Annotated in this window: 55 protein-coding genes and 1 pseudogene (1 of these 56 only partly in view); 14 read left to right on the top strand and 42 right to left on the bottom strand. The window is 48.8% G+C overall.

The window, feature by feature from the left end:
- The 6 genes from AC50YG_RS02695 to AC50YG_RS02670 all read right to left on the bottom strand — a co-directional run.
- Window positions 1–746, bottom strand: partial view of a putative amidoligase domain-containing protein gene (locus AC50YG_RS02695; RefSeq protein ID WP_494824532.1) — the 5' portion only. 721 nt of this gene lie to the left of the window's left edge; 746 of the gene's 1,467 nt are visible here — the first part of the coding sequence; it begins with the start codon at window positions 744–746; its stop codon lies beyond the left edge, outside the window.
- Window positions 747–1,025: 279 nt separating this feature from the next.
- On the bottom strand, window positions 1,026–1,589 hold the full coding sequence (locus AC50YG_RS02690; protein ID WP_341277902.1) for an outer spore coat protein CotE: 564 nt from the start codon (window positions 1,587–1,589) through the stop codon (window positions 1,026–1,028).
- 392 nt (window positions 1,590–1,981) lie between these two features.
- Window positions 1,982–2,755: an ABC transporter permease gene (locus AC50YG_RS02685; protein WP_473755180.1), complete on the bottom strand. Its 774-nt coding sequence runs from the start codon at window positions 2,753–2,755 to the stop codon at window positions 1,982–1,984.
- Between the two features lie 112 nt (window positions 2,756–2,867).
- Window positions 2,868–3,680, bottom strand: coding sequence for an ABC transporter ATP-binding protein (locus AC50YG_RS02680; protein ID WP_494824531.1), 813 nt, complete (start codon window positions 3,678–3,680; stop codon window positions 2,868–2,870).
- Between the two features lie 24 nt (window positions 3,681–3,704).
- Window positions 3,705–4,709, bottom strand: a complete 1,005-nt coding sequence (locus AC50YG_RS02675) for an ABC transporter substrate-binding protein (protein ID WP_494824529.1) — start codon at window positions 4,707–4,709, stop codon at window positions 3,705–3,707.
- Window positions 4,710–5,775: 1,066 nt separating this feature from the next.
- Window positions 5,776–7,290, bottom strand: coding sequence for a carboxypeptidase M32 (locus AC50YG_RS02670; protein ID WP_494824527.1), 1,515 nt, complete (start codon window positions 7,288–7,290; stop codon window positions 5,776–5,778).
- 194 nt (window positions 7,291–7,484) lie between these two features.
- Between AC50YG_RS02670 and AC50YG_RS02665 the strand changes: the two genes are divergently transcribed.
- A complete protein-coding gene (locus tag AC50YG_RS02665) occupies window positions 7,485–7,805 on the top strand; it encodes an iron-sulfur cluster biosynthesis family protein (RefSeq protein ID WP_494824525.1) in 321 nt (106 codons plus the stop codon).
- A 76-nt stretch (window positions 7,806–7,881) separates the two neighbouring features.
- On the top strand, window positions 7,882–8,457 hold the full coding sequence (locus AC50YG_RS02660) for a beta-class carbonic anhydrase (protein WP_473755110.1): 576 nt from the start codon (window positions 7,882–7,884) through the stop codon (window positions 8,455–8,457).
- A 96-nt stretch (window positions 8,458–8,553) separates the two neighbouring features.
- Here AC50YG_RS02660 and AC50YG_RS02655 read toward each other — a convergent pair whose 3' ends face one another.
- Window positions 8,554–9,111 (bottom strand): DUF309 domain-containing protein, encoded by a 558-nt coding sequence (locus AC50YG_RS02655; protein WP_494824522.1) that lies wholly within the window; start codon window positions 9,109–9,111, stop codon window positions 8,554–8,556.
- Between the two features lie 290 nt (window positions 9,112–9,401).
- On the opposite strand from AC50YG_RS02655, the gene AC50YG_RS02650 reads away from it, so the two are divergent.
- Complete coding sequence (locus AC50YG_RS02650; protein WP_494824520.1) at window positions 9,402–9,773, top strand: DUF3992 domain-containing protein; 372 nt, start codon at window positions 9,402–9,404, stop codon at window positions 9,771–9,773.
- A 29-nt stretch (window positions 9,774–9,802) separates the two neighbouring features.
- Entirely contained in the window at window positions 9,803–10,144 is a 342-nt protein-coding gene (locus AC50YG_RS02645) for a DUF3992 domain-containing protein (RefSeq protein WP_473755113.1), read from the top strand.
- A 54-nt stretch (window positions 10,145–10,198) separates the two neighbouring features.
- On the opposite strand, the gene AC50YG_RS02640 is transcribed toward AC50YG_RS02645, so the two are convergent.
- From AC50YG_RS02640 to AC50YG_RS02590, 11 genes are all read right to left on the bottom strand, one after another.
- Complete coding sequence (locus tag AC50YG_RS02640; protein ID WP_494824519.1) at window positions 10,199–10,891, bottom strand: S-Ena type endospore appendage; 693 nt, start codon at window positions 10,889–10,891, stop codon at window positions 10,199–10,201.
- Window positions 10,892–10,993: 102 nt separating this feature from the next.
- Entirely contained in the window at window positions 10,994–11,800 is an 807-nt protein-coding gene (locus AC50YG_RS02635; RefSeq protein WP_494824517.1) for a BclA C-terminal domain-containing protein, read from the bottom strand.
- Window positions 11,801–12,369: 569 nt separating this feature from the next.
- Window positions 12,370–13,170, bottom strand: coding sequence for a hypothetical protein (locus AC50YG_RS02630; protein ID WP_494824516.1), 801 nt, complete (start codon window positions 13,168–13,170; stop codon window positions 12,370–12,372).
- 4 nt (window positions 13,171–13,174) lie between these two features.
- The gene (locus tag AC50YG_RS02625; RefSeq protein ID WP_494824513.1) at window positions 13,175–14,161 is read right to left on the bottom strand and encodes an ABC transporter substrate-binding protein; all 987 of its coding nucleotides are present in this window, start codon (window positions 14,159–14,161) and stop codon (window positions 13,175–13,177) included.
- Between the two features lie 106 nt (window positions 14,162–14,267).
- Window positions 14,268–15,872, bottom strand: a complete 1,605-nt coding sequence (locus tag AC50YG_RS02620) for an AraC family transcriptional regulator (RefSeq protein WP_494824512.1) — start codon at window positions 15,870–15,872, stop codon at window positions 14,268–14,270.
- 152 nt (window positions 15,873–16,024) lie between these two features.
- Window positions 16,025–16,903, bottom strand: a complete 879-nt coding sequence (locus tag AC50YG_RS02615; RefSeq protein WP_494824510.1) for a tetratricopeptide repeat protein — start codon at window positions 16,901–16,903, stop codon at window positions 16,025–16,027.
- Window positions 16,904–16,925: 22 nt separating this feature from the next.
- Window positions 16,926–17,882: an ATP-binding protein gene (locus tag AC50YG_RS02610; RefSeq protein WP_056028118.1), complete on the bottom strand. Its 957-nt coding sequence runs from the start codon at window positions 17,880–17,882 to the stop codon at window positions 16,926–16,928.
- A 97-nt stretch (window positions 17,883–17,979) separates the two neighbouring features.
- Entirely contained in the window at window positions 17,980–18,594 is a 615-nt protein-coding gene (locus tag AC50YG_RS02605) for an immunity protein Imm33 domain-containing protein (protein ID WP_494824507.1), read from the bottom strand.
- Window positions 18,578–19,018, bottom strand: coding sequence for a hypothetical protein (locus AC50YG_RS02600; RefSeq protein WP_494824505.1), 441 nt, complete (start codon window positions 19,016–19,018; stop codon window positions 18,578–18,580). Before AC50YG_RS02600 ends, AC50YG_RS02605 begins: the two co-directional genes overlap by 17 nt.
- A gap of 163 nt (window positions 19,019–19,181) precedes the next feature.
- Window positions 19,182–19,529 carry a DUF1801 domain-containing protein gene (locus AC50YG_RS02595; protein ID WP_494824504.1) on the bottom strand — a complete coding sequence of 116 codons (348 nt, stop codon included), beginning with the start codon at window positions 19,527–19,529 and terminating at the stop codon, window positions 19,182–19,184.
- A 118-nt stretch (window positions 19,530–19,647) separates the two neighbouring features.
- Window positions 19,648–21,120, bottom strand: coding sequence for a protein adenylyltransferase SelO (locus tag AC50YG_RS02590; RefSeq protein WP_494824503.1), 1,473 nt, complete (start codon window positions 21,118–21,120; stop codon window positions 19,648–19,650).
- A 179-nt stretch (window positions 21,121–21,299) separates the two neighbouring features.
- Here AC50YG_RS02590 and AC50YG_RS02585 point away from each other — a divergent pair, with 179 nt between their 5' ends.
- Window positions 21,300–23,066: an Imm51 family immunity protein gene (locus tag AC50YG_RS02585; RefSeq protein ID WP_494824501.1), complete on the top strand. Its 1,767-nt coding sequence runs from the start codon at window positions 21,300–21,302 to the stop codon at window positions 23,064–23,066.
- A 152-nt stretch (window positions 23,067–23,218) separates the two neighbouring features.
- Here AC50YG_RS02585 and AC50YG_RS02580 read toward each other — a convergent pair whose 3' ends face one another.
- Complete coding sequence (locus AC50YG_RS02580; protein ID WP_494824499.1) at window positions 23,219–24,442, bottom strand: amidohydrolase; 1,224 nt, start codon at window positions 24,440–24,442, stop codon at window positions 23,219–23,221.
- Between the two features lie 118 nt (window positions 24,443–24,560).
- Here AC50YG_RS02580 and AC50YG_RS02575 point away from each other — a divergent pair, with 118 nt between their 5' ends.
- Window positions 24,561–25,451 carry a LysR family transcriptional regulator gene (locus AC50YG_RS02575; protein ID WP_494824497.1) on the top strand — a complete coding sequence of 297 codons (891 nt, stop codon included), beginning with the start codon at window positions 24,561–24,563 and terminating at the stop codon, window positions 25,449–25,451.
- Here AC50YG_RS02575 and AC50YG_RS02570 read toward each other — a convergent pair.
- The 4 genes from AC50YG_RS02570 to nikA are packed head-to-tail and all read right to left on the bottom strand — an operon-like array spanning window position 25,408 to window position 30,285.
- Window positions 25,408–27,006, bottom strand: coding sequence for an ATP-binding cassette domain-containing protein (locus AC50YG_RS02570; protein ID WP_494824494.1), 1,599 nt, complete (start codon window positions 27,004–27,006; stop codon window positions 25,408–25,410). The genes AC50YG_RS02575 and AC50YG_RS02570 overlap by 44 nt on opposite strands.
- Window positions 27,007–27,020: 14 nt before the next feature.
- On the bottom strand, window positions 27,021–27,824 hold the full coding sequence (nikC, locus tag AC50YG_RS02565; RefSeq protein WP_494824491.1) for a nickel transporter permease: 804 nt from the start codon (window positions 27,822–27,824) through the stop codon (window positions 27,021–27,023).
- On the bottom strand, window positions 27,821–28,759 hold the full coding sequence (gene nikB, locus AC50YG_RS02560) for a nickel ABC transporter permease (protein WP_494824490.1): 939 nt from the start codon (window positions 28,757–28,759) through the stop codon (window positions 27,821–27,823). Before nikB ends, nikC begins: the two co-directional genes overlap by 4 nt.
- Entirely contained in the window at window positions 28,756–30,285 is a 1,530-nt protein-coding gene (gene nikA / locus AC50YG_RS02555; RefSeq protein WP_494825273.1) for a nickel ABC transporter substrate-binding protein, read from the bottom strand. Before nikA ends, nikB begins: the two co-directional genes overlap by 4 nt.
- 136 nt (window positions 30,286–30,421) lie before the next feature.
- On the opposite strand from nikA, the pseudogene AC50YG_RS02550 reads away from it, so the two are divergent.
- A pseudogene (locus tag AC50YG_RS02550) lies at window positions 30,422–30,508 on the top strand (2-thiouracil desulfurase family protein); the annotation flags it as partial.
- A 312-nt stretch (window positions 30,509–30,820) separates the two neighbouring features.
- Here AC50YG_RS02550 and AC50YG_RS02545 read toward each other — a convergent pair.
- The gene (locus tag AC50YG_RS02545) at window positions 30,821–31,756 is read right to left on the bottom strand and encodes a collagen-like protein (RefSeq protein WP_494824488.1); all 936 of its coding nucleotides are present in this window, start codon (window positions 31,754–31,756) and stop codon (window positions 30,821–30,823) included.
- 431 nt (window positions 31,757–32,187) lie between these two features.
- Between AC50YG_RS02545 and msrA the strand changes: the two genes are divergently transcribed.
- On the top strand, window positions 32,188–32,703 hold the full coding sequence (gene msrA / locus AC50YG_RS02540) for a peptide-methionine (S)-S-oxide reductase MsrA (protein WP_494824487.1): 516 nt from the start codon (window positions 32,188–32,190) through the stop codon (window positions 32,701–32,703).
- 142 nt (window positions 32,704–32,845) lie between these two features.
- Here the strand turns inward: msrA and AC50YG_RS02535 are convergent, their stop codons facing one another.
- From AC50YG_RS02535 to AC50YG_RS02495, 9 genes are all read right to left on the bottom strand, one after another.
- Window positions 32,846–33,130, bottom strand: coding sequence for a hypothetical protein (locus tag AC50YG_RS02535; protein ID WP_494824485.1), 285 nt, complete (start codon window positions 33,128–33,130; stop codon window positions 32,846–32,848).
- Window positions 33,131–33,262: 132 nt separating this feature from the next.
- Window positions 33,263–34,075 (bottom strand): AAA family ATPase, encoded by an 813-nt coding sequence (locus AC50YG_RS02530; RefSeq protein WP_494824484.1) that lies wholly within the window; start codon window positions 34,073–34,075, stop codon window positions 33,263–33,265.
- A gap of 93 nt (window positions 34,076–34,168) precedes the next feature.
- Window positions 34,169–34,492, bottom strand: coding sequence for a DUF3024 domain-containing protein (locus AC50YG_RS02525; RefSeq protein WP_494824482.1), 324 nt, complete (start codon window positions 34,490–34,492; stop codon window positions 34,169–34,171).
- Between the two features lie 51 nt (window positions 34,493–34,543).
- Entirely contained in the window at window positions 34,544–34,813 is a 270-nt protein-coding gene (rpsN, locus tag AC50YG_RS02520) for a 30S ribosomal protein S14 (protein ID WP_494824480.1), read from the bottom strand.
- Window positions 34,814–34,923: 110 nt separating this feature from the next.
- Window positions 34,924–36,150: a M20 metallopeptidase family protein gene (locus AC50YG_RS02515; RefSeq protein WP_494824478.1), complete on the bottom strand. Its 1,227-nt coding sequence runs from the start codon at window positions 36,148–36,150 to the stop codon at window positions 34,924–34,926.
- A gap of 253 nt (window positions 36,151–36,403) precedes the next feature.
- On the bottom strand, window positions 36,404–37,639 hold the full coding sequence (locus AC50YG_RS02510) for a beta-ketoacyl-[acyl-carrier-protein] synthase family protein (protein WP_341277932.1): 1,236 nt from the start codon (window positions 37,637–37,639) through the stop codon (window positions 36,404–36,406).
- Window positions 37,632–38,249: an SRPBCC family protein gene (locus AC50YG_RS02505; protein WP_494824476.1), complete on the bottom strand. Its 618-nt coding sequence runs from the start codon at window positions 38,247–38,249 to the stop codon at window positions 37,632–37,634. Before AC50YG_RS02505 ends, AC50YG_RS02510 begins: the two co-directional genes overlap by 8 nt.
- A gap of 32 nt (window positions 38,250–38,281) precedes the next feature.
- Window positions 38,282–39,631: an NAD(P)/FAD-dependent oxidoreductase gene (locus AC50YG_RS02500; RefSeq protein ID WP_494824474.1), complete on the bottom strand. Its 1,350-nt coding sequence runs from the start codon at window positions 39,629–39,631 to the stop codon at window positions 38,282–38,284.
- Complete coding sequence (locus AC50YG_RS02495; RefSeq protein WP_494824473.1) at window positions 39,624–40,445, bottom strand: methyltransferase domain-containing protein; 822 nt, start codon at window positions 40,443–40,445, stop codon at window positions 39,624–39,626. The genes AC50YG_RS02500 and AC50YG_RS02495 overlap by 8 nt, the downstream gene beginning before the upstream one ends.
- 178 nt (window positions 40,446–40,623) lie before the next feature.
- Here AC50YG_RS02495 and AC50YG_RS02490 point away from each other — a divergent pair, with 178 nt between their 5' ends.
- Window positions 40,624–42,540, top strand: coding sequence for a glycosyl hydrolase family 18 protein (locus AC50YG_RS02490; RefSeq protein ID WP_494824472.1), 1,917 nt, complete (start codon window positions 40,624–40,626; stop codon window positions 42,538–42,540).
- 98 nt (window positions 42,541–42,638) lie between these two features.
- Here the strand turns inward: AC50YG_RS02490 and AC50YG_RS02485 are convergent, their stop codons facing one another.
- The 3 genes from AC50YG_RS02485 to AC50YG_RS02475 all read right to left on the bottom strand — a co-directional run bounded on the left by AC50YG_RS02485 (window position 42,639) and on the right by AC50YG_RS02475 (window position 46,612).
- Window positions 42,639–44,282: a GTP-binding protein gene (locus tag AC50YG_RS02485; RefSeq protein WP_494824471.1), complete on the bottom strand. Its 1,644-nt coding sequence runs from the start codon at window positions 44,280–44,282 to the stop codon at window positions 42,639–42,641.
- Between the two features lies 1 nt (window position 44,283).
- Window positions 44,284–45,207: a sulfate adenylyltransferase subunit CysD gene (gene cysD / locus AC50YG_RS02480; protein ID WP_473755142.1), complete on the bottom strand. Its 924-nt coding sequence runs from the start codon at window positions 45,205–45,207 to the stop codon at window positions 44,284–44,286.
- A 262-nt stretch (window positions 45,208–45,469) separates the two neighbouring features.
- A complete protein-coding gene (locus AC50YG_RS02475) occupies window positions 45,470–46,612 on the bottom strand; it encodes a winged helix DNA-binding domain-containing protein (protein ID WP_494824469.1) in 1,143 nt (380 codons plus the stop codon).
- A gap of 199 nt (window positions 46,613–46,811) precedes the next feature.
- On the opposite strand from AC50YG_RS02475, the gene AC50YG_RS02470 reads away from it, so the two are divergent.
- Window positions 46,812–47,600, top strand: a complete 789-nt coding sequence (locus AC50YG_RS02470; RefSeq protein WP_494824468.1) for a M15 family metallopeptidase — start codon at window positions 46,812–46,814, stop codon at window positions 47,598–47,600.
- A gap of 60 nt (window positions 47,601–47,660) precedes the next feature.
- Here the strand turns inward: AC50YG_RS02470 and AC50YG_RS02465 are convergent, their stop codons facing one another.
- Entirely contained in the window at window positions 47,661–47,975 is a 315-nt protein-coding gene (locus AC50YG_RS02465; RefSeq protein WP_494824467.1) for an ArsR/SmtB family transcription factor, read from the bottom strand.
- Window positions 47,976–48,138: 163 nt separating this feature from the next.
- On the opposite strand from AC50YG_RS02465, the gene AC50YG_RS02460 reads away from it, so the two are divergent.
- Both AC50YG_RS02460 and AC50YG_RS02455 read left to right on the top strand, forming a co-directional pair.
- A complete protein-coding gene (locus AC50YG_RS02460) occupies window positions 48,139–48,525 on the top strand; it encodes a nuclear transport factor 2 family protein (protein WP_494824466.1) in 387 nt (128 codons plus the stop codon).
- 195 nt (window positions 48,526–48,720) lie between these two features.
- Window positions 48,721–49,068: a hypothetical protein gene (locus AC50YG_RS02455; RefSeq protein WP_494824464.1), complete on the top strand. Its 348-nt coding sequence runs from the start codon at window positions 48,721–48,723 to the stop codon at window positions 49,066–49,068.
- Window positions 49,069–49,159: 91 nt separating this feature from the next.
- On the opposite strand, the gene murI is transcribed toward AC50YG_RS02455, so the two are convergent.
- Both murI and AC50YG_RS02445 read right to left on the bottom strand, forming a co-directional pair.
- Window positions 49,160–49,957 (bottom strand): glutamate racemase, encoded by a 798-nt coding sequence (gene murI, locus AC50YG_RS02450; protein ID WP_494824463.1) that lies wholly within the window; start codon window positions 49,955–49,957, stop codon window positions 49,160–49,162.
- Window positions 49,958–50,147: 190 nt separating this feature from the next.
- A complete protein-coding gene (locus AC50YG_RS02445; protein ID WP_494824462.1) occupies window positions 50,148–51,737 on the bottom strand; it encodes a M4 family metallopeptidase in 1,590 nt (529 codons plus the stop codon).
- A gap of 400 nt (window positions 51,738–52,137) precedes the next feature.
- On the opposite strand from AC50YG_RS02445, the gene AC50YG_RS02440 reads away from it, so the two are divergent.
- Window positions 52,138–52,671, top strand: coding sequence for an Asp23/Gls24 family envelope stress response protein (locus tag AC50YG_RS02440; RefSeq protein ID WP_494824460.1), 534 nt, complete (start codon window positions 52,138–52,140; stop codon window positions 52,669–52,671).
- Window positions 52,672–52,777: 106 nt separating this feature from the next.
- Here the strand turns inward: AC50YG_RS02440 and AC50YG_RS02435 are convergent, their stop codons facing one another.
- Window positions 52,778–53,623, bottom strand: a complete 846-nt coding sequence (locus AC50YG_RS02435) for an ABC transporter substrate-binding protein (protein WP_494824458.1) — start codon at window positions 53,621–53,623, stop codon at window positions 52,778–52,780.
- Between the two features lie 153 nt (window positions 53,624–53,776).
- Here AC50YG_RS02435 and AC50YG_RS02430 point away from each other — a divergent pair, with 153 nt between their 5' ends.
- The gene (locus AC50YG_RS02430; RefSeq protein ID WP_494824456.1) at window positions 53,777–55,357 is read left to right on the top strand and encodes a helix-turn-helix domain-containing protein; all 1,581 of its coding nucleotides are present in this window, start codon (window positions 53,777–53,779) and stop codon (window positions 55,355–55,357) included.
- A gap of 188 nt (window positions 55,358–55,545) precedes the next feature.
- On the opposite strand, the gene AC50YG_RS02425 is transcribed toward AC50YG_RS02430, so the two are convergent.
- Both AC50YG_RS02425 and AC50YG_RS02420 read right to left on the bottom strand, forming a co-directional pair.
- A complete protein-coding gene (locus AC50YG_RS02425) occupies window positions 55,546–57,063 on the bottom strand; it encodes a DHA2 family efflux MFS transporter permease subunit (RefSeq protein WP_494824454.1) in 1,518 nt (505 codons plus the stop codon).
- Between the two features lie 16 nt (window positions 57,064–57,079).
- Complete coding sequence (locus AC50YG_RS02420; RefSeq protein WP_081418542.1) at window positions 57,080–57,601, bottom strand: PadR family transcriptional regulator; 522 nt, start codon at window positions 57,599–57,601, stop codon at window positions 57,080–57,082.
- Between the last annotated feature and the right edge of the window lie 70 nt (window positions 57,602–57,671).

Genomic DNA, 57,671 nt, shown 5'->3' with positions numbered 1-57,671 from the left:
GCCCCTTGGGCCCCATCGCCAAAAAAGCGCGAAGCCGGCACAATTCGCCCATCCGGCCGCATTAGCGCAAACTCCGGGTCGGCGCCCAGCATCAGCTTGGGCGCCGTGCCGGGCAAAGGCGCTGCGGCCGCCTCATACCAGGCGGCCATTCGCGCCAAGCCCACTGCGCGCAGCTTCGCATCGCGCACAGCCCCCGCTGCGCGGACGGCGGCTCGCCCGCCTGCGCCCAGCACAACCTCGGCCTCACCCATATCGAGGCCGAGTGCATACAAAGCGGCGACTGCGGCGCGGATGACCCGCCGCAGAGCCGCATCCCGCGGCCATGGCGCTGCCGCCTGGCCGCCTGGCTCCGCCCGCAGCAGCGGCTGCCCCGCTGCGGGCCTGCCCCACCGATCGAGGCGCTGCAGCTCGATCAGCTCCAAATGCGCAATAGCGACCCTATATAATCGGTCGCTATCTCCCAGCTCCTGCCGCCGAAGCAGGCCTGCCCGGCGCAGCCTTTGCTGCTGCTCGGCGGCAGACATCGCCGCAAAGCCGAGCTCGCCCTCATTCAGCAGCCAGATGCCGCTTGGCAAAGCAGGCAGCCCCTCCTTTTTCTCAAAAGCGCAGCTGCTCACGATAACCGCGTCGCCAGACTTAACCTCATCAAGCAGGCTTGCTGTTGGAGGTGATCCAGCGGCAGCAGTCTCTTTACCTGCCTGCTCCAACCGCCCGGTACTGCTGTTCCACAGCCACACTGCCGCCATCTCATTGCTCCTTTCGGCCATAATCTACTCACCCTTAACTTATGAGCACCATTTTCTGACCAAACCTCCCCCTTCTCCATCTCAGCCCCAGGGCATACGCCCGAATATGTTCAATATCAACAAAAAGAGGGCTTTCGCCCTCAAGTTTGCGGACATTGCCGCATATCATACCGTACAGAAGCCGAGACACAGTGGCGTTAAGCTAACATGTTGAGGATTTAAGCTTCCTTGCCGGGAAGATTCAATCCACGCTAGCCATATGGCCGTCAGGCTGCCAGATTAAAGCTCGTCGTCGAGCAAATCCGGATCAAGATCTTCGTAGTCTTCATCGTCGAGACCGTACTCGTATTCCTTGGCATCGAGGCCGTCCAAACCTCCAGGGATACAAGCAACCGTCACTTTCGTCTCGGCAACCAGCTCTACCGAAAATTCGCGTTCAACCCGGATGACAACGCCGGAGCCGCTCGATGAAACATTCGCTTCAATGCAATTCGGCTCCTGAAGCGCGTCGGCTGAAACTTCCACGGTTGTAGCGCGATGCTTCGGATCGACAAACGAAAGCGGAACATTTTCTACATAATGAACGGATTCCTTCGCAACTTCGGTTTGCGAGTTTTTGCTGTACGAGTACCAGATGTTAATGTCGTAAGTACCGATGACCTCAATTCCATCGCCCGAACGAACCGCTTCATATTGATGGTTGATAATCCATGCGCCCAAAATACTGGTCGGATGTTGAGGCGGCGTAACGGTATGGGTTACAGTGGAAAACTTACGACCTTTGCCGCAGACAGCTTTGGTGATAATTTCTCTGTATTGAAGCTGTTTATCTGCATTAGCCATTGATTTAACCTCCTCCATGCAATCATTCACTTAAAGTGTATGCAGGACGTGGGCGAATGTTGATAAAACGAATGCAGACAAAGAGAGATTGTTTTAAAAAACACCCACAAAACCCGCTGCAAAACGTAAATCCACGTTTCCCCAAGACCTTCGCTCCCCATTTCCCCGCCTTTAGTTGGCCGCTATATACGAGCAGCTTGCGGGAGGCTCGCCGCAAAATCCTTTTTTTCACCCTTGCAGCTCCCGCTCCTATTACGAAAGCGCCAGCTAAAATCGAACTATACTAATAGTTATGAAGCCACCCCAGCCATTATGCCAAAGCCTGTTTTTGCACTTCTTTTCAACCACGCACAAGCTAATTATCTTACATAAAAATCACAGCGTACAATGTACTACTGCTCACGCCAGCCCGCCATCAGCTTGCGCTCCAGCGCAGAAACGGCTTTGTACATAACCGTGGCAACCGCCGCAATGACTAGCAGACTGGAAAGAACAAGCGTAAAGTTGAACACTTGGAAGCCATAAATAATAAGGTAGCCCAGCCCAAGCTTCGCAACGAGAAATTCGCCTACTATAACGCCGATCCATGCCAAACCCACATTCACTTTCAGTGTCGAAATAATAACCGGGAACGAGGCTGGCAAAATTACGCTGCGAAAAAGCTGTGACCGCCCCGCTCCGAACAGCCGAACAACTTTAATGTAGCCTGCGTCCACCTCGCGAAACTGGTTATAAATGTTTAAAGTCGTGATAATAACCGTTACTGACAAAGTGACCGCTACAATGGAGAGAAAGCCGGGGCCAAGACAAACGATAAATATTGGCCCCAGCGCGACCTTCGGCATGCTGTTCAGTACGACCAAATAAGGGTCCGCAACCCGTGATACAAAAGGGAACCACCATAGCAGCGCCGCAAGCAGCGTGCCCAGTAGTGTGCCTAGTGCAAAGCCGACAATCGTTTCCGATACGGTCACTCCGATATGCGGCCAGATTGAGCCGTCCGACATCGTCCCCCACAATTGATGGAACATCTTCGTTGGATAGCTGAACAGCAGCGGATCAATCCACCGATTTCGTCCCGCGGCCTCCCACAGTCCAATAAATAGTACTAAAATTATAAACTGTGTAACCCCTACTAGCGCAGTCGTCCTTTTTGCCCGCTTCATATAAGCTCGGTGCAGCCAGTCTAGCCAGTCTGCTCTGACCTCTTTCACATCAGAAGGAGATTGCTTCTGTCCCTGCCCTACTCGCTCTGGCTCTCTATCTGCATGTTCCCCGTCATCCTTCATTGCTTTCGCTCCCTTCCCAGAGGGTCTTCTCGGCAGCATCCAGCTCTGCCCATAATTGATCGAACAGCGGCTGAAACTCCGGCAGCTGTCGAGCTTTCATCGGCGATGCCTGCCGAATGGAATCCGGAATAGTCAGCTCGCAGCGAATTCTCCCTGGATTTGCTGCCAGTACAATGACGCGGTCACTCATCGCCACAGCTTCAGATAAATCATGCGTCACAAGCAGCGCTGTTTTTCCAAGCTTTCGCAGCGTTTCCTGTACCAAATCCTCCAGTTGAAGCTTGATGTGCAAATCCAGCGCCGAAAAAGGCTCATCCAGCAGCAATACTTCCGGCTCAGTTGCCAGCGTCCGCGCCAAGGCAACACGCTGCCGCATACCGCCCGACAGCTCATGTGGATAACGGGTTTCCGCTCCGGGCAAGCCAAGCTCAGCCAGCAAATCGGCTACGGTTTCAACCGCAGCACGCGTCTTTTTCCCCGTTAGCTCCAGCCCCAGCGCCGCATTATCCAAAATCGTCCGCCATGGAAACAAATAATCCTGCTGGAGCATATAACCGACAAGGGTAGACGGCTGTATTACCTGTCGATTGTTCAGGAGCACTTCGCCGCGTGTCGGCAAAAATAAGCCAGCGAGCATGCTGAGCACCGTCGTTTTTCCGCAACCACTTGGCCCGACCAGACTGACGAACTCGCCGCGCTGAACGGTCAAGTTCATATCCTCCACAGCAAGCGAGGCGCCCTTCTCATTCACATATACATGAGTCACTTGCCGCAGCGTAAGCGCGGGGTCACTATTCGCCATCGTTTTTCCTCCTCGCAACCATCGTTACTTCACGGCTTCAATCGCAGCTTCCGCAAAGGCCGTGTTTACGATGGCATCATGCTCGGTTCGCGCCTTCAGTTCGCCGGCCGAGGTCATGACGTCCAGCAAATTGTTCCATTCCTCCTGATCAATGATCGGGTCAGCCGCAAAAGAGCCTTGCTGCTTATAACGATCGATTGAGCTAATCAAAATACCGCGATCTACATTTTCAAAATAAGGCAGGACAACGTCCGCAATGGTTTCAGCATTATTTTCAGCCACCCATAATTGTGCCCGATGAATCGCATTGGTGAAAGATTGCAGCGCCAACTTGTTTTTGTTTGTAAAGCTTTGCTTCGCCATATAAACGGTGTACGGCAAATGCCCGCTCTCCGCCCCGAAGGAAGCCACCACCTTGCCACGGCCCTCTTTCTCAAAAATAGACGCCGTCGGCTCAAAAAGCTGCACAAAATCGCCTGTTCCTGAAGCATAAGCTGCCGAAATATTGGCGAAATCGACATTTTGGATCAGCTCCAAATCCTTCTGCGGGTCAATTCCGAATTTTTTCAGCGTAAACTCTCCAGCCATCTGCGGCATGCCGCCCTTCCGCTGTCCAAGGAAAGTTTTTCCTTTCAACGACTGCCAATCAAAGCTAGGCTCAGGCTCGCGAGCGACGAGAAACGTACCATCGGTCTGCGTCAATTGGGCAAAATTGATGACCGGGTCATCCGCCCCCTGCTGATACACATAAATCGACGTCTCCGAGCCGACAAGCGCCACATCGATTACGCCTGACAGGAGCGCCGTCATCGTCTTGTCCCCGCCAGCCGTTGTCGTTAGTTCAATATTCAGCCCTTCCTCAGCAAAATAACCCTTCTCCAGCGCTACATATTGTGGCGCATAAAAGAGGGAGCGCGTGACCTCGCCGACTTTTAGCGTTGTTTTCTCACTTTTTCCGCCGCAGCCTGCCAGCACAGCGGTTGCAGCCAGCGTGACAACTAGCAGCAACGTTGTCCATCTTCTCCTCATCCTTTTTCTCCTCCCGCTATTTACAGCTTGCGTGTTGTACTCCAGCCTATGCGTGCGCACGCTCGGCGGTGATTGCCGCTAGCCGCTTTTTGCGCATGAAAAAGCCGTTATTCCACCTGATGCGGAATAACGGCTCTACTAGGGCATGTAGGCAAACGCTAGCAAGCTAGATCTCGAAAGAAGCCAGCGTTCAAACGTTTTCCCTCTACTACCGAGAATGGCATAACTCATAAATGTGAGCCTACTCACCAAAAGGCAGCTTCATGCTGCTCTTTTTGGAGCTTTGCTCCCTGCACAAAGATACAAAGATAGACTTGGAGGACACAGCAGCCGCTATTTCAACCGAATCACTGGTTTTGGCACAGGCTGCGGACTCAGGAGACGCTAATGCGCTGTCCATCGTCATTTTGAGAGGATTTTGAAGGGAATAGCGGATCTTCTGTCCGCTTAAGGCCCAAAATGGAAGTGAAAGCCAGAATAACGGAAACTCAGTCCTTCTAAAAAGGAATAAGTTTCCAAATATACATATTCTCAGCCACAGTGGTCACTGTGACTGTGCTCTAAGTAACAATCGCATGCTGTGCTTCCTTAAGCCTTGAATGGTCAGAGGAGATTGGCCTCGAGTACGTACTTAGCAAGGTGCAGCAGCCACGCTCCCGCACGAGGAGCGACTCAAACCGTCCCAGCTCCGCGACAGATTTTGCCTCGTTTCAATCCACGCTCCCGCACGGGGAGCGACCGGATCGGCCGCATCGAGCGCCGCCACTTCTCCAGTTTCAATCCACACTCCCGCACGGGGAGCGACAGCACACCCAAAAACTCCTTACCTAGCAAGGAAAAAAAGGCCCATTTTCGCGAACCTCATTTCCCTCACTATTATCCGTTCCATTATTTAACCCGAAATCCGCATTTCCGCTTATTGGGCGCGGAGTGCGAATGTTACGGGGTTTTCATGGGAGCTTGGGGTTCGCGTGGGGAGTCGGGTCCTGCCAATATCGCTGCTCCCTTCCCCCACAAACCAAACCTTCCTTACAAGCTTTCCTTATAACTTACAACCATTCCCTTATTACAGCTTATAAATCTCGCTATATTTCTTCTCCAAATATTTCACCAAATATTGCGGGTCCAGCGGCTTTCCGGTTACATTTTGGATCAACTCAGAAGGTGTTCTGAGCTTGCCATATTTATAAATGCGTTCGCTGAGCCATTCTTTAATCGGCAGCAGATCCCCTGTACTTACAAGCTCCCAGAAGTTCGGCAGCTCCCGCTCCAGCGTATCGGCGAATTGCGCCGCATACATGTTGCCCAGAGAATACGACGGGAAGTAGCCGAATGCGCCACCGGACCAGTGTACATCCTGCAGGACGCCTTCTGCATTTGTCGGCGGTTCAATACCCAGATATTCCTTATATTTTTCATTCCAAATGGCTGGAAGATCGGCAGCCTTCGCACCTTCATTAAATATCATTTTCTCAATTTCATAGCGGATAATAATATGAAGATTGTACGTCAGCTCATCGGCTTCAATGCGAATAAGAGACGGCTGAACGACGTTATTGCCCCGATAAAATTGATCCAGCGTCACATCCAGCTGGCCCGGAAACTGCTGCTGCAAAGCGGCAAAATTATGCTGCCAGAACGGTTTGCTGCGGCCAATGACATTTTCCCAGAAACGCGATTGCGATTCATGAATGCCCATTGAAGTGCCCGTGCTCAGCGTCGTTCCATCCAGCTCAGTCATAATATTTTGCTCATAAAGCGCATGTCCGCCCTCATGAATGGTGCCGAACAAGGCGCTCGTCACATCGTCTTCCAAATAACGAGTCGTAATTCGCACATCGCCTGTGTTGAGTCCCGTTGCAAACGGATGCGCGCTTTCATCAAGCCTGCCCGCTTCAAAATCATAGCCCATCTGCTTCAAAATCCGCAGGCTGAATGCTTTTTGAGCTTGCTTTTCATAGTTTTGACGCAGGAAGGACGTATCCGGCTGATGCTTGGACGCAGCAATTGCTGCTGCGAGTGGAACCAACTGCTCGCGCAAACCGCCAAACACTTTATCCAACTCCTTCACGGTCATGCCTGGCTCGTATTGGTCAAGCAGCGTGTCATAACGGGTTTCTTTCGGTCCCCAGAGGTCGATAAACTGCTGCGTGTAGTCGATTACTTTTTCCAAATATGGCTGGAAGCCCTCGTAATCGTTCGCTGCCTTCGCTTCTTCCCACTTGGATTCAGCCTGAGAGCAAATAACGACATGCTCCTCATAAAGCTTCGGCGGAATTTTAACGCTGCGATCGTATTCTTCCCTTGTATCGGTTACAAGCTTGCGCTCGATTTCGCTTAGTCCACTGAATGTTTCTGGCTGTTCCAGCTCACTCAGCCATTCACCTAATTCAGGCGATGTGGAAAGCTTGAACATGTCGCCGGATAAAGATCCGATGACCTCCGAACGCATATCCATGCCTTTGCGCGGAGCGCCGGTGCGCAAATCCCAATAAAGTACGCCAAGCGCCTCGCCGTAAGCTTTCAATTTTTTCACCGTTTCCAGAAATGGAGCTAGCGCCTTCGAATTATGTACGGTCATTTCTCATCACCCTTTCCAAATAAATAAAAGATCAGCCTAATTCAACATGAAGTGTGCAATTGCTGCCAAAGAATAACAGCATTCCTTCATCTTTCATCTGATCTTAACTTGATCTTAACGATTACTGTACGTATAATCAACTTTAATCTAAACATCATTAAAGTGCGAATTGAAATGGAAGAGAGGCATCACCTATGTTTATAACTTTTTCACCATCCGCAGTTGAGCAGCTTTCTCCCTATTTAGAAGACGGCGTTCACCAGCTTAAGCTGCTGCATGATACCGAAGGCTGCGGCTGCGTCGTCAGCGGTGTCCCCGCCCTACAGCTTGTAAAGGAATCTAGTGCAGACGACCGATTAACACAAGGACAGCCCTTCGCCTTTTTGTATGAACCCCGCCATGAAGTTTTTTTTGACCCTCAACTCCGCATCGGTTACGATACAGATCGTGGAACATTCAGTTTGAAAAGCGACGGACAAATTTATTCCCTTAATTTGCGATTTCTGACGGCCTGACGGCTCCAGCCTACTACACTGTATTTATGAACTTTTAACTAAGATTAACCTGTAACACCAGATATAGGAGGAGCCTATGAACAACGTTGACCAAATCATGAACGACAATAAAGCTTTTGTCGAGCGCAAAGATTATGAGCAGTACATAACGAGCCGTTTTCCCGACCGTAAAATGGTCATCGTCACCTGCATGGATACGCGGCTGACCGAAATGCTGCCGAAAGCGATGAACCTGCGCAATGGAGACGCGAAAATTATCAAAAATGCTGGCGGCATCGTCACCCAGCCGTTCGGCAATATTATGAGGAGTGTTTTAATCGCCATCTATGAGCTGCAAGCCGATGAAGTATTTGTCGTCGGGCATCATGGCTGCGGCATGACCGGTCTTAATCCTGAGGTCATCGTTCAGCATATGACAGAACGCGGCGTACCCGAGCAGACGGTTGAAACGCTAAGGCACTCTGGGCTTAATTTCATGCGCTGGCTGACCGGATTCGACAATGTGAAAGAAAGCGTGGAGAAAAGCGTAGGCATTATCCGCAATCACCCCTTGCTTCCGCCTAATGTTCCCGTGCATGGCATGACGATTGAGCCGGAAACAGGACAACTCGATCTGATTGTCAACGGCTATGACAGACTGAAACAAGAATAGCCGCAAGCCTTTCCTACATAATATCTATTGATTTGAAAAAGAAGCCATTCCCGCACAAAAGGGAAGCTGAACCGTTCACTGCTTTCGCAGAGCCGTTCAACGATTGTGCGTCGATGGCTTCTTTTTTCTCGCGGCAATCGCTTCTTCTCTCGCGGCAATGACATCGCTGCGATCCCGCAACGTATGACGATGGATAAGCGCTTCGTCTGTCTTATCACTCGGCAATCCCCACTGCGTAAGAGCCAGTCCTCTTTTGGCGCACTCCTGCTCGCATAACAATTGCAGCTGGGCATCGACAATAACGAGATTCATATCCTTATAAGCAGGCGAATTAGCATCTTCTAGCTGCTTTGACCTTGAAAGTGCAGCCTCCAGTTCTATTACAGCTACAGCGCCATCTAGCCCGAGGCTGTCCAGTGATTCGGCAGTCAGCTTGCCAAGCGCTTGCTCATACATTTTTGCTGCACCTGCAAGATTGCCCCGCCGCTCATGATATTGGCCAACAGCCAGCTGAATCAGCCCAACCCAGATTAGCGCCCGTTCATCTGCGGGATGCTCCTTCCAATACTCTTCCAGCTGCTCATGGCATTCGAAAAAGTCTCTCGTCGCATGAAACTCAACTAAATACGATACATAATGACCTGGATATCTCATTGCAATCTTCCCCTTCTGCCTTTCTAATCATTGTAGCGTTTTGCATTGCTGATGTGCAACTGACTATCAAGCACGATAGTACCACTTATAAAAAGGCCCAGATAACAAGCTGTTTCCGACGGTCTAACGGAAACAGCTTGTTTTTTACAGACTCGCTGACCATTATTAAAATTTTTCACCATATTACATCATTAATTTCAATTAAAACTTGAACCTCAGGCATATGTCCAAGCGAGCAAGCTTCTGCCTGCATTAAATAGTTAGAAATTATTATTAGGAGGTATTACGCTATGGCTTGTAGTAAAAGTGCATCTGCTCTTACTTGCTGTTCAGATAAAAATTTCGTTCAAGATAAAGTATGTACGCCTTGGAGTGGCACAGTTGTAGCGGCTGATGTCCTTGTTGTTACTTTTACGAATAACATTAACCAAAATATTGTAGGAACTGGTTATTTGCAATATGACGTCGGTCCTGATGATATCACCTTTGATTTCCTTGACAGTACCGGAACCCCTATTAACCCTACTCCCTTTACACTTGCTCCTGGAACAAGCATGGCATTTACCTATCGTCGTTTCAGCGCTATCCAAATTACACTGCCGGCAGCATCTCCAGGCACTTATCAAGGAGAGTTTTGTATTACTACCCGATACCCTATTTAATAAAAAGGACGCAGGAGGTATAAACGCATATGTGTGATACTACACCTTCACTTAGTTGTTGTACGGACAAAATTATTGTACAAGATAAAGTATGTATCAATTGGCAGTTAGCTGCTGCAGGTACTCAAGTTATTTTTTCAGATAACATACCTCAAATTATTAGCGGTACAGGTTTTGTGAAATATGAAACAGGCACGGGTGCTCTAACCGTAAACTTTTTCGCGGCAGGAATTGTTGCCCCCATTGAAACGATTGTTATTCCTGTCGGAGGAAGCGCATCGTTCACTGTAGCACGATTTCAATCCATTTCCTTAACTTCAACAGCAGCTGTACAAGGCGAATTCTGTATAACCGTGCGTTACAATCTATAAAATAAGCAGGTTTTAATAAGGTGGTTCTTCCATTTCGATGGAGAACCACCTTATTTATTGCCCGTTCACTGTGGAGGAGCTGGCAGATAATTGCAAGGTGGTTGAAATCACATATTTTCCTTCCACATAGGTGAAATCATTTCCTTGTACAGAGATTTTAACTGATTTTACACCTTGCCCAATAAAATTGGATGTATTTCCGGGCAATACTATGATCCGCTTTGTTTCCTCGCCGTTTATGTCTACGTTTAAAGCATCCGTACTCGCGGCATTTGAGAAAATACTAATTTGTGCAATCGTTGTTTGGGAGTCGACATCGGCCTCCCATATTAAAAATTCAGGCTGCTTTCCTTGAATGAGCACATTACCACAGCACTCTTTTTCAATGACGATATCATTGGCATTTTTACAAGGCTTCACCGGAATAATCGGGACGATTGGACTTATAGGGTTCACAGGGGTCACAGGATTTACTGGATTCACTGGGTTTACGGGATCTAAACAAGGTGCAGTGGGGAACGTAATTGGGAAGGATAGTGCTTTACGGCAGCGTTTGGGACGGTTTAAAAAAACCGGACGCAATCTCCGTTTTCGCCTGCGATTTCTACAACGTCTTTTCTTTATCTTGCAGTTAAATTTGCGTTTGTGTTTGCGTTTGATTTTCTGAATACAGGAGGAATTCATTTTGAGAACGATCATAAACGAGGGCAAGATTTCTCTTCTTGAACGACGTCCCTTTTTCAGCATATTATCCCTCTTTCAACAACGACAATTCAGTCACTTACTTATATTAAATGTTCCTCCTCCGCATATGGTTATACATGATGAGAATTTATTTCAAAAAACGGTTTAAGTGATTTCGTGCATTGACCAAACAACGCCATTCGTGGCCCCATTCCCAATATTAAGTGCAATAGTTAATCCGTTCGCATTATAAAATAATCCAATTACATCGCCTGCCGTAAGCGTAACCTCACCCGCTAAAGTTACTTCTCCACTTCCGAGAACAGCGCGTAATGTTAACACCAGCACGACGCTGACATTTAGTATAGGTAACAGACCTGCAACTAAAGAAGTCACAGTAGGAGAGGTTCTTTGAACAACAAAAAATGGGTTGATTCCTGCACCAAGGGTGACACTCAGAGCAGCGGTTGTTGCATAATTTATTGTCGCTAAAATCGTGTATCTTCCGGTTGCCGGAATTGTGAAATTCCCTGTTACGGCATTAAAATTCGGATGTCCATAATAAGGATTCGCCACCGACCAATTTGTAAGCTGTCCAGTTGCGGATAATGCAATATTAGACAAAAATGCAGAAAAGCCTTCTGTAGCAAAATTAGGACCGGTAGCCCCCGTTGCGCCGGTGCCACCTGTTGCTCCAGTAGCCCCTGTCGCTCCAGTTGCTCCCGTTCCACCTGTCGCTCCAGTTGCCCCCGTCGCTCCCGTTCCCCCAGTCGCTCCCGTTGCCCCCGTCGCTCCCGTTCCCCCAGTCGCTCCCGTTGCCCCCGTCGCTCCCGTTCCCCCAGTCGCTCCCGTTGCCCCCGTCGCTCCCGTTCCCCCTGTGGCTCCTGTTCCTCCAGTCACCCCGGTTGCTCCTGTGGCTCCTGTTCCTCCAGTCACCCCGGTTGCCCCTGTAGCTCCAGTCCCTCCAGTCACCCCGGTTGCTCCTGTCGCACCGGTTGCCCCTGTTGCCCCCGTTACGCCTTTCTTGCTGGGTATTCCATTACAGCTTAACTGACCGCCACAAGTACAATGGTTATTTGAACCTCCTTGGCAATTGCTGCAATATCCCGAACTGCTTAAATACATCTGCTTAGCCACTCCCTTTATGCGGTTCTCCCCATTGCCTCAGACCATTAGAATCAGAAAAATATGGCTAACGATAAAATAGTAAACCTACTTGTTCTCGCCCTGCTATTAAAGAGAGTTATATTAAAGTCAGCGTTCACCCAACGCTCTAACATGCTTTGTTTACCAATTCCTCGACATGACTTCTCTACTACTAGTTAATGGATTTCTCAAGCACATGGTTTGTACGTATGCCTTTTCTTCATAAGAATAGTTTAAAGCACAAAGAAACCGGCTCCCTCACGAGCAGGCTTTTTTGACTTACCCATCTTTTTATTTCACAAGCCTTTAGAATTACTTCTTAATAAAAAAGAAACTCTCAGCAGCTTGCGCCGCAGGAGCCTCTAAATAATCACACCCAATCTATACGTTATCCGCTAAGTATTTGCACCATAGCCCAATAGATCGAGCCTTTCCTCATCACTGATTTTCGGGCAAGTGCTGCAATACCCATGCACCTGTTGTCCCTCCCGCCTCAGCCGGTAAGCCAAGCAGCAATAACGGCGTAAAACAATTGGAGCCCCTTCATATTGAGGATGATGAAATTCGCGAAATGAAACAGCCAGCGGATTGCCCTTCCTTTGTTCTAACAAAATACTCCGATCGGCCAAAATAAGCTGCAATCGCTGTTCCGTTCGCCAAACTTCCACATTCTGCTCCAGACGCGCATAGCTATTCTGAACATAATTCGAAATGAGCGACCACATCATGTTCACCTTTGCTCCTGTATGTGAGGATACCGCCGCCAAAATCATTTCTGTATGCTGCAGCAAACGATCTGTCCAATTTTCAACCTCAGCTTTGCGCTGTTCTATTTCTAAAACGGGCAGCCACGGATGCGCCGACAACATTACCTGATATTCCATAGCAGCGAGATTCATTATTCGAAATCGCACATTTTCAGGCGATGCATCCAGTCTACAATCAAATAAACTAACAGCAGAAACCAGCCCCATAAAAAACACGGCGTAACGTTTTGCAAACAAGGTTCCCACTACGATATCGCCCGGATCTTCCAGTTGTCTGGACTGGAGCCTCATAATATGAGAACATCTGGTAGGATCTAGAAGCTCTACGGCAGAAAATGGATAGGCATCCTTCTCCAATTCCCCTATGGAAATACGAAAATTCTGTTGTAAAAAGTTTGCCGCCTGAGCCTGCTGGGCATTCTCCTCCATCTGCTTACTCCATCATTTTCAATACTTCATCTATAATTTGTCCTCGTCCAATGACGCCCCAGCCTTTAAACAGCCAAAACGAGTCTGTTTCATACACCTCATTATTTTGCACCGCAGAAACCTTATTCCAAAAGGAGCTGTCCTTAATGCTATTCAAATTATCCTGTCCATTAGGGTCAACTTCAAGCACGATATAATCAGCGTCTAGGTCAGAAATCACTTCTAAAGACAGCTCGCCGCGCTGCTCCTCTGGCGTCAATGAAGTTTTCGAAAAACCGAGATCATGGTACAACAGCGTATTTGTAGGATGGCCTTTTTCCGCGTATATTTGCAGATTCTTCTCTCTGACTCTTAAATAGGCAAGGTTATGATTTTCGATAGCCTTTATCTTCTCGCTGGCTTGCCTAGTCTTTTCATCAAGCTCGGCAATTTTCTCCTTAGCCAAATCCACTTTGTCGTACAGCTCGGCCACTTTCAATAAATCTGCAGTCCAGTAGGCCGTATCATCGCCATACTCCAGCCACTCCGTACCAAGCACAATCGTTGGTGCGATCTTTTCCAGCTGATCATACGTATTCTCCGCAGTCCGACTCTCTATGAGAATGACATCCGGCTCCAGCTGAACAATCGCTTCCAAATTGGGACTATCCGCAGAGCCCACCAGCTGTACACCTGCAAGCTCGCTTGCCAAATAAGGCAGGTAGTCTCCACCATAACGGGTCTCCACATTTACACCAACTGGTTTTTCGCCAATAGTCAGCAGATGATCGATATAAGCAGCGGAGAGCACGACTATTTTGTCGATTTTCGCAGGAACGATGGCCTCCCCTTTCAGATGGGTAACGGTACGAGTCGCATTTTCCACTGGTTGATTCACAGGCTGATTCGTTTGCTCGGGTTCGCTCGCCTGACCTTCTCCTTTACCGCAAGCCGTCACAGCAAGCAGCAGCATAGAAAGTAATACGAGGTACATCATTCGGTACTTATTCATTTGTTGTTAACCCTCTCTTTATAGTAATAATAATCATTATCACTAATCATAAAGAAAGGCCCTTTCAATAACCATGGATAAATCCATGCAATTAAGGTGGATCTTTTTACTCTATTATTCCGAGCTTTAATGCCGTATAATTCATCGCCCACATCCTACCGGAAGGTCCCAGCGCTTTGAAAAATAAATCACTAGCGTCATAAACATGATGGCGACGTACCGCATCAAGTGATTGCCATTCTTCCGATTGAAGCAAATGCTGCAAGCGCATTTTCGAGCCTTTAGTGGGGTCAGCCATAAGAAAAATATGCTGTGAATTAAATAATGGCAGGTCGTTTAGCTGGATATCGAGCGCCCATTCGTGGGTAGGGAACCGATCCGGAAGCGATAATCCCAGATCATCATAAAAAAGGCTGCCCGTTTGATTGTTTTTTCCGTATACCCGATAAAAGTTCTGGCTTACCCTTATAAAATAAACGCTCTGTCCTCCCCAATGCGCCTTCATTCGTTCCTTCAGCTTTTCCGTTCTCTCGCCATACCTGCTTATCCATGCTGCGGCCTGCTGCTCTCTGCCCAATAGGCCCGCAAGCTGCTCCAGCGTCTGTCCGTATTTGTTCGAATGCTTAAGCATGGCAGTTGGCGCAATCTGATTCAGCAGCTCATCCCGCTCCAAGCGATCACTTGTCAGTATCAGATCAGGCTTTGTTCGGAGCAGCTTATCGTAATTCGTGTGACCGCCTTGGAGCATAGAGCTTTGCTGGCTGTACGCATTCAGCCTCGGAATAATGCAGGTCGAGGAAACCCGATCGGTATAGGATAGTGCAGCAACCGGCTCATATCCAAGTGTAATTAAATGGTCATCCAGCCCATAATATAACGCGGCAATGCGATGGCATTTATTTTTAATATATAAGGTAGGAGCAACGCCTTCGGCTTTTTTGAAAACTCTGCTGAAATAATGCTCATCCTTGTATCCGACCTGCTCAGCTACACGCTTCGCTTTCATCGAGGAAACCAATAATTGCTTTGCTTCTGTAATCCGTTGTTGCAAAAGATATTCCGTAGGTGTGCTGCCCATTTGATTTTTAAACGTTTTCGTAAAATGATTCGGACTGAAACCTGCCATTTCCGCCAATTGGCTAACCTGCAAATCCTTCTGGTAATTTTCATTCATATAGGCCAGCACCTGGTCCATGCCTACAGTCTGCTGCTGCTCAGGCCTGCTTTTGCCCATCAGCAGCAGCAGCTTTGAAAGCATATAATGGATCGTATGCCTCTCCTGTAACCGGAAATGCCAGCTTAATTCAAGCAATTGCTGGATTAGCCCCTCTACAGAAGTGCGATCGTCCACTAACGCAAGCTTCCCCTGCATTGGAAAAATAGGTCGCTTAACCGACCAGCCCTCTATCGGCTTGCTTAATTGCATACAGGAAAACAGAATCAATGAATATTGAATCGGATCCCTGGAATCAGAATACCCTTCGACCATCGTTTCAGGCTGTAGAAAAAATAAATCACCTGACTTGACTGGAGTGGCATGACCGCTTATTTTCAGCAAACCCTTGCCAGCGATTACATAGCCTATGGCATAGGTATGGAGCATTTTAGGAGTTAATTTAGCGGTTAATAGATCGTCCGCTTGACCCCGGAAAGAAAAGCAGTGAACCGAAGTAAAAATAAGTCTCCTCATCAAGTTTACTAGATTGTGCATGACCGCCCTCCCTCCCTTCCTTTCTTTCACCCTAGAGCCTTCAATTTTGCAGCCTATTCAGTCGGAATATAGACGAATAAGCCATCTCCGATGCAATACCGGAAACAGCTTATCGCCTCGCTTCAGATCTTTTTTGCTGCAAAAAGGACCATTTAAGAACCGCGACGCCGCCAGCCAAACACGCGCACATGCACAATGCCCTTCGTCGCCCAATGAGCTAAAACATACAGTACAATTAACACAATAAGGAGCGGTTTAAAAAAGATCACCGCCACTAGCCAGCTGACGAGAATCTGCCAGCGTTTCATGCGCCTTATGACCTTCATCGGTGCTAAAAAGATACGATACAGCTTATGGCTGTTTTGCAAGGCATTCAAATATTCATCCTGATACTGCTTATCCTCTGGATTGAGCCTGACGGCACTTTGCATATACTTTTCCTGCAGCGTATAGTCGCCCCGATGACCTGCCGCCCAAGCGAGGTGCAGCAGAACAGCAGGCTCTTCCGCCTCTGCCCGAATCGCCTGCCTGTCCAATTGCTCCGATTCCTCAAAATGACCGAGCAGCGCTTCCGTATAGCTCAGCACAGCCATATAAAGCGGCGACTCTGCATTCAGCTGTAGCGCTTGCAGCAGATGCTCCTTCGCTTCCTTGAATTTCCCCATTTTGTTCATCCGACTAGCAAGCAAAAAGTAGTACTGAGCTCTGTATGGTTCAATTCGCAAAGCTTCATGTGCCGCTTCGAAAAAGGCCTTCACATCATCCGTATCGTAAAAGGTGACAACGCGTACATACCAAGCAACCGTATGGTCCGGATCACGCTTCAACACTTCACCAGACCAATACAAGCTTTTTTCGTAATCTTCCATTTGCAAATAAATTTGAGCTATAAGTGCCAATGCATCTATATCTTCCGGGTTATGGCGCAAAATCTGCTCCGTTTGCTCTAGAGCTTCCTTATACCGTTTCCACTCGAGCAGCTGATATACAGCAGCATACGTATTTTGCTCAAAATCTCTGTCTTCCGCCAAAGCTTCTCCCTGCCCCTTCCTGCTACTTAATGCCGTGCTTCTTCATATAATCCAGCACAACCTGATAGTCACGGTTGACATCACTGAAGGTCGCATAATTTTTCGCAGTGGAAAACCACTCCAGCGTTGTCGCTTTGCGGGATTTTACTGCAGCTTTCACATCATTTTGGGAAATCGGCTGCACTTCACCCGTCTCCAGCATACGCTCCATCGCCGATTCCACTGCATCGCTAACGACCTGCTCCAAATCAGCTCCGGAAAAATATTTCGTCTCGGCAGCAATCCGCTCCAAATTCAGTGAATCCATGGGCTTGCCTTTCAGCTTCAGCCCCAAAATCGTTTGGCGCTCCGCTTCCTCTGGCGGCGGTACAAAAACAAGATGGTTAAAGCGTCCAGGACGTCTGAGCGCGGAATCCAAATACCATGGCGTATTAGTTGCTCCAATTACAAAAACATTTTCGTTCTCCGCTTGCAGACCGTCCAGCTCAAGCAGCAGCTGATTGACCAGCATGCGGTCGTGATGCTGACGCATTTGGTTACGGCTGCCGCCCATTGCATCAAGCTCGTCTATGAAAATGACACAAGGCCTGCACTGGCGCGCTTTTTCAAAAAAGTCATGCAAGTTATGCTCACTCTGTCCTGTGTACATCGAAAGAATCGCCTGCAGCTCTATATGAATAAAATTAGCTTCAATTTCGCCCGCCACCGCTCGTGCAAGAAACGTTTTGCCACACCCCGGAGGCCCGAACAGCAGCAGGCTTCCTCCTGCTGATTTGCCATAGGCTGCGAACAATTCCGGCTGCTTTAGCGGCAAAATGAAGTTCATGCGAATTTTCTTTTTGACATCTTCCAGTCCACCTACATCATCGAACGTTTCCGCTGGCTTATCCGACTCGACAAGCGATTGATCCTCTTGATTAAATTGAATAAGCTTTAGATTTTTGCGCCTTTGCGCTGCGAGATCATCAAAATCAGACATTAGGCTCTCTCCTCTACAAATCTAGCATGCTGAATTTACGCTATTTATCCAGAATAATGAAATATATTGTCGTTTGCAAGGGAAGTGGGCCATTCCACTATTCCTCCACTACCTCTTCCCATGCAGCATCCCTACTCTGCCTTTCAACCGCCGAGCCATATGCTCCCTTAAAGGGCGCCAATAAACTAGCGTCCCGGTCTACCATTTCATAAACCTGCACTCTGAAAATATTATCGGCGTTAATATAGCTGTCTTCCTCATCACCTGCGAACAAACGCCAGCCGCTGTCCTGCTCATCGTCGCCAGCTTCACGGTACATCCAGCATACGGCATCGCCCTGCTCCAAGCAGCGCCTAGATACGAGTGCCATCTTTTCGCCATCCTCAAGCCATCTCTCATCGCCTTCCTGCAGGATCGTTCTGGCAATATGCTGAGGCTTGAACACTAGGCTGTCTCCTGACTTCAAGCTTTTCAAATAGACCGGCTGGTTCGTAAGCACCCCCGTGTATTGCTCAGTCGCTTGGTTAAAACCTGTAACCTCCACCCACATTCGTTCGGCACTCGGCTCATTTTCACCCGGGTTTGCCCGTGTAAAATGCAATCTGACTCGTCGTCCTACTTCTTGCGACCGTCGCTCCTTCGCAGGAGGGATAAAGAAGCTGTCTGGATACAGCTTGCTCGTCTGTTCTACATCTTCAAGCGTCCATTCCATCAATTATTCCTCTCTCTCTCTTATATTCCTCGTATCCCCAGAAGGCTTCCTCTGTTCCGCCGTCCTCCAGCAGGATCATCACTGCGTAAGAAATGATGCTCAGCCATTCCTCCATCTTCTGCATCTGCTCTTTCGTAATGAGGTCGTTGCTTCGGAGCATGCCATCCGGCTCTATTGCCCAAGCTCTGCCCAAATGGCAAATGCTCCATAAACAGCCCATCATCTCACTGCTTACCGATTTATTCATTAATTCGGGCGACAGCACAGCAAGGATTGTCATTATCTCATGAAAATTCTCTTCCACGAGCTGACCGCTAAAGGGGCGGAGCATGCCGAGAAATCCGTTCGTCATCTTCTCATGCTCGATATCTTCAAACGCAAAGGCATGACATTTTAATAATATTAAAGCCTCTTCCCTATTCATTGGCCTCTCCTTGCATTTTCAAGTTTCGCCTTGTAATAGCCTTGTATTAAGAAAAAAGCTATCCTCGCACAAATCAGAAAGTTGTGCTGTGAGCTGCAAAAAGCCTCTCAGTTCCATTCTTGTGCTTGGACAGCTTTATAGGTTTCAGGCGAGCGGGAAAGGCTTAAAGCTCTTTCGACGCCTGCTCCAAATACTTCGTCAATTGCGAATAGTCGGGGGAATCCTTTTCTTGAATTTTAATTGTTTTCCGCTCCTCCGGCCCTTCAAACAGGTCCGCTGGCAAATCCAGACCTGTCGTATGGAACAGGGTGAAGGAAACCGCTTTTTTAGAAGGCGAAATGACCGCCGCATACTTGCCATTTTTCAAAAAATGAGGCTTCTTATATTGCAGTCGCTCCTGAACATCTGGAATGACCTCGTGTATGAGGCTGCGCAGCTGATTCGATACGTCAACCTGCCATGGCACGTCCAATGCTTCTATAAAAGCGGTGATTTCTTCCGTTTCGGGCAAAACGATTCCACCTCTCGCATATCGTATATATTTCGACAATAGTTTACAGGCTTATTTCCAAATGTCGTTCCTGAGTGTATTATGCAGGATTATGGCAGCAATGTCCATATTCATGCATTTACGTTCCGCAATAAGTACGGTAAGCACGGCCTGACGGCTCGGGCAATGCTGCATATTCAGCCTGCTTTGGAGAATGGGCATAGGGATCGGCATGTGCTTCAAGCAGCCGCTCCATCACCGTATAATCTCCATTAACCGCAGCCTCCAGTGCCTCTTCCACCCGATGATTGCGCGGAATGATGGCTGGATTGCTGCTGCGCATGAGCTGCCCCGCTTCCTCTACGGACTGCTCCTGCCTGCCGAGCCTATTCTGCCAGCGCTCATGCCACTCTGTATATTCAGGGCTGCTAAACAGAGCCGAGTCCTCCAGCTTGTTAAACGTTAACGCCACAAACGTATTCGTGTAGTCTGCGCCATGCTTCTCCATCAACGTGAGCAGGTCTTTCATCATCTCGTCGTCCTGCTCCTCCTCATTGAAAATGCCCAGCTTTCCACGCATGCCTGCGAGCCATTGATGGTGATATTGGTCTGTAAAATCCGCTAAAGCTTGCTCAGCAAGCTTCAAAGCCTGCTCCTCATCGTCATGCAGCAGCGACAATAGCGATTCAGCCAATCTTGCCAAATTCCAGACCGCAATGTAAGGCTGATTCCCATACGCATAACGGCCTTGACTGTCAATGGAGCTGAACACTGTCGCTAGGCTAAAAGCATCCATAAAGGCACATGGGCCGTAATCAATCGTTTCGCCACTAATCGCCATGTTGTCCGTATTCATGACGCCATGAATAAAACCGACGAGCTGCCATTTGGCAATAAGCGATGCCTGACGCTTAATCACTTCTTGAAGCAAGGAGAGATAGCGATTGTCATCCCCGGCAATTTGCGGAAAATGTCTTTGCACGGTGTAGTCCGCCAGTGCTCGCAGCTCCTCTGCCGTTCCCCATTGCGCAGCAAATTGGAACGTTCCGACACGGATATGGCTCGCAGCTACGCGCGTCAAAATGGCACCCTGCTGTGTATCCTCACGGTAAACAGGCTCGCCTGTTTTCACGACCGCCAAGCTGCGGGTAGTGGGAATGCCCAGCCCATGCATTGCTTCGCTAATGATGTATTCACGCAGCATCGGCCCAACCCCCGCACGGCCATCGCCACCACGAGAATAGGGCGTGCGGCCTGCGCCTTTTAATTGAATGTCGACTCGCTCGCCTGAGGGTGTAATTTGTTCGCCCAGCAGCAAAGCCCGTCCGTCACCTAAGCGGTTAAAATGACCAAACTGATGGCCTGCATAAGCCTGAGCAAGCGGCAAAGCGCCCTCGGGAATTAGATTGCCCGCAAGCATATCCACGACTTCCTCGCTTTGCAGCGCCTCGGCACCCAGTCCTAGCGCTTCAGCCAGCTTGTCATTGCAAATTATCAGCTCTGGAGAACGTACCGGAGTTGGGTTTGTTGCTGTAAATAATCCTTCTGGCAACCTTGCATAGCTGTTGTCAAAGTTCCATCCGATATGTATATTGGCTTGCTTCTCACTCATATTCGATCGCCTACTTTTTCATCAATTTGTACACTTCTTCATTATACTACATCTTGAAACTACATCCTGCGTTCCCGCTTAGCCGCTCAACAATTAGCCAGCCGCCTTCGTCTCAGGATATAATTAACAATATATCATAACAGATATAGCTATTTCATAATGAGGAGTGAAGCATACCTATGGACCAGCAGCTTCTGGCACAAATCAACCTTTGGCATGAAGAAGAAGCGTTCGAGAGCATTGTTGATCGACTGCAAGAAATCCCTGAAGCCGACAGAGATTATGAGGTCATTATCCAGCTTGCCCGAGCCCTTAACAATACAGATTGTTACCGCGATGCACTAAAGCAGCTTTCCTTCATTTCCGAGCAAGGCAAACACGACCCTTTATGGCATTTTCGCCAAGGCTATGCCTTTTATTTTCTGGCTCGTTACGTGGACGCCTTGCAGGCTTTTGAGCTGTCCTTCCGCTTGGACCCCAAATCCCAGCCAACCTTGGAGTTTTTGGAGTGGACCAAGCCGCTCGCTGATAAAATGGTACGCCAGCACAAGCGTTATGTGGAGGAAAGCGCAGCGGCAGGGCAAAATCGGGGCTCCGAGCCAGACGCGCCATTGTCCTCGCTTGATTTACAAAGCTTTTGGGAGGACAGCGACTATGCCCGCAAGTCTTATGTGCTGCCGCCTCCAACCGCTGAGCTGATTGCATCCATTGAGCAGGAGCTTGGCTACAAGCTGCCAGCCTCCTACATTGCCCTCATGAACAGCCAAAACGGCGGAAGTCCTGTCAATTGCCGCTTTCCAGCGGAGGAGCCAACCTCCTGGTCAGAGGATCACGTCGCGATTACTGGCATTATGGGCATTGGACGAAATAAATCCTACACGCTAGGCGGAGATTTGGGCAGCCGGTTTATGATCGAAGAATGGGGCTATCCTGACCTTGGGATCGTTATTTGCGACTGTCCATCCGCAGGCCATGATGTCATCATGCTGGATTATCGCTTCTGCGGGCCAGAAGGCGAACCTGCCGTCGTGCACGTTGATCAAGAGGACGAATACAACATTACTTATTTGGCATGCAGCTTTGAACAGTTTATTAAAGGGCTCGTTCATGATGATGTGTACGATAGATCAGCTGAAGAGAAAGAAGCGGATCTGAAGAAAGTAGCCGAAGGCGCATTTTCCCCACTATTGGCTGAGCTTTGTGCCGCTGTGACGGAAACCGATGAGCTGGAAGGGAAAATCCGGTCGATTGGCAGACAGATTACCGAGGAGAAAGGGTATTTCGTCTTTCAAGCCGACGAGCTGTCTACCTTGATGTATGATTTGCAATTTTGGCTTTATACGAAAACCTATCCGAATCCTGCACGAAAAAAATATTTAGACGACTATGATAAGTTAATCGCATTCGGGGAAGGCGAGTTTAGCACAGGCGGCTATGCGCCAGCCTTTATTACGGACTGGCTCGATGATCGCATCAAGCTGGGAAAAATCATCGTAACCGATCGTACTCTCGCTATGACGGATGAAGCTATCGAGCAGGTGATTGAGCAGTTGAACGCCCATGCCGCCCCAAACAATAAAGCAGTGCTTCATTCAGAGGCTGATGGGATTACAGCACATTTGCAGCCTTTTATTTTTGTTAACCACGACAATAAATCCTGGTCTGTTATTTTAAATGCCGGCACCTACAAGCAGGAATTGTTTGATGCGAGGGCGGAAGAAGGCTTTCAAGGCAGCGGCTATGACTGGGGCTCGCTTGCAGCCGTATTTTTGGAGGAAAAAATACCTGAGCTTGCCGAGCAAATCCACTTCGATCCAGAGGCAGATATGTTCTGCGTATACTCAAGCAATCGGGAAGCCATGGTGAAGTTTGCGTTAGCCTTCAAAGCAGCCTGTGAGGATCATGATTTAATCAGCGATCTATTTACTCGCGCCGAGCTGGATTAAATTTATGTAACGACCTGCCTTCATTCATTTAGTGCTGCTAACTTCCTTATTTTTCATAATCGCTAACTAAAAAATGCCCGATAGGCTCCTTTATAGAAGCCTTCGGGCATTTTTTCTAGCTAGTTTAGCTGATTTCGCTAATTTCATGAGGCTTATATAGCCCCACTCACCATATTTCCTTTATACCATACGGACTGCCGCTGCGCTTTTCTTGCAACAGCCTCCGCCGAGCAGCTCGCGTGCGTCAATACAAAACTGGCGGCATCGCCTACTTTGGGCCACACCTGCTCGCCTTTCGCATTGAGCGGTGTAATTCCGCCTGTAATAAAGGCAAGTGTCTGGGACAACGAGGCTTCCTCTTGGCAACCATACAATTCAGCGTAGCGTCCTGCCTTATCCAGCAAATCCCCATTGCCAAATGGCGACCAGTGATCCGTGAGGCTATCGGTTACCAGCTTCACCTTGACGCCTTGACGGCTCAGCATCGGCAGCGGCATATTCATTTTCCCAATCGGCACTGTAGAAGCAATGGACATGCCCAGCTTAGCCATCCGTCCAGCCATTTCTTTTGCCTCCTGCGGCTCAGCGCCTGCAAACCAAAAGGCATGGCTAACCGTTACTTTTCCGTGCAGGCCCGCTTCTTCAGCCAGCTCCGCTAGCCTGTTTAAGGTTTGTCGACCAGCTTCGTGTCCATCATGCAAATGAATATCGACGCCAGCACCATAATGAACGGCCAATTCAATGATCGTTTGCAACGATTTTTCAATATCTCCATCTATTGAATACGGATCTACCCCACCAACATGGGTGGCACCCTCAGCCAATGATTGCTTGACGAGCGCAACCGAATCAGAGCGAAGCAGGCCATGCTGGGGAAAAGCTACAATTTCGGCCGAGATTTTACCAGAGAACGTCTCCAAAGCTTGCTTCGTAGCTTCTAGCCGCTTGAGTCCGCTGACCGGTTCAATATTGCAATGGCTGCGCACATGCGTGGCGCCAAATCGTTGAATCAGTGACAAAATACGCTCCGCTTGCAGCTTTGCCGTCGGCAAAAGCTTGGGCAATAAAACCTTCTCTTCCTCTATCCGTTCGAAAATACTCGCTACTGGCTTGACCGCTTTCCACGGACCGCCAAAATAGGTTTTGTCTAGATGAATGTGTCCTTCCTCAAACGATGGCAGCAGCAATAATCCTTTTACATCATATTTCGGCAGAGTGCTGGCTAGCTCCACTCCATCCTCCAAAATTTCAGCAATGGTTCCGTTTTCTATCCGCAAATGGCAGTTGCCCGTTTTGGTACCCGTTATCCGTCCAGCCTCAAACTCATACCCTTGCTCCAGCCTTGCATTGGTTAACCAATAAGATGTATTCACCATGTCAGCCCCGCTTTCATTTCAGCTTAAAACTATGGTAACATAGCTATCATCATACTAAAAATATTTAAAAAATTCGTTTTCCATACTTTTTTCGTTTGGAATGGGAAGGATTTGCCGCATGGATATTCGCCAGCTTCGTTATTTCATTGCGATCGCGGAAGAGAAACAAATTACAGCGGCCGCTGAAAGGCTGCATATGACACAGCCTCCGCTTGGACAACAGCTGAAAGGGCTGGAGGAAGAGCTCGGGGTACAGCTTTTTGTAAGAAGCGGGAAATGGCTGGAGCTTACTGACGCCGGGGAGGCTTTATACAGACGTGCCTTATCCTTAACAAAGGCGCTCGAAGAGACCAAGCTGGAGGTGAAAGAAATTGGCAGCGGTACGCGGGGCAAATTAATGCTGGGTATCAATACGTTGTCATCCATCGTTTTACCACAGCTGCTGCACAAGTTTAAAGAAGCATATCCGCTTATCACTTATAAGATTCAGCAAAATGAATCTGCCCAAATTGTCCGGCTACTCAAGGAACGTTCCATTGAGCTTGGCATCGTGCGGCTGCCGCTGGAGCTAGGTGATTTCGAAGTGTTGGAGCTTCCTTCGGAGCCCTTTTATTTCGTTGCCGCGAGCAGTGTCCTGCACCCCGCTGACAATTGCTCCTACCGTGATATTCAGCGTTATCCGCTTATTTTGCCCAGTGCGGAAGGGCTCGGCCTTTATAAAAGCATCATCCAGCAGTTTACTGATCGCGGCTTACAGGCTAATGTGATCGGAGAATGCTCCGATATTTCCCTACTGTTGAAGTGGGTAGCCTACGGGGATGGAGCAACCATTGTGCCACAGTCCGTTCTTGAGCTGCATCAAGGCTATAACATTCAATCATTCGCCATTTCAGACAGCGAGCTTCATTTTGCCACCGGACTCATCTGGCTAAAGGAGCGTTATTTGACCAAAGCGGCACAACGCTTTATTGAATTGATGAAGCAGGAAATCGTTCATCTTGGATTGTGATGTTCCCACGCTCCAGTACCATAATTCGGCTGCACATGAATTGCACGGCCGCTAAATCATGCGAAATAAACAAGCAGGCAAAACCAAGCTGCTGCTGTAATCGCTGCAATAGCTTTAAAATCTGGGCTTGGATGATCATATCCAGGCTCGCGGTCGGCTCATCCAAAATAATAAAATCAGGCGCAATGCTGATCGCTCTGGCGATACATACCCGCTGCTTCTGACCTCCGCTCAGCTCATGGGGATATTGCCGCATGACGCTAGCCGGAAGCCCCACCATATCGAGCAAAAGAGCAGCCGCTTCATCCCGTTTATATCGGCTATCACCTAAAAAAGCTGGTGTTTTGTCCTTGAAAACGTCGAGCGGCTCCATTAACGAATCCACAATCGTCAGCCTTGGGTTCAAGCTGCCTGCTGGATTTTGAAATACCGTTTGAATACGTCCGTTTATGAACGACCTTGCAGCAGCTTTCCTGTTATGCAGCGGCATTTGCTGGAACAGGAGCTCTCCTTCGTCAAGCGGCTCCATAAGCATTAAGCATCTAGCCATTGTACTTTTACCGCTGCCGCTCTCGCCGACCAGCCCTAAACACTCCCCAGCTTTCAGCGTAAAAGATACTTGATCCAGCGCCTTGATGCCTTTCGGGTACGTTTTGACAAGGTTTTGAGCAGCAAGCAAAGCATTCCCTCTCGTAGACGCTGTCCCTGTTCCCTGATCCAGCATCGTTTGATCGGCATCTACTAATTGCAGCTTCGCTTCTTGTTCTATCGTTATTGTTGGTGACGACAATAGAGCCGACTCAGCCGCAAGGAGCTGCTTCGTATAAAAATGGGCTGGCTGTTCCAGCACGGACCGCACATCACCCGACTCGAGCACACAGCCTCCGCGCATAATCGCCACTTGATCGGCATAACGCCTGACATGCTTTAAATCATGTGTAATAAACAGAATAGCGCAGCCGACTCGCTCCTGCATTTTCTTTAACAAACAGAGTATTTCCTCTCCCGTTTCCTGATCCAGCGCAGTCGTTGGTTCATCGGCAATAAGCAGCTTCGGCTGAAGCAGCATGGCTGCCGCAATCGAAACCCGCTGCAATTGGCCTCCACTGAGCTCACACGGATAGCTCTTAAATACGCGCTCTGCCGGCAGAAGCACCTCCTCTAAGCAAGTCAAAATTTGCTTTTTCCGCTCCTTGCGTCCTAAGCCACTATGGGCTTGCAGCGTTTCATCCAGCTGCTTCCCCAGTCGAATAAAGGGACTGAACATCCCCGCATAATCTTGGAAAACATAAGCAATCTCTTTGCCTCGCAGCCCGTTTATTTGATGGGCCGAAAGCTCCGAAAGGGATCGTCCTTTAACCAAAATCTCGCCATTTGTCATACGCACAGCCTGAGGCAGCAAACCCGCGATCGCGAGGCCAGTCAGCGTTTTCCCGCTGCCGCTTTCACCAATTAATGCGAGCCATTGCTGCTTTTCAATAGATAGATGAAGGTCTTGAACAAGCTGCTGCCGCCCTGCGTTTAAGCTAAGTCCTGTTATTTTCAATACGCTCATCGCTGTGACCTCCTTTACTCCCTGCTGCGCTTCACATCCAGCCGATCACGAATCCGATCCCCCCAAGCGTTGGACAATAGTACAACTAGCATAATCGCAAGTCCCGGCGCAAGCATCAAATACGGAGCCTGGTGAAAATAGGCGCGGCCTTCATTCAGCATCGCTCCCCATTCTGGAGACGGCGGCTGAACGCCAAGTCCAATGTAAGATAACGACGCAATCATCAAAATGATTTTGCCCACGTCCAGCGAAGCAATAACGATCACATGGCTGAAGGCATGCGGCAGCAAATGCTTCATGACGATATGGAGCGAGCTTAAGCCATTCAAGCGGGCAATAGCTATATAATCCTTGTGCTTTTCAGACCTCACACTATTGCGCACAATACGCGAGTAAGCGATCCATTTGACCGCTGCAATGGCAAAAATCAGATTAAAAATGTCCGGTCCTAGCAGGCCGCTTAGTACAATAGCAATGATGAAATCCGGAAATGCAAGAAAGGAATCCGACACACGCATGAATAGGCGATCGACGAAGCCGCCGATATATCCCGACAGCAGCCCTACAGGTATGCCAATGCTTAGCGCTGCCACAAGCACGATCACACTCGCGCCTATCGTATTTCGTCCTCCAATGAGCAGACGCGAAAACAAGTCTCTGCCGAGTCCATCGGTTCCCAGCCAATATTGCGCCGTCGGCGGCAGCAAACGGTTGTTAAGATTCACGACATATGGATCATGAGGAACGAGGAAAACCGAGAAAGAAAGCACGGCGATAAGAAGCATGGCCATATATCCGGCAAAACCTATTTTCTTCATCGGTTCTCCCCTTTCAAGCGCATTTCCGGGTTCAGAGCATGATTCGCCAAATCCACCAGCAAATGAATAAGCGTGACGGCAAATCCCATCACGACCATATAACCTTGAATGACCGGATAATCCCTGCTCTGTATCGCATCCACAATAAATTTGCCCATGCCCGGATAAGCAAACAACACCTCAATGACAACCGTGCCGCCAAGCAAGCTGCCTATGCTGACACCGAACATCGTCACAACAGGCGTAAGCGCATGGCGAAAAGCATGACGGAGCAAAATTTTTCCGCTGCCAATGCCGCGCGACCTTGCTCCCCTAATAAAATCCTGCGTTAAGCTATCCATCAGGCTGGAGCGAATCAAGCGGACATAAACGGCTGACATCGTAAGACCGAGCGTCAAGGAAGGCAGCACGAGATGTGCAAGAGTCCCCGTTCCCATTGACGGCAATAAGCCCGCCCTTACAGATAGCCCTTCTATTAAAAGAAGCCCTAGCCAAAAGCTAGGGATAGAAGTTCCCAATACAGCAAGGAGCCTACTTGCGCGGTCAATGAAACGATTGGGATAAAGGGCCGACAAAGCGCCGAGCGGCACTGCAATGAGCAGTAAAATGAGCAGCGAGCTGCCGGTAAGCAGCAGCGTGGCTGGCAATTTACGAAGCAGCTCCTCGCTGACTGGCCGATTCGTCATATACGACTTTCCCAAATCAAGCTGCGCCAGCCTGGCAAGCCAACTGCCATACTGAACCAATACCGGCTCGTTTAGCCCCAGCTCCTCCCTCTGTTGCTTGATTTCTGAGCTTGTGATTGCAACGTCATCTGAACGAAGCATTTGCTTAACGGCATCTCCCGGAGCAAGCTTAACGAAGACGAAGCTGACGAAGGAAAGCAGCAAAATAAACAGAACAAGCTCTACGCCCCTTTTCCAAACGATGCTCATTTCACTTCTACATCCAGCTCATTCGTCAGCATATAATATTCGCTTTTACTCGTCACCCAGTTTTTCACCTTGTCACGGTACACAACGAGCGTATTGGGATGAACGAGATAGGAATAATACATTTCTTCATTAATACGGGTAAGCGCCTGTTTAATTAAAGCATAACGCGCATTCGTATCCACCGTCTGATCCAGCTCATCAATCCAAGCGCTCAGCTCTTGGTCGTTGATTTTACCGAAATTGAGCGAGCCATCCGCCTTAAAGGCTACATTTAGAAAATAACTCGCATCCCCGCGCGGCGCAATTAACGGGCTGTATGTGCCCAAATCCCAATCATCCTTCTCCAGCAAATAATCCTCGTATTTATCGACTTGTGCGATCGTTATGGCAATGCCAAGCTCCTTCGCTTGCGATTGCAGCACTTGGGCCAGCAATGGAAATTCCGCACGCGAAGCGTACGTGACCAGCTTGAAGGAAAGCGGCTGGCCATTCTTGGTCACCTTGCCCTGCTCGACCTCATAGCCTGCTTGCTGAAACCATTTGAGAGCAGCGTCCACTCCGCTTTCCTTCGGTTCATAGCCGGGCACGAACGGAAATTCCGGCAAAAAAGGACCGCTGGCAACCGTCGCTTGGCCGCCCATAATAGCGTCCTTCAACTCATCGCGATTGACGAGTGCATCGAAAGCTTTGCGAACATATTTGTTTTGAAAATCCGCATGCTTCGTATTAAAAATAAGCTCATGTGTCCGCAAGCTGACAACAGAATCCAAATGCAGGCTGGCATCACTTTTCATTGTTTCCATGCTTTCAACTGGCGGACGGTACACAATATCCGCATCCCCTGCCATAAGCGCTGACAAGCGGGCATTGGCATCCTCATTAAAGCTGAAGGTCGCATGGCTGAGCTTTGCTGCACCGTCCCAATATTTGTCGTAGCGATCCAGCTTAAGCGAGCTGCCTGAAGTGAACGAGGCTACTTGAAACGGACCGGTTCCAATTGGCTTTTTATCCGGCTCCGGTGCAGACACGTCAATAATCGCTGTATTGGGATGAACCAGCTCCGATGGAAACTGTGGAAATGGCTGCTCCGTCGTAATTTGCAGGCTTTGTCCGCTGGCTTCCATTTGCTTGATTTTCAAAACCTGCTTCACGCCCGGGTTTTGCTCCATCGCCCGCTCAAGCGATTGCTTGACGGTATCCGCATCAAGCGTCTTGCCATTTTGGAACGTCACCTGTTCCCGGATTTTAAACGTCCAATGCTGCCCATCCGGGCTGCTCCACTCCTCCGCAAGCCAAGGCTGGATTTGGAGGTCTTCGCCCAGCTTGACCAGCGTTTCAACAACACCTGCTCGGAGCGGGGTGTAATCCAGATGTGGATCTATCGTTTGGCTTGCAAAGTTAAACAGAAAGGACAGCTCTTTCTCAGGCGGTTGTGATTGCTCTCCGTTCGTATTTGCCCCTTTGGAGCAGGCCGCCGTGAGCAGCAGCAAACCGATGAATAGAATGAATGGGATGATTTTTCGCATATGCAATGTAAGCTTACCTCCATATTTTCAAATGATACAAGATTACCTGCCTCATCGTACCCTAAGAAGCTATGAATGGTAATAGCCCTATCGAGCTATTGCACAGCAAAAAATGTGACAATAATAAGCCGTTCCCATGATCCTCGCGAGCTCCTGCCTGGCAGGCATGAAGGTGAGATATAACGGTACGGATTGTTTAGACGAAACCGTTCGCAGACTGCTCCCTTGTATCAGAAGCAAATAAAGGATTAGACCGACCCCAGAAAAAAAAGAGGCAGCCATGGGCGAGTAAATAAAGCCCTAGACTGCCACTGTTTTATTGAACTATCGTGCTCTGTTAACTTAATCATCTGCACATTAAACTAATGATTTACAGTCTCTTTTTTCCTTTTCCAACTGCCTTAATATAAAGGTATATCTATATTTGTATCTGAGGCGCACAATGTCCACGTACCAAGAATGGTACCGCAGAAATATGGAGGGCTGCCTTTATTACCTATTTGGTATTTCATCGAAAAATATTGTTTTTCCCTTTTTATGCAATTCGCATAATAACAAGGTGTGCGGAATCTGACCATGTTCCTCCAGCTAATGGAGTAATCGTGAGTGCAGTAGAATTGCCAGCAGGATTTCGAACGGTCAGTACTGAATTAATGGTCGTTGTTTGCACAAGTGCCATACCTACTATTTGAGTAGTTCCTGTTGCACGCCCGACCACCGTATAGGCCAGATCAGCCCCATTTAGCGTTAAAATCAGTTGACCCGCTTCATTTACATTGACCTGAAACATAACCTGATATGTGCCAATTGCCGACAAGTTAAAGGAGCTCGCATTTATACGGGTAATTGCAGTCCCACTTATTGGACCATCTTGCGGAAAACTTACGTCCGTGTTGGGAGCAACAGTTGCTCCATTATTAGGAGGCATCAAGGCAAAAAAATCTGCAAAGCTTAATACTCCTCCGGCTGGGCCCACTGGTCCCGTTGCTCCTGTTAGGCCAGTTGGACCCTCTGCTCCCGCAGGTCCGGCTGGGCCAGCTGGGCCAGCTGGTCCGGCTGGGCCAATTGCTCCTGCAAGTCCTGCTAGTCCTGCTAGTCCTGCTAGTCCTGCTAGTCCTTGGGGTCCAAGTGCACCAATCGCTCCGACAAGTCCTGATACACCTTGAGGTCCAAGTGCTCCTGCAATTCCTTCGGGTCCAAGTGCGCCAATTGCTCCGACAAGTCCTGCTAATCCTTGGGGTCCAAGTGCTCCTGCAATTCCTTCGGGTCCAAGTGCGCCAATTGCTCCTACAAGTCCTGCTAATCCTTGGGGTCCGAGTGCTCCTGCAACTCCTTGAGGCCCAGCTTCTGCTATCGCTTCCGCGAGTCCTTGAAGTAATTGCTGTCCTTCAGGCGGGGGACACTTTTGACAAACCCTGTTTTTAATTTCTCGATGACGACGTTTCTTTTTTTTATCTTTTGAATGGCACACAATTGTAGTTTTCTTTTTACACCGTTTTTTTGTTGCGGGACAACTCAATAATGACACCTCCCTATATAGATGGTTTAGTGTACGTGAGTCGGTTTTTTTAGGTATGGACTAATAGCCTGTATTCGCTAGACTAAAAACTATTTTTAGAAAATTGGGTTTATACTAGGGTATATTTATACCACAAAATCCCATGATCTTTCGTTTGTGATTTCATAATTTAACATTAATAAAACTATTCCTTCTCTTCGTCAACCCAAAGCAAATTTGGGTCTTTTTTGCACCTTCAATACCTCCCCTCAGTCAATTGCTAAAGGCAAGCAAAATAACCATATAAATCGTTTTAGCATTTTCTAATCACAATTGACTTTTTAAACCAGACAGGCTAACGTTTAGCCTATTAAGTGTTTATAAGCGTCAAGGAGGAATACGTTATGCAATATGCAACATTCGCTGGCGGCTGTTTTTGGTGTATGGTTACCCCTTTCGAGGAGCTCCCAGGCATACATAGTATTGTATCTGGCTATATGGGAGGACATCAGAAAAACCCAACCTATGAGCAGGTGAAAACAGGAGAGACGGGACATGCCGAGGTTGTGCAAATTGCCTTCGATCCGCACCTGTTCCCTTATGAGCGTCTGCTTGAGCTGTATTGGCCGCAAATTGATCCGACAGACGAAGACGGACAATTTCAAGATCGCGGCAGCCAGTACCGTACGGTCATTTTTTATCATAATGAAGAGCAGCAGGCTCTGGCTCTCGCTACCAAGAAAAAGCTTGCGAGCAGCGGACGTTTCGATAAACCGATCGTAACAGAAATTCGGGCGGCAGATACGTTTTATGCGGCGGAGGAATATCATCAAAACTTCCATAAGAAAAATCCAAAGCATTACAAAGAGGATCGTGCGCAATCGGGCCGCGACGAATTTATTGAGCAGAAATGGAACTAGCGCTTAACTTAGAAGAAAAAATACCAAACACCCCGTCAGGCGATTGCTGGCGGGGTGTTGGTTATGTAAGCTTACATCTAAATACCTTTGCCTTATATGGCAATAGATTTCTACAACTTGCTGACCCTTCAGCCGCTGCGCCTCATTGCTCATTTGCTGCAACTTGAGCGCAGCGCAGCATCAACAGACAAAAAGATCGGTTATGCCAAATATACAGCGAATGATCCTCCGGCTCATCAAGCACGCTCACGCCAGCGCATGAAAATTCCGTCGGTATGCCCTGCTCCTTGAGCAGCGTGAGCGCAGGAAGCAGCTCCGCATCTATCGCGATATGCCCAAGCAGCAACGTTTGCTTCGGATGCTTGGTTATTTTTTCACGCGCCCGCCAGTTCTGCAATTCCCGTTCACGCTGCTGCCAGCGCAGCATGCATGCTTATTACCTTTTCCGCTTCGCAAGCCATGCTCAAACTTGTCATATAAGACACGCTTCCTCACCATCCTTCTCTCCATATCGTATAAACCGAGCCTTCCCTCCACATCGCCAAAAAAAAGCTAACCACTACACCGCGATGATTTTTGGTTTATATTCACTCAACGCCTCCTGAATATGAGACTGGAGCAGCGGACTGCTCTCAATGATCGCCTTACGCTTTGCCTTGAGCACAATTTGCTCTATATCCGCAAAGCTGCATCCGGCAAGCAGACTGGCGGCCGTATCATATATATGAGCCTGCTGTTCAAAATCTCCAATTAACAGCGATATATATTCGTACCTGCTGCGATCATCCGGCATACCGTAATGCATCTTCGTATCGAAGCGCCGCCATATCGCATTGTCCAGCTCCTCCTCCAAATTAGTTGCCGCAATAAAAATACTTTCGCAGTCAAACTCGTCCAAGCACTGCAATAGCGTATTCACGACCCTCGCCATTTCCTTCACTTCATCATTATTTTCACGGGTCCTTGCAATCGCATCGAACTCATCGAGAAATAAGACGCAGGGGGCCGCTTTGGCGTAATCGAATATTTTGCGGACATTGCTCGCCGTCTCTCCTAGATGACTATGGATAATCGCATCGAGCCTGACCAAAATAAGCGGAACGTCCAGCCGCTGCGCAATGTAGAAGGCGGTCAATGTTTTTCCTGTGCCTGGCGGCCCGTACATAACGACTTTGCCCGGAATTGGCACATCATGCTCCTCAAACTTTTCCTTCATGCCCATAATCGTAAAAAATTCTTCCACGATTTGCCGATTCATCGGCGGCAGCACGATACGTTTCACCTTTTTCGCACAGTCCATCGGGCTGTAAAAGCTAGCCATATCCGTTCCTTTGGCCCTTGGCAGCCGGTGATTGCCTTGATTTTTACTCATGTTAGCAGGACTCCTTCGATAAAAGTTTCGCGCGAAAAACCCGACTTGTTGGTCGGGCCATATCGCTAAATGGCGGCCATATGTTCAAGAGATCTAGAAGATGCCCTCCTGATCGATTTCAACCTGCTCCAGCTGCTGCTCAAAATGAGGATGCGGCGCTATTTCGGAGACAGCCTTCCAGCCGCTATCGCCGTCTGTGGCATATACATGCCACTGCTCCTGTTTCCAATGAAATTGGGCAATTGGTTCGCCCGTCCATTGTCGGTTTTCAAAATCCGGAAGCTCCTCTGTCAAAGTGAGCCGATTGCCTTCCCACTCATAGGTCAAACGGACAGCTGAACGCACAGCCGGGGGGATTTTGCGATGAATGTAGCCGTCCAATATTTTTTCCAGCCTGCGTATAGTAAATGGGTCCATGTTCTCCCCCCTTCCGAAAGAGTTTTCATTTCCGTTAGTAACGCCGTTAGGTTACCAGCTTGCTTTTTTAATGCCGGGAATTTGTCCTTTATAGGCAAGCTCGCGGAATGCGATCCGCGACACTTTAAATTTACGCAAGTAGCCATGCGGCCTGCCCGTCAGCTCACAGCGGTGATGCAGCCGAGCCCGCGAAGCATCGCGGGGCAGCTTACTAAGTCCAACATAATCCTTGTTTTCCTTGAGCTGCTTGCGAAGCTCAGCATAACGCGCAACCGTCTCCTGGCGTTTTCTTTCCCTAACTACTTTCGACTTTTTAGCCATCCTTGTCGTCTTCCTTTCTTATTTGGAGAAGCACATATTTTTTGTTATTCGTAAACTTTACGATTTATTATAGCGCATGGGCTGGGTTTTGGAAAGGGGGTATGCAGGCCTTACTGGCTCACATACTCTTCCCCCGCCTGCTGCACCCATTGCACGAACAGCTTTGCCCCTTCCGTCAGCATCTCTTCATCGATATCGAATAAGGGATGATGCAGCGGATAAACCGTTTCGGCTGCTGGATGGGCACTGCCAATAAACGCGAATGCTCCCGGCACCTCCTGTACATACAGCGCAAAGTCTTCCCCAGCAAGGCTAGGCTTGTCCAAGATAACAACCTTATCGTCACCCAAGGCGTTTCGCCCGGCCTGAATGGTCAACTGAACGGCTGACTCGTCATTAAGCAGCGGTGTTCCCAGCCGATATTGCGACGTATAGCTGCCACCATAAGTGCTGGCGACGGCATCTGCCCTCTTTTCCAGCAGTTGATGAATTTGCGCAGTCAGCTCCGGGTGAAAAACGCGATAGGTCCCGCTCAGCTTGCTTTCCCCCGCAATTGCATTAATCGCAGTACCCGCGTGCAAAGTACCGAATGCGAACACCTTCGTTTCCCACGGGTCTGTTTCCACCGCAAGGGCGAATTTAACATCGGAAACAAATTGCACCGCCATCGACAGCGCGTCCACAGCCAAATGCGGCGTGCTGTGATGACCGTTCAACCCTTGAAAAGCGATATGAAAATGTGTGGATGCCGCCATCGCCTCCTTGCGATGAATGCCAACAACACCCGTAGGCAGCTCCGGCCATACATGCATGGCAAAGCATAGGTCGACACCTTCCAGCACCCCAGCCTCAATCATATCTCGGCCACCACTTATCATCCGCCCATCAATTGGACTAGGAAGCGCACTTTCCTCAGCGGGCTGAAAAACGAATTTAATCGTTCCTGACCATATATCTCGGTGCCGACTTAACGCCTTTGCTGCTCCGAGCAGCATCGTCATATGAGCATCATGCCCACAGGCATGCATAGCTCCTTCGCTCGCGGAACGGTGTTCAAATATATTTTCCTCCGTAATCGCCAGAGCATCCATATCTGCTCGCAGCACGATTGTCGGTCCCGGCTTATCGCTGCTGAGAATGCCAACAACGCCTTTGCCAAAATGCTTGCCGACATGCCGCTGAACTTGCAAGCCCCATTCCGATAAATAGCCCGCTACCTTCTCTGCAGTCCGGTCCACCTCAAATAATACCTCGGGATGCTTGTGAAAATCTCTGCGCAGCGCGATTAATTCCTCACGCAACGTATTTACATAGGCTAGCGCAGTTTGTGCCTTCATAAAAATAACCTCCTTATATGTGAAATCTTTTTTATCCAGATCGACATATGCAAGCAAAAACGACTTCGTCGTCCTCTGGCGGCACAGCGCGTTTCACTCCGAGAAATATAGAGAAAGCATGGCGAAATCATATACTTTCCTATATTTCAAAAAAAGCGGAAACATCCCTTGTATCAGGATGTTTCCGCTTTTACGGTCAACTCTATTTTCAATAATAGGTATGGCCTAGCCATAAGTCAATGCCAGTTACATTTTAATACTGGCGAAAAGCAAGCACCGCGTTGACTCCGCCAAAGCCATAGGAGTTGGACACTGCTGCCGCGGACTTCACCGTACGCGGATTTTTGACAACCAAGTCAAGCTGCGCCTCCGGGTCTGGCTCATCCAAATTCGTAGTTGGCGGCAGCCAGCCATTGCGCAGCGCAAGCAGCGTAATCGCTGCTTCAATAGCGCCTGATGCGCCAAGCGGATGACCGTATAAGCCTTTCGTGCCGCTGACGGCTACCGGATGGTTGCCAAATACTTGGCGAATGACCCGCGATTCCGTCACATCATTGAGCAGCGTCGAAGAGCCGTGGGCATTGACATAGTCAATGTCCTCCGGTGCCATATCCGCGCTCGTCAGCGCCTGGCGCAAGGCGCGTGCTGCCTGCGTGCCGCATGGGAGCGGCGCGCTCATATGATGCGCATCGTTGGTCAGCCCGAAGCCTGCCAGCTCGCCATATATTTTCGCGCCTCGCGCCCTCGCATGATGCTCGGCTTCAATGACGAGCACTGCGCTGCCCTCGCCCATGACGAAGCCGTCGCGATTGCGGTCGAACGGCCGGCTTGCCACACCCGGCGACTCATTGCGAGTAGACATCGCACGCAGCATGTCGAAGGCGCCAAAGGAAAGCGGCGCAAGCGGGGCTTCCGAGCCGCCTGCCATAATGACATCCGCTTCGCCGCGCCGGATCGCTTGCAGCGCCCGGCCAATGGCGACAGCGCCAGAAGCGCAGGACATTGCGTTCGTCTCATTTAAGCCCGTCATGCCAAACTCCATGGCAAGATTGCACGAGGCCGCGCCGCCGAACACGGAAAACCCCAGCGTCGGCGACACAGCCCGAAAGCCGCCATTATGGTAGCGGCTGCACTGCTCTTCCGCATAGGCGATGCCGCCCAGTGCACTACCCATAAATACGCCTGCCCGATCAGCATCCAGATCGGCAGGGTTCAGCCCGGCGTCGCGCAGCGCCAGCGCGCCGCTGGCAACGGCTAGCTGCGAATAACGGTCCATGCGATGCGCCCGCTTTTTATCCATATAATGCTCCGCCTGAAAATCTGGAATTTGTGCAGCTATTCGGCTCCGCAGCCCTTCTGGCACAAAACGTTCAATTTCTCTCACCGCGCTTTGCCCCCGCACTAGACCTTCCCATAGCTGCTCCACGCCTGCGCCAATCGGCGTTACACAGCCTATTCCGGTTATGACCGCCTTAATCGCATTAGCCATTGCGCCCACCTGCCTCTCTTTGTTGAATACTGGCTTGCTCTGCCGCATCGTTTGCGAACTGCACAGCTAATTGTTCACTTAGAGCCTCCCATTGCAGGTCTGTCCATTGCCCGGAATCAGAGAGCTCTTCTTGCACAGCTTGCTTCTTGGCAGCAAGCGCGGCTTCGAGCTCAGCCTGCTGCTTCAAGCCTTGCAGCGTTCTCTCCGCAATCGCATAGACGAACTGCTTGCCGATAAAACCGGCGAAAAGCCTGCGGCTCCATGGTGGAGAATTCCAGCGATGCACAATCGATACGGAAACTTTTTCTCCAGCCGGTACAATGCGCCATTCTACCTCCATCCCTTTCGTTACACCGCGCACATGGCGGTAACCAACGATCAGTTCCTCCTCGCTGACTACCATTTCGCTTTCCCACCAGACTGGCCACTGAAACCGTTTAAACGGCCGAACGGCGGCCATTCTCACGAGCCCTCCCCGCTCACTGCCGCCATATCGAAACTGGATGTGGCGATAATGCGGGAGCAGCTGCGGCCAATTTTCGATTTTTCGCGCATAATGGAAGGCCGTCAGCGGCTCACAGCGCATCGTTACCTCGTTGTAGGTATGCATGTGTATTCAATCCTCCTTGTATGTGTAACTATTCACAAGCAATCGCCAATTACTGCCGCCAGGCGGCTGCGGGCGGCAGGCAGCGAGCCAATTCCACGCAAAGCGGATTGCCACAGCAGCTCATGCCTGCTCGTCCATTCAATCAATTTTTGCAGCCGAATAGCTGGAGCGAAGCGGCTTTGCTGAAGTGCCGCATAGCGAGCAAGCGGCGCATCGCTGTCGATCTCGAGCGCTTGAAGCAGCAGCGGCGCAGCAAGCTCCGCACTGCTAAGCGCGCGGTAAATGCCCTGGCCTGTCAACGGATCATAATAACCGGCAGCATCGCCGATGAGCAGCAGCCCTGCTTGCTGCGTTGCCCGCACACGGCGGTCAAATGGCCCACAGGCGAGCACCTCGCCTGTGCAAGCCACACCCTGCAAGCGCTCCGCCAGCTCTGGCAGCTCGCCCGCCTTTCCCAGCAGCCATGCAGCGCGCCCCTCCTTGCTTTTAGCAGAAGCAGCTCTGTTATCCGCTTTAGCAGGAGCAGAAGCAAGAATAGTCGCATCGCAAAAGGCAGGAGCTTTTCCACTTGCATTGACATAAAACGATGCGGCTTCAAGCGTCTCCATCAGCGTATCCGTAACCGTATCCATATCCGCATGACTAGCTTCATTCTTAACAGCTCCGCTTTCTTTCAAGCCTGCGGCTATTGCTGCCGCACTCCCGGCTCCCGACAGCTGGGCCAGCGTCATATTGGCCTCACCTCCGCCAATCGGCGCAAGCCCAACAACGAGGCCGCGCCCAGTGAACAGCTCGACACGAGGCTGCAAATCCCGCACACCGCTCACCCGCGCCGTGAACGCTGTTTTGCGCAGCGGGCCGAAGCTGCTAAGCCCCGCACAGCGGGCCACTGCTGAGCGAATCCCATCGGCGCCAATAACGAGGCGCGCCCGAAATTCCGCTGCCTGACCCGCTGCGGAATAAGCGACAACACCAGCCACACGCCCTTGCTCCCAAATGAGACGCTGCACCCGCATTTGTTCTATGACCTGCGCACCAGCCTCCCCAGCATGCAGCGCAAGCGCATAATCCAGCTTTTCACGGGCGCAGGCCATTCCGAATTGGCCTGCGGGGAAAGACGCCAGCAGCTCCGCCTTTCCGCTTGTCAGCCGCCAGCCATGTATGAGCGAATGCTCCATGCTGCTGCGAATCGCCGCGAATTTGCCAGCAGGCAGTACACGCGCAAGCGCAGCGACTGCGCCAGGATTCAGCGATTCGCCGCACGGCTTGCGCCGCGGAAGCGATTCACGCTCCAGCACAAGCACCTTTACACCTTGAGCAGCTAACAGTGCTGCCAGTACGCTGCCCGCTGGTCCTGCACCGACAATGATGACATCATGCATGGCACACTAGCGCCAAGCGAAATGGAAAATGCCGATGCACGACAGCAGCGGGAACACCTGCCTGTGCCAGCAGCTCCTTCGCTTCGCGCGCTGTATAGGAGCGTTGGACGGACATTGGCCCATCATGCTTCGTCACCGGGCTGCGCCAGATAAACTTCGCAAGCATTCGCGCGGACAGCAGCGCCAGCCGGTGCCGCTCCAAATCGGTGACGACCCAGCCGACCCTCGCTACCCGGTCGATTTCCCCCAGCATGCGGCTCGCCTCCCCGTCATCCAAATGATGCAGCGCCAAATTGCTGAAGACGATGTCAAAGCTGTTATCCTCGAATGGAAGAGCGGTCCCATCGGCTTGCAGCACCTGTATGGCAGTCTGATGAGCGGTGCGTTTTGCCGCAAGCTCCACCATTTTAGGATGAATATCCACGCCGACAATTTCTACCGCCATACCGCGCCTGCTGCACCATTTCTCCAAGGCGATCGGGATATCCGCGAGCCCTGTCGCCACATCGAGCAGCTTTATTTTCAACCTATCGCCTTGCGCAGGCCTAGATCCTGACCCGGTCCATCCCCACTGTTTTCCTTGCTCCAGTCCCGCTCCTTGCTCCAGCCCGGCGCTCTGCCCAAATATCTGCTCCAGCTCCTGTGCACGCCGTGCGATAGCTGTCTGTCTGAGCAGCCGCTCCAAATGCTTGAACAGCACCGGATTGCCGCCCAAATAGCGGTTGACCTGCCACACCTCAGCGAGACTCCTCTCGAGCTCCTCCAGTTCTAACTCTTCCTCATCGAGCTTTTCCTTCGCATACAGCCGCTTCATAGCTGCCACCTCCTGCTTTGCTGTCCTTATTGTTATTGTTTTCCACCTTTTTTATCCGCTCACGGTTATATTTATTTCATTTTTTTACCTGATGGAATAAGGCAGCTGCCTTCGCAACCTCCGGCCTCCCCTTGCGTCTAATAGAGTAGAGAAACTAGAGGAGAGTGATAGAACGCTTATGAAATTCAAAATGAGAAAGCTGACCGCCTTGCTGGTGCTGCTTATGCTGAGCCAGGCTTTTTCCGCGGGCAGCAGCATGGCCGCGAGCTCCGCAACCAAGTACCGGGTGTATCAGAACGAGGCGGCGCTCAAGGAATTTACAACCGAGAAGCAGGCGATTGCCTATGCCCAAAGCTTTGCCTATAGTCATGTCGAGCAAATATCGGGTCGCGTGTGGGTGTGGGATAATTTTCCGAGGTATAAGGTTTATCAAGGCGGCGCCTCCAACCCCAAATGGGAATATCGCACCTATGAACAAGCGCAGGCCGCAGCAAAGCAGCTAGGGCAAGTACATATTCGGGATTTGCAGCAGCCGGGCTGGGTTTATGAATCTTATGCCAAGTTCCAGCTCTATCAAGGCGAAAATACGAAAAGCAGCTGGGGCTTTGCTACCCTTGCAGCCGCTAAGAAGGAAGCTGCCAATTGGGGCAATACCCATATTATTAAACGCTCCACGAATGAATGGGTATGGGATAATGTGACGGCTGCCCAAAAGAAAGGGCAGCGTGCAGGCAAAGCCATTTACACGATAACGAAGGATGGCGGGCAAATTTCCGGCACCAAAACATACGCTTACCTCTATGACGCTGTTCAAGCAGCAGCCAAGCAAGAAGGCAGTGAAGTAACCAATACTGCGAAAGGCAAGGTCGTTTTCTCCAATGTTCGCAGTTACGAAGTTCAGCAAAATGGCAAAACCATCAAAGCTTTTATTAGTGTGGATGCCGCAATCCCCTTTGCCAAAAAATATGCTGGCGCAGATATCGTTTACAATAACGTAGTCTGGTGGACCAACAAGCCATATTTATCCGTTTATCAAAACGATAAAATCATTAAAAGCGTACACACCAAAGAATCCGCAGTGACGCTAGCCAAAAGCTACGCAAATGCCACCGTTCGAAATGCGGATGGACGGGTATTATGGAGCAATGCAACAAAGCTGATTTATATGGGCTGGAATGGATCTTCGAACAGCCAGACAATTTTGGGGCATGTTGCGGGGACACAAGGGCTTGATATTGATTCTCCCACTTGGTTCGAGCTAGGAGATGCGAGCGGCAAGCTAAACGATATGTCGGATGCGGTGACCGCCAGCACCTTGAAGGCGCAGGGTATTCTCGTCATGCCGCTTCTGCACAACCAGTTTGACAAAAAGATGACGAGCACCTTTCTTGCCAACCCGGCAGCGCAGGCCGCTTTCATTAACAGCCTCGTCACCAAGCTTGAGACTCTTCGCGTCTATGGCCTCAATATTGATTTTGAAGAGGTAGCCGGGTCGGACCGGGCAAGCTATACCGCTTTTGTCAAAGCACTCACGAAAGCTGTTCATGCCAAAGGCATGAAAGTATCGATCGATTTGCCGCGCGGCAGCGCCAGCTGGAATCAGGCAACGGCGTATGACCACACTGCACTGGCAGGCATTGTTGATACGATTATTATTATGGCTTATGACGAACATTGGAGCACAGGCCCAGAAGCGGGCTCCGTTTCCAGCTTGGCGTGGGCTGAAGAGGGCGTGAAACAGTTTCTCGATTACGGCATTCCACGCAAAAAGCTTATGCTCGGCATTCCTTTCTACGTTCGCGAGTGGAAGCTGGATAGCGCAGGTGCCCTCATTAGCAATCGCGCAATTTACATGAAGGAAGTGCCGCAGCTTATTAAAGATACGAATGCTATAGGAACGCCGGATGTAGCTTCCGGTCAAACGAAATATACCTATGTAAAAGATGGTTTTACCTATGTATTTTGGGCAGAGACCGCTTCAACCGTGCAAGCCCGCATCAATATGGCGAAAAAATATGATCTTGCAGGTGTTGCAGCATGGCGCCTGGGCTACGAAAGCACCGATCTATGGACGATGATGCTCCGTTTGAAATAATTTATTTATTTTATGGATGAAAAAAGGTCAAGCCAGAGGGTTAATAGCCCTCTGGCTTGACCTTTTTGATAAAGCAAACTTTATTAGATTGGCTGTACTTATATCTGAACCTTCACAACACGTTTCACGGCATCATTGGCCGTTTCCTCGATCGAAGAGCTGTTTACAGCAACATCGATTGGCAAAAAGGCTTGGCCGATTATTTCTTGCGCAATGGCTTGATCGTTGTCGTTCGCAAAACCGGCCAGTACCAAGGCAATAAGTCCCGCATCGTTTAGCAATGTCGCATAACCCGCGATTTGCCGCACAGATTCTCCTAAGCTGTTATCGATTAGCATCGTATGATAGCCTCTCGCTACCAACCGTTTCTCGATTCCCTTCGCAAGAGCCAAGTTGTCTGAAGCTGAACCCGTAAGCCAAAGCGTTAATGGCTGCTGTCCTTTTTGCTGGGCACGTACATCTCTTGTGATTTCCGTATCGAGCTGGCCCGCACTGTCAGAGCTTTGAAGAGCTTCGTCAATGACGCCGCAAGCGGATGTCATATTCGTTACACGATCGATGAGAATAAATCCACCGATGCTTTTATTTTTTTCAAATGCATCAAAAACAATACCATCCGATAATGAAATTTCACATTTAGCGACTTCATTTTTAACCACATGATCGGCTGTAACCGTATTGCCTGTATTAATATCGATTTTGTAATTAATTGCCGTCACAGTACCAGGAAGAACCTTTGTACCTACCTTCACCAGAGCATTTTTCCCCGGCGTCAGTACAGAATCATCCATCCACAGAATCGTGGCGCTAAAGCTGTCGGCCTCTTGGAGCTGATTGTCCTTCGTAAACACACAACCTCTTGAAACGTCGACTTCCCGATCTAATTGAATAGTGACAGGTTGTCCGGCATGAGCCGAATTCCTGTCTTGGTCTGTTACAAAGATTCGTTTAACCTTCGCCTTCTCACGGCTAGGCAGAGTTGTCAGTTCATCGCCAACTGCGATGCTGCCGGCTTCAATCTGGCCTTGGAATCCGCGGAATGTGTGGTCTGGCCTGCATACCCGCTGAATGGGCATCATAAACGGCTTTACGTCGTCGTTCGAATGAACATCAACACCCTCCAAATAGGGGAGCAAAGGAAGCCCCTCGTACCAAGGCGTATTCGGCGATTTTATCGTAATGTTATCCCCTTCTGTTGCAGAAACAGGGATCACCTGAATGCTTTCAAACTGGAATTCTGCGGCGATGCGAGAGAAGTCTTCTTTGATTTCATCAAATTTCTTCGTATCAAAATCCACCAAATCCATTTTGTTTACCGCCAGAACCAGATGCTTAATCCCCATGAGGGCGCAAATCCGGGTATGGCGCTTCGTTTGAGTAATAATCCCTTTGGTTGCGTCCACTAGAATAATGGCAAGATCCGCAAAAGATGCGCCTACGGCCATGTTGCGTGTATATTCTTCGTGCCCTGGCGTGTCCGCTACAATGAACGAACGGTGATCCGTCGTAAAATACCGATAAGCCACATCAATTGTAATTCCTTGCTCACGTTCGGCTATCAGCCCATCAAGAAGCAAGGAGTAGTCAATTTTGCCGCCGCGGCTGCCCAGCCTGCTGTCCAGCTCCAAGGCTCTCTCCTGATCGGCGAATAAAAGCTTAGCCTCATAAAGCATATGTCCAATCAAAGTGGATTTCCCGTCATCCACACTTCCACAAGTAATAAATTTAAGCAGACTCTTCATCTTAGAAATAGCCCTCCCGTTTACGTCTTTCCATGCTTCCCGCTTCTTCTTGGTCGATCACCCTTGTTGTCCGTTCGGATGATACCGCACCAAGTGTTTCTTCAATAATAGCATCCAGCGTGTCCGCATCTGACAGGGCGCCGCCAGTCAGCGGATAGCAGCCTAATGTGCGAAATCTCATCTTCATCATTTCAATCTTCTCACCCGGCTCAAGCTTCATTCGCTCATCATCCGCCATGATGATCTGTCCATCGCGATTAACGACAGGCCTTTCTTTCGCTAAATAAAGAGGAACAATATCAATGTTCTCTCTGCGAATGTATTGCCAGATATCTTTTTCTGTCCAGTTGGAAATCGGGAATACGCGAATGCTTTCACCCTTATTAATTCTTGTGTTGAAAAGCTTCCACATTTCCGGCCGCTGGTTTTTCGGATCCCAGGCATGATTTTTATTACGGAATGAGAAAATCCGCTCCTTCGCACGTGACTTTTCCTCATCACGTCTTCCACCGCCAAAAGCAGCTGTAAATCCGTACTTGTCTAGGCCCTGCTTCAGGGCTTGGGTTTTCATAATATCCGTATATGCGGAACCATGATCGAATGGGTTGATCCCTTGCTCAATCCCTTCCTGATTGGAGTGAACAAGCATGTTGATTCCGAATTCTTTCGCCTTGCGGTCGCGGAATTCAATCATCTCTTTGAACTTCCACGTTGTATCAATATGCATGAAAGGAAACGGCGGCTTCTCCGGATAAAATGCTTTCAGCGCCAAATGCAGCATCACGGAGCTATCCTTACCGATCGAGTACAGCATCACGGGATTTTCACATTCCGCCGCTACTTCTCGAATAATATAAATCGCTTCAGCCTCGAGTTGATCCAGATGTGTCGTTGCATCTATGGAATCAAGCATCATTTTGTCCATGAAAAAAGTGCCTCCCTTTAATCCTTACTAAATCTATAGACTATAATATATATCCTATCAGATTTTCACTTTTATGCAAAGTGGAATAAAGTGAATTCTTTTATTTTTTTAATCCATCCGTTTTCATCAAAAAGCACAATGGAACTACACACAATTGGATTGGATAATTCCATTATAGAAAAAATGTAGGGATGATGTGTATCAAGCTAGCATGAACCCCTGATTCGGGATGATCGCTTTGAAGACGTCATTTTTTTGCGCCTTACTTAACCTCCTGCTCAAACACCAGCTTCCCCAGCGGCAGCTCCATGAATTTCGCATAAGCTTCTGCACGCTGTTCAATGCCCTCCTTAAAATCATCAAAAGGTTCAAAGGGATGAATGACGACATCAATCCCCTTCTTCTTAATCGTTCGTTTCCATGTGCCTACGACTTGTCCATTAACTACAATCATCGGCAAAAACACGCCATTATTGCCAGGAACAATTCGCGGAGCAATTTCAGGCTTCAACACGGCGCTGCGTTCCTTATAGCCTAAAATAAATTCATCAAAGCCAGGCAGCAAATAAACGCCGGAAGCTTTACCCTGTTGCTCCTCATCCTTCGTATGCCTCTTTTCCCCCTGCTCTGTCCAAGCACCGGCTGTCTGCTTTACCATCCAATAGTCATTCCCGTCCATTCGCTCACTATCCAGCTGGCCTTTTATGGCTACCAGTCCTTCCCTTGCATCCGCAAGCGTCATCCCTGTCCACCAGGCAAAATCATGAATCGTAGCAGGGCCATGAGCGGTAAAATATCGCAAAGCAAGCTTCGCAAGCGCAGCTTCACGCGTCAATTTCTGCGCATCAGTAGCCCATTCATCTAGCAACACGAACGTTTGCTGCTTGCCGCTTATCGGTCCAAAGCAAATCAGCCCTTTATAGGCGCTATGCCATAAAATATGATAACCCCGCTGGCTGTCCGTGCGTATGCCCGCCTGCTCCAACTGTTCTAGCAGTTCTCCGCGCGAAACCTGCGCTCCCCTTTGCAGCATATTGCGAATCAAGCTTTCGCTGCGCGTAAGCGTTGCATCATCTAACTCAAGCTGCTCCCTCCGCCGTTTCGACTGCTGAAGCAAGCGCGGGGCAGCGAGTGACAATCGCCATAATACATCCTCCGTTGGCACAAAATGAATCGTTCCGCGCTGCGTCCAGGTCAGTACCATCTCGCGGCTTGCAATGCTCTGCTCAACCTTGGACAGCGTTGCTCCAGGCGAACGCAGGCCAATTGCCCACATTGCCTGCATATAATCCTGAGCCTGCACAGCGCCGAGCTGCTGGACTACCTGCTTAGGTGACCAATTGCTTTCAACTGATGCTATCCCTTGATTTTTCAGGCGAAGTCCTGCTATCCTGTTTATGTTCATCCGGCACCCCCTCTTGCACAAAATCCATGCATTTTGCTTCCATTTTACCACAGGGTACGAATGCCGTTTCATCTTCATCGAAACAAGCCCACGGTTCCAAAACTGAAAATGTTACAATTTCGATACATTTTCTACATATTTCGAAACAATTGCCCGTTATAATTCGTCATAGGGATCACTTAAGGAGGCATTTTTGAACATGAAGATAAAAAGAACAGGACAGGCTCTGACGGTTCTGCTGCTGCTGTTTGCCTTTGGCTGTACTGGCGCACAAGAAACGGGATCGCCCATAGCTAGCCAATCGCCAGTGAGCAATACGAATACCGATGCTGCTGGGACAGCGGTGGATAATGCTGTGCAAGAAACGTCTGGTACCGTTGAGGATTTGCTTGTCGTAGCGAACCCTGCTGCTGCTGTCGTACTTGTAAACAAGCAATACAGCTTGCCAGAAGGTTATGAGCCGCAGGATTTGGTATATCCTGATGTGGCATTCACCTTCACTGAGAAAATCGATAAGCGCATGCTGCGCAAGGAAGCAGCTGACGCTTTGGAGCAATTATTCGCCGGAGCAGCTGGTGATGGCATTAAGCTAGCTGGCGTTTCCGGCTATCGTTCTTATGATCGCCAGAAAACACTGTTCAACAATTATGTGAAAAAAGATGGCGAAGAAGCCGCTCGCATGTACAGCGCAGTTCCGGGTACGAGCGAGCATCAGACCGGCCTTGCCATTGATGTTACGGGTGCAGATGGCAAATGTGCGGCAGAGGATTGTTTTGCGGGTACGCCTGAAGCGGATTGGCTCGCAGATCATGCATGGGAATATGGCTACATTATTCGTTATCCCGAAGGAAAAGACAGCATTACCGGCTACAAATATGAGCCTTGGCACATTCGATATGTCGGCAAGGAGCTGGCTAAAGAGCTTGACGAGCGCGACATTACGCTCGATGAATATTACAATGCGGTTCCGGTATCCGAGAAACGTTAATACGCATAAAAAAAAGCGGCCGCTTAGCCGCTTTTTTTTATTTTCCCCCTTCGAATTCTCTTAAATATACTGCTCGTCCGTTGCCAGAATGGAATCCAGCAGCCCTGGAAAACATAAGTCGAGATTGTCCCGGCGAATGGAATAGTAGTGCTGCTTGCCTTCAATTCGCGGCTGAATGATTCCTGCTTCGCGCAATATTTTGACATGATGCGATAGCGTCGATTTGGACAGATGCTCCACCTCGAAGGAGGAGCAGTTTTTCTCTCCTGTCCTGGCAAGACATAAAACAATTTTAAGCCGAACAGGGTCGCTCAGCGCATGCAGCACCGATGTGAGCTTCATTTCATTGGCTTCTGGTAATTTTACAGTTCTCATACTGCCCAACGTATCATATCTGGCTGCATGTTTCAATGTTCGAGTTTATTCAAACTATTCCTTGCACTCCTTTAGCGGGTTATGCTAAGCTGTCATCAGTTCGATAATTATCAAACTAATATTTATATCTGCGTAATGTGCGCAAGGATTAGGAGCAATGACGATGAACAACACGACAAAACCAGCCGTTTTAGACGATTATTTCCAACTTTTTGACGCTTCCCGTACGGATGAGCAGGCAATGGAGAAGCTGCTGGCTCTCTTCACACCTGAAGTAGAGATTGTTTTAAATGGCACTAAACGTATAGGCTTCGAAAGCTTCATTAAGGCCTTTCACCAATTCAATAATGACATTAAGCATATGTGGGACAGCTGGGAGCTGCAGGGCAATGGCACTTACCAGACCAACTGGGCAGTATGCGGCAAAACAGCTGAAGGTGCTGTATACGCTAAAACCGGGATTGATATCGCCAAACTAACAGACGACGGGAAAATCATGTATTTGGAAAACGTCCAGGATGACAAAAGCGCTTTTAAAAAATATGAATAAGCAAACGAATCAGCCCTGTCGCTTTCCTCTTGGAAAACGACAGGGCTGATTGATTTAGGGCTGCTTATTTCGTAAAACCACTGTCCGCTATACAGGTCATCAATATAAAATTCACATTTGCCTCCTTTAAAAAATCTTTCCCTTGGGCAACATATAAGCGCAACGGAATATTTGAATGAAAGGAGCCGCAAACCCATGCTGCTCGTTTATGCTGTCGCCCTCCTGCTTGGAGGATTATTCGCGGTAAATGCCGTATTCGCTTATCAGAGCAAGCATATTGATCCTCTTTTCTGGGCCACGATATGGTATCAGTTCAAGCTGCTTCCAGTCATTTTTGCTGCAAATGTCATGATTGGATTTGGCGTCAAATTTTTGTATAAAGGATTTGGAAATTTGACCTTTGCTCTCACCTTGTCAAAAGGCATTGAAATTTTGGTCTGTGTAGTCATTGGCATAATATTTTTGCGGGAGATGCCCAATTGGAAAACAATTGCAGGCCTTGCCATCGTCGTGCTTGGCTTCTGGATTACGAAGCTCAAATGAGCGTTATCTATCCCAAGCATTCCTGGAAAAAAGCAAACAGCCTAAAGCCGCCCCGTTATAGCAGGCGTTCGCTTTAGACTGTTTATTTTCATTAGTTCAAAATTTCTTCGTTCTGCACATTGCTCTCGCTGATCAATTCAAAGGCTGTTCGTATTTTCTCAATGTAAGCAGGATCATTGCCGGTACACATAAAGCGAACGCTGCCGCTTCTTACGCCGCCTACCATGCCTACTCGGCTTAGCAGCGCCGTGAGGCGTTTTATCGTGCCCGCATTGCCATCTATAATCTGAATGTGTGGCGGCAATATTTCGCGAAGCAGCCCTTTATAGAAGGGGTAATGGGTACAGCCCAGGACGACAATGCCATAACGGTCCAAATCATACCCAGCCAGCTTGGAGTGGAAATAGTCGCCCATAATGCGCTTGTCAAACTGCAAGTCCTCACAATAGCGGACAAGCTCAGGAAGCGGCAAGGAATCTACAATCCCCTCATCGTCTACCCGTGAAACAAGAGCATAATACTTAGGCTGCTGCAGCGTTAGCGGTGTCGCGAACACCAGCACCCGCTTCCCCGTCCTGCGGTTCATCTCAACCGCTGGCTTAACCGCCGGCTCCATGCCGACAATGGGAAAAGAATACATCGTTCGCAGCTCGGCAACAGCAATGCTGGTCGCTGTATTGCAAGCAACAACCAAGGCATCAATTCCTTCGCCTACCATCGTTTCCACAGCCTCCAGAATAAAAGCTCTGACTTCCTCCTTCGACTTCGTTCCATAAGGAACATGCAAATTATCAGCCATAAAAAGATAATCCTGAGCAGGGAGTCGTCGAAGCGCCTCAGCCATCACGGTTAGCCCGCCAATACCCGAATCCAAAAAACCAATTTTCATTTTTATCGTTCCCTAACTTTTGTAATAAAGGCTTATACCAGCATAGCGCGATAGCAGGCTATAGGCAATATCCGTAAAGAAGATTTCAGCAGCATACGCTAATAAACGAATAAATTTTTTCAAAAAAAGAACCAACCAGACGTTCCTGATTGGCCTTTTCCCCTATTATATATCATTCTACTTACATTTTTTAATAGACACCAACAGCATTATAAGCTTGCTTAACTGAAGCTACTTGCGTCGAAGTTGCGCCGTACAGCTCCGTTGCCGATTGGATGACTGCTGCACGAGTGGCGGAGAAATTAGAGAATGTCGACAAATAGTACACAAGCGCATTGTAATAAATTTGTACTGCTTGTTCCCTGCCAATACCCGTAACGCTCACCCCGCTAAACGTTCCGCCTTGCGCCAGCAAATAAAACGCTTTGTTGTTAATGCCGCTATTTATATGCACGCCGCCATTGTCAGCGGAACCTGTATAGCGATTGCTGTAGTGGGCGGGCTGATTATACAAAGTTGGATTGGCTAGCGAGCGGAGCGCATCTCCCGGAATGCCTGGCGTATACACATCATCCCCAATCAACCAGCCGTCCCCTTCAATGGAGTTGCCGATAATATCGGAAATTGATTCATTAATAGCTCCCGATTCGCCGTAATACTCCAGATTCGCCGTATATTCCGTTACGCCATGCGTAAACTCGTGGCCGACTACATCCAAATCGCCAGACAACGGCTTAAAGGTTACGCCATCGCCATCGCCGTATACCATTTGCACGCCATTCCAGAACGCATTGTTATAGTTCGTATAATAATGGACCGTAGAACGGAGCTGCAGGCCATTGTTGTTCAAGCTGTTGCGGCCGAATTTTTGGAAATAATAATCATAGGTTTTAGCTGCATAAGCATGAGCGTCAACGGCTGCTCCATCCGTCCAAATGTTCGTTGATCTGGAGAAAATCGTTCCTGGAAGCGACAGCCCATTATTTGCATTATAAGTTATAATGCCGTTCCCGCGCGTTGTATCATACAGCTGATAATTGGAGCCAACCTGCCTCGTTTCAAATGTTTTGCTGTCTCCGTTCACACCTGTTCCCGTACCCGTTATATGATGCAAAATATTATATTTAAACAATACGCTGCCTGTCTCCGCCGCGATAAAATATCTAACCCGCAGCGGCTCAGGCTCCAGTACATTCACTTCTGTAATATAAGATAATACCGGCTCGCCATCCTGTACGAAATAATACAAATCTGCTTTAGGAGTCGTTTGCGGCTCGCCAAGCGCGCCATACTCCTGCGCCACGTCAGCCTCGGCGGCGGCAATCGCGTCTGCTTCGCTAATCGGAATGACCGGAACGAGCGTTTGCGGCAGCTTTTCCTGCACATTTTCAACAACGCTGCCGAGAAGGGACGTCACCTGTCCTTCACTATCAACATGCAGCGTCTGATCGGCACCATATACAGGAATGCCCGACGCATATTGGCTCAACCTAAAATGGATCGTCCCGGTTGTACCATTGGTCTGCTGCTCTACAATACGGAAATGATCACGAATGTCGCCCTCTGTGCCAACATTCAATCTGTCTCTTACACTTTCCAAATAGCCCCATACCTTTTCCTCAGGCGATACAGCCAAAGGAGCTACCCAATCCGGCGTCGTAATGAAAATTTGCGAGGAATCAGTAAAATTTGGCTCGCTATTTTCTTCTGCTGCGACTATCGAGGCGAATGAACCAAATACCAGCATACCTGCAACAATAGAAGCTACTCTCTTTTTCATAAAAATACACTCCTCCAATATGAATACTAGGATATAAATGTAAGTGAGTACCTGTTGATTTTCATTCAGGCGGATGCCAAAGCTGTTATCTGGGATGAGAGACGGTTGCGACGGACCACTTACCTTTCATTGCTAGTAGTCAGCTATAAACCTATCACCTGCCTAATAAGGAAATTTTTACAATCTCTTGAAGCTGATTTCATATTACACGAGAGTCTTTCATTTGTGAAGCTTTTTTTGATAATTTTGGAAATTTCTTCTAACCTTCTATGTAAGATTACGTTAAGTTATTCGCCCTATGTCTTCCATAATTAATCTTTCCAAAAGAGGATTTTGGAAAACTTTGACGAATGATGACAGGTATGGAGAGACTATATAACTATAGATGGGAGTCATATTTTTGCAAACACCACCTAGAAGACCGGGAACAACGCCCTATAGGCCCGGGCAGCCCTCAGCAGCGAGGCCTACCAGTGCCCAAACTCAGCGGCCAGTTGCCAATCCGCGAGTTGCTGCCGGACAAGCAACTGCATCAGCACGTCAAGCCGCTCCTCCCGTTGCCACCCAGCCCGCACCACAGGCTGTACCAGCAGCGAACAAAAATCAGCCGAAAAATAGGCTGGCCTTAGCGATTATATCGCTCATTTTTGGCATTATCAGCGTATTGCTGTGCGTTGGAGGCTTGTTCAGTTTTATTGGGACGGCATTAAATCCATATGCCAGTGATACCGCTGGAATGGCCAGCGTTGTGATTTCTGCAATTCTTATTTTCATTTTTAGCCTGCTCGGATTTATATTCGGTCTGGCCTCCAAGCGTTCCTCCAGCGGCAAAGGCATGGCGATAGCAGGCATTATTTTATCCGCGCCTCCACTGTTTCTGACGGTGCTTGGGGTAGGCGGCTTTATGTTTGCTGCGATATTCGCAATGTATTAAGTTAACACTTGGCAACACTTTTCTTGAAGTAAATAAGCCTTCGCATTCCATTTGGAATGCAAAGGCTTATTTTGTTTTTCTAGCTTGATATAAAACTATTGAGCTGCTACTGCTTCAAAATTCCCGGCAGCACTTCAATCAGCTTCTCTCTTGCAAGCGGATCAGTTGAAACGCCTAGGCTTCCATCAATAAAATAAACTTTCCCTGCTTTAACTGCCGGGAGATCTCTCCAGATCGGCTCAGTGATCATTTTTTTCGCCGCTTCGCCTTCTTCTGCATCAATGTAGACGATGAAAATGCGGTCGCCAGCCAACTCCGGCAGCATTTCGGCAGATATATCGACATAGCCATAGCCTTTTGGATCCTCAATCAGCTTTTGAATCGGTTCAGTCGGCTTAAAGCCGTCCTTATCATAAACAAAGCTTGCTAAATAGCTGGTTGTGTATACGCTCAGCCTGTTCGCCGTTAACATATGCTGAAATACAGAGGCTGTTTCACCCTCTTTGATCGTTCCATCCGTCACCAAAGCCTTCCACATGTCAGCCACTTTCCCATTATGCTCGTTTAGAAAAGCATCTGCCTCCTTTTCATAACCGAACCATTCGCCAATTCGTTTAATACGCTCTGCCATCGGGTCCCATTCGTTCGTTACGAGAACCGGAGCAATTTTGGACATCGCTTCAATTTGTGCGGCATCCGTAACCGAGGTAATAATAACATCCGGCTGAATACCAAATAACAATATATCGCCTACCGTATTGTCTGTATATACGACCCGCTGCGGCGAGCTAGGAATTTCAACTTTTCTGTCTGTTGAATCCGTCACGGTTTTCGTTGCTGCTGCCTGTGATTCCGTATTTCCCGTTGCGGCTGGCGCTGCTTCTCCCTGCACCGAGTTAGCCCCGTTGCTGCTGCCACAAGCGCTAATCATTGTTGCCATTAAAATAAACATAAGACTCGTCCATAACCATGGTGTCTTGTTCAATAAAGCTTTCATTTTGCACCAATCGGAAGGCTGATGGACGAATCGGATGCATTGTAATGAATGGACATTTCGTGTAAAATCAATTCCATTGATAACTATTCTCAAAAATAGGTGTTTGTTTTGAATTTGAATATGCTGCATGCCACGAGCCCGGTAAACTCACTATCCTTTCAACTGCATGGCATGCTGCAAGGCAGCTTTTCTCACCCATTAATCGTACCACAGCAGGAGCTTACAACGTACACGCTGATCGTCGCACAGCAAGGGGAAGGTGTCCTGACTTGGAACAACGAAGAGCATTCCTTAATGTACGGCACCTGCTTTCTGCTAAATCCACACTGTACGATTGAGATAAAAAATACAGATCAATCCCCGCTATCGCTGTGGATTTTAACCTTTTCCATACATACGAACGAGAGTCATCCGCCTTCCCTTTTAAACGCTGGGGAATTTAGCGTCCCGTCCTTCGAGGCGTTAATCCGCGAGCTTAAGGAAATCGCCAAGCACCAGCATACAGCTGATGCTCAGGAGCAAATGGCTGCACATAGCAGCTTTCAGAAGCTGATGGGCAGCCTGCTTCAGCATCTGGGACGACACAAAAAAGCAGAAAACTCGCGACAGGCTGTGCTGGAAATCATCGCTATGTTGAAGGAGAATTATCAGCAGGACGTATCTGTTGAGGAGCTTGCTGGGCAAGCCAAAATCAGCATTCGCCGATTTACCCATTGGTTTAAGCTATTGACCGGCACCAATGTTTCCGGCTTTATGACCGCTTTGCGGATAAATCAAGCCAAGCAGCTGCTGCTGAGCGGCGAGCGCCTGCAGGAAATTGCCGATACAGTCGGATACCGGGATGAGTTTTATTTTAATCGGCGCTTCAAGCAAACCGTAGGGATATCACCCGGCCAATTCATTCGCAATCATAAAAAACAGCAGGTTAACATTTGCGCGATGAGCTGTCTCGGCCATTTGCTTGCGCTAGGCATTCGCCCCATTGCTGCTGCCAAAAACCTAGCGAACAATTTGCATCTTCGCGAGCTAAGCTCCGATATCCACAAGGTCAACAGCATCCCTATGCAGCTTGAGGAAATAGCCAATCTTCAGCCGGAGCTCATTCTTGCCCCTTGTCAAAACGATTACGACAAGCTGTCCACCATTGCTCCAACCCTATTGTTGTCAGGTAATGAGCATAACCCGCTCTGCCTGCTTCAAATGCTTGGAGAAACGTTCAATAAGCAGCAGGAGGCTGAGCAGTGGATTGTGCAATACAATCGGAAAACGGAGCGGCATAAGGCGCGATTAGCTGCTATTTTTGCAAGTGACGAAACGTTCTCCTCTATTGAAATTCGCTCGGATTCGATTTATGTGTTCGGCAATTTCTGGTGCAGAGGCGCCTATAATTTATATGACGGCCTGGAGCTCGCCGCCCCAGCTATTATTCAGCGGGAAATGATTAACAAGGAAGCCTATCGCATTATTTCGGAGGAGCAGCTCCCGCTTTATGTGGGCGATCATCTCTTTTTGACGGTAGTTGATCCCGATCGTTTTAAGCAATTATCCGCTACATTATGGTGGAAATCTCTTCCTGCAGTGAAGAATAATCACGTCTATCACACGCAATTGGAAAAATTCCGCGTTAGCGACCCTATTTCGCTGCATAAGCAGCTGGATACGCAAATGAAATTGCTGCTTGCACGCTGATTACGCTAATTAAGAAGCTTCAAGGCTGATTTCAGCTTGCATTCAACAGATCATGCTTGTATACAAAAGAAAGAACGTCGAGCCCAACGCTCGTCGTTCTTTTGTTCACTTGCAATCCTATTGGACCTTAAACCTCATGTGACCATCTTACCTTCAGGCTCTGGAACTATACTGCTTAGTTAACCTGCTCATGAAGCCTGCTTGGCAGCGGATTGTGCATTAGGAATGCTTTGCCTGCCTGGCCCTGCAACGAATGCAGCCACAATGCCAAGAACAGCGAAGACCATACTTAGCATAAATCCATGATTAATCGCGGTTCCCAAAGAATCACGTACGAAAGCAATAATATCTTGCGGAACATTGCCTGCCCCTCGCACGAGCTGTTCTGGATTCGCCAGCGTTGCGATCTGATCCTGTGGAATGTGGTGCTCAGCCGCTCCATCCGACAGCAGCGTCTTCAAGTTGTTGTTGACTATGGTCGCCATGATGGATGCGCCGAGAACGCCGCCAATGCTGCGCCAGAAACCAACGATGGACGAGCTAATACCGATGTATTTGCGTTCCACGCTTGCCGCCATAGCTGTCTGCGACATGCTCATCAAAGGGCCGATAGCTCCGAGTCCAAGCAGTATCATAAGACCAATCATATACCAATTGGAAGCATCATGGCTAACCGTACTGAGCAAGTAGCTGACGATAACTCCGGCTGCCATTGTGAAAGCAATAAGCGTCCGATAAGCAAATTTGGATTGCAAGAAACCAAACAAAACCGCTCCGGATATTAACGAAACCATCATCGGAGTCAACAAAGCGTTGGAGTTTTCATGCCCTAATACGGCGGTTGAGAAAATCGGCAAATAAGCAATGGCCGAAAACATAATCGCTCCCTGACAGAGACAGGCGAGACATAGCCCTACGACCATCCGATTTTTGAACAAAACTAAGGGCAATATCGGCTCCTCTGCACGCAGCTCAACGGATATGAACAGCAAGCCCACGATAACCGACACCGCGAACAGCGATAAAATCTGCCAAGACGTCCACGCGTAGTCCTTGCCACCCCACTCCAAAGCGAGCATCAAGGAAATGGTGCAAATGATGAGGAATGCCGTTCCTAAATAATCGATTTTTGGCTTCCGCTCCGAACGAGATTCCTTGAGGGCAAAGAGCAATACAAGAAAGGATACGATGCCAATCGGAACATTGACGTAAAAGCACCATCTCCAGCCCCAAGCCTCCGATAACAACGTCCCGATTTGCGGTCCTGCAACGGAAGACAAGCCGAAGATACCGGCAAAAACGCCAGCCATTTTGGAAGCTTGCTTCGGATCGGCAAACACCGTGTAAATGATCGTAAAGCTGATTGGAAGCAGCGCCCCCGCACCAATTCCTTGAATAGCCCGGAACACGATTAATTGTGTTATATCCTGCGCCATGCCGCATAAGGCTGAACCAAGGAGGAAAATCGATATGCCAATGAGATAAAATAGCTTGCGGCCGAATAAATCGGACATTTTGCCAAAAACGAGCATCATGCTCGTTGACGCGAGCATATAGGCGGTAAATACCCAGCTGACCTGCTCAAATCCGCCAATATCTTTAATAATATGGCTCAGTGCCGCAGAGGTAATCGTGTTGTCGAGAGACGACATTAGCAGGCCGAGTGCCATAGCCAATACGATCAGCCCTGTTTTTTCCTTGGTCATGTTGAACCCCTTCTCCTTATAATTGAGCTTTCAGCTTCTGTAATCCTTCTACCAAAATTCGATGAGAGCTCTCCTGATTGGCAATACCGATTGTGATACACAGCTCTTGGGTAGCATTCATGTTCGGTTTCCAGTTTGCATAATCTGCCGTTAATTGGGCAATCTCTTCCTCCTGTTTGGCAATCGTTTTCTCCAGCCATTGAATCACTTGCTCCTGATCTGCCCATTTTCCAAAAACGAGCCTCACCATAAAATCGGATTTCGTTTCCACAGCCTGGATATCGCTTTTTAAATAAAGCATAAACTGTTCCCGGCCCGCTTCCGTAATCGTATACACATTTTTATTCGGCTTCCCATCCTGCAAAATGCTCTCCTTCGTAATTAATCCCTGCTTCTCCATCTTGCCGAGCGTCGGATAAATCGTTCCATAGCTGGCATTGTAAAAATAAGAAAACAGCGTTTCAAATTTGTGCTTGATTTCGTAACCCGAACAATTTTCATCCATTAAAATTCCTAAAATCACATCTTGGCTGTTCAAAAAATTCCCCACCTTCTTTGTAAATATCATTGCGCAAACTTATATTAACACAAAGTATATATCAGTTCAA

The organism is Paenibacillus sp. J31R34 (assembly GCF_059383715.1).
The sequence above is the reverse complement of the archived record's forward strand: the minus strand, read 5'-3'. Positions and strand labels throughout refer to the sequence as shown.

Coding starts and splice junctions, on each gene's coding strand:
- AC50YG_RS02690 (WP_341277902.1), bottom strand. CDS start 1,589: ATGGCTAATGCAGATAAACAGCTTCAATACAGAGAAATTATCACCAAA.
- AC50YG_RS02685 (WP_473755180.1), bottom strand. CDS start 2,755: ATGAAGCGGGCAAAAAGGACGACTGCGCTAGTAGGGGTTACACAGTTT.
- AC50YG_RS02680 (WP_494824531.1), bottom strand. CDS start 3,680: ATGGCGAATAGTGACCCCGCGCTTACGCTGCGGCAAGTGACTCATGTA.
- AC50YG_RS02675 (WP_494824529.1), bottom strand. CDS start 4,709: ATGAGGAGAAGATGGACAACGTTGCTGCTAGTTGTCACGCTGGCTGCA.
- AC50YG_RS02670 (WP_494824527.1), bottom strand. CDS start 7,290: ATGACCGTACATAATTCGAAGGCGCTAGCTCCATTTCTGGAAACGGTG.
- AC50YG_RS02665 (WP_494824525.1), top strand. CDS start 7,485: ATGTTTATAACTTTTTCACCATCCGCAGTTGAGCAGCTTTCTCCCTAT.
- AC50YG_RS02660 (WP_473755110.1), top strand. CDS start 7,882: ATGAACAACGTTGACCAAATCATGAACGACAATAAAGCTTTTGTCGAG.
- AC50YG_RS02655 (WP_494824522.1), bottom strand. CDS start 9,111: ATGAGATATCCAGGTCATTATGTATCGTATTTAGTTGAGTTTCATGCG.
- AC50YG_RS02650 (WP_494824520.1), top strand. CDS start 9,402: ATGGCTTGTAGTAAAAGTGCATCTGCTCTTACTTGCTGTTCAGATAAA.
- AC50YG_RS02645 (WP_473755113.1), top strand. CDS start 9,803: ATGTGTGATACTACACCTTCACTTAGTTGTTGTACGGACAAAATTATT.
- AC50YG_RS02640 (WP_494824519.1), bottom strand. CDS start 10,891: ATGCTGAAAAAGGGACGTCGTTCAAGAAGAGAAATCTTGCCCTCGTTT.
- AC50YG_RS02630 (WP_494824516.1), bottom strand. CDS start 13,170: ATGGAGGAGAATGCCCAGCAGGCTCAGGCGGCAAACTTTTTACAACAG.
- AC50YG_RS02625 (WP_494824513.1), bottom strand. CDS start 14,161: ATGAATAAGTACCGAATGATGTACCTCGTATTACTTTCTATGCTGCTG.
- AC50YG_RS02620 (WP_494824512.1), bottom strand. CDS start 15,872: ATGCACAATCTAGTAAACTTGATGAGGAGACTTATTTTTACTTCGGTT.
- AC50YG_RS02610 (WP_056028118.1), bottom strand. CDS start 17,882: ATGTCTGATTTTGATGATCTCGCAGCGCAAAGGCGCAAAAATCTAAAG.
- AC50YG_RS02605 (WP_494824507.1), bottom strand. CDS start 18,594: ATGGAATGGACGCTTGAAGATGTAGAACAGACGAGCAAGCTGTATCCA.
- AC50YG_RS02600 (WP_494824505.1), bottom strand. CDS start 19,018: ATGAATAGGGAAGAGGCTTTAATATTATTAAAATGTCATGCCTTTGCG.
- AC50YG_RS02590 (WP_494824503.1), bottom strand. CDS start 21,120: ATGAGTGAGAAGCAAGCCAATATACATATCGGATGGAACTTTGACAAC.
- AC50YG_RS02585 (WP_494824501.1), top strand. CDS start 21,300: ATGGACCAGCAGCTTCTGGCACAAATCAACCTTTGGCATGAAGAAGAA.
- AC50YG_RS02580 (WP_494824499.1), bottom strand. CDS start 24,442: ATGGTGAATACATCTTATTGGTTAACCAATGCAAGGCTGGAGCAAGGG.
- AC50YG_RS02575 (WP_494824497.1), top strand. CDS start 24,561: ATGGATATTCGCCAGCTTCGTTATTTCATTGCGATCGCGGAAGAGAAA.
- AC50YG_RS02570 (WP_494824494.1), bottom strand. CDS start 27,006: ATGAGCGTATTGAAAATAACAGGACTTAGCTTAAACGCAGGGCGGCAG.
- nikC (WP_494824491.1), bottom strand. CDS start 27,824: ATGAAGAAAATAGGTTTTGCCGGATATATGGCCATGCTTCTTATCGCC.
- nikB (WP_494824490.1), bottom strand. CDS start 28,759: ATGAGCATCGTTTGGAAAAGGGGCGTAGAGCTTGTTCTGTTTATTTTG.
- nikA (WP_494825273.1), bottom strand. CDS start 30,285: ATGCGAAAAATCATCCCATTCATTCTATTCATCGGTTTGCTGCTGCTC.
- msrA (WP_494824487.1), top strand. CDS start 32,188: ATGCAATATGCAACATTCGCTGGCGGCTGTTTTTGGTGTATGGTTACC.
- AC50YG_RS02535 (WP_494824485.1), bottom strand. CDS start 33,130: ATGCTGCGCTGGCAGCAGCGTGAACGGGAATTGCAGAACTGGCGGGCG.
- AC50YG_RS02530 (WP_494824484.1), bottom strand. CDS start 34,075: ATGAGTAAAAATCAAGGCAATCACCGGCTGCCAAGGGCCAAAGGAACG.
- AC50YG_RS02525 (WP_494824482.1), bottom strand. CDS start 34,492: ATGGACCCATTTACTATACGCAGGCTGGAAAAAATATTGGACGGCTAC.
- rpsN (WP_494824480.1), bottom strand. CDS start 34,813: ATGGCTAAAAAGTCGAAAGTAGTTAGGGAAAGAAAACGCCAGGAGACG.
- AC50YG_RS02515 (WP_494824478.1), bottom strand. CDS start 36,150: ATGAAGGCACAAACTGCGCTAGCCTATGTAAATACGTTGCGTGAGGAA.
- AC50YG_RS02510 (WP_341277932.1), bottom strand. CDS start 37,639: ATGGCTAATGCGATTAAGGCGGTCATAACCGGAATAGGCTGTGTAACG.
- AC50YG_RS02505 (WP_494824476.1), bottom strand. CDS start 38,249: ATGCATACCTACAACGAGGTAACGATGCGCTGTGAGCCGCTGACGGCC.
- AC50YG_RS02500 (WP_494824474.1), bottom strand. CDS start 39,631: ATGCATGATGTCATCATTGTCGGTGCAGGACCAGCGGGCAGCGTACTG.
- AC50YG_RS02495 (WP_494824473.1), bottom strand. CDS start 40,445: ATGAAGCGGCTGTATGCGAAGGAAAAGCTCGATGAGGAAGAGTTAGAA.
- AC50YG_RS02490 (WP_494824472.1), top strand. CDS start 40,624: ATGAAATTCAAAATGAGAAAGCTGACCGCCTTGCTGGTGCTGCTTATG.
- AC50YG_RS02485 (WP_494824471.1), bottom strand. CDS start 44,282: ATGAAGAGTCTGCTTAAATTTATTACTTGTGGAAGTGTGGATGACGGG.
- cysD (WP_473755142.1), bottom strand. CDS start 45,207: ATGGACAAAATGATGCTTGATTCCATAGATGCAACGACACATCTGGAT.
- AC50YG_RS02475 (WP_494824469.1), bottom strand. CDS start 46,612: ATGAACATAAACAGGATAGCAGGACTTCGCCTGAAAAATCAAGGGATA.
- AC50YG_RS02470 (WP_494824468.1), top strand. CDS start 46,812: ATGAAGATAAAAAGAACAGGACAGGCTCTGACGGTTCTGCTGCTGCTG.
- AC50YG_RS02465 (WP_494824467.1), bottom strand. CDS start 47,975: ATGAGAACTGTAAAATTACCAGAAGCCAATGAAATGAAGCTCACATCG.
- AC50YG_RS02460 (WP_494824466.1), top strand. CDS start 48,139: ATGAACAACACGACAAAACCAGCCGTTTTAGACGATTATTTCCAACTT.
- AC50YG_RS02455 (WP_494824464.1), top strand. CDS start 48,721: ATGCTGCTCGTTTATGCTGTCGCCCTCCTGCTTGGAGGATTATTCGCG.
- murI (WP_494824463.1), bottom strand. CDS start 49,957: ATGAAAATTGGTTTTTTGGATTCGGGTATTGGCGGGCTAACCGTGATG.
- AC50YG_RS02445 (WP_494824462.1), bottom strand. CDS start 51,737: ATGAAAAAGAGAGTAGCTTCTATTGTTGCAGGTATGCTGGTATTTGGT.
- AC50YG_RS02435 (WP_494824458.1), bottom strand. CDS start 53,623: ATGTTTATTTTAATGGCAACAATGATTAGCGCTTGTGGCAGCAGCAAC.
- AC50YG_RS02425 (WP_494824454.1), bottom strand. CDS start 57,063: ATGACCAAGGAAAAAACAGGGCTGATCGTATTGGCTATGGCACTCGGC.